This window comes from Nesterenkonia sp. DZ6, from assembly GCF_022565835.1.
GTDB lineage: Bacteria > Actinomycetota > Actinomycetes > Actinomycetales > Micrococcaceae > Nesterenkonia.
In genome coordinates this window covers 227227-284897 of the sequence record NZ_JAJOYW010000001.1, presented here as the reverse complement: position 1 = coordinate 284897, position 57671 = coordinate 227227, and the positions used below count along the sequence as shown (strand labels likewise).

General features: G+C 68.5%; 49 protein-coding genes (1 of these 49 running past the window's edge). 41 read left to right on the top strand and 8 right to left on the bottom strand.

Going from position 1 to position 57671, the window contains the following annotated elements:
• The 6 genes from ybeY to LTH93_RS01285 all read left to right on the top strand — a co-directional run.
• A protein-coding gene (gene ybeY, locus LTH93_RS01310) for an rRNA maturation RNase YbeY (protein WP_241469708.1) crosses the window boundary here: on the top strand, positions 1–444 show its 3' portion. It extends 48 nt beyond the left edge of the window; 444 of the gene's 492 nt are visible here — the last part of the coding sequence; the start codon falls outside the window, past its left edge; its stop codon occupies positions 442–444.
• A 3-nt stretch (positions 445–447) separates the two neighbouring features.
• Positions 448–1938: a hemolysin family protein gene (locus tag LTH93_RS01305; RefSeq protein ID WP_241469706.1), complete on the top strand. Its 1491-nt coding sequence runs from the start codon at positions 448–450 to the stop codon at positions 1936–1938.
• Positions 1935–2921, top strand: coding sequence for a GTPase Era (gene era, locus LTH93_RS01300; protein ID WP_370642616.1), 987 nt, complete (start codon positions 1935–1937; stop codon positions 2919–2921). The genes LTH93_RS01305 and era overlap by 4 nt, the downstream gene beginning before the upstream one ends.
• Positions 2922–3207: 286 nt before the next feature.
• Positions 3208–4968 (top strand): 2-isopropylmalate synthase, encoded by a 1761-nt coding sequence (gene leuA, locus LTH93_RS01295; protein WP_241469705.1) that lies wholly within the window; start codon positions 3208–3210, stop codon positions 4966–4968.
• Positions 4969–5023: 55 nt separating this feature from the next.
• A complete protein-coding gene (recO, locus tag LTH93_RS01290; RefSeq protein WP_241464546.1) occupies positions 5024–5770 on the top strand; it encodes a DNA repair protein RecO in 747 nt (248 codons plus the stop codon).
• 157 nt (positions 5771–5927) lie between these two features.
• Positions 5928–6734: an isoprenyl transferase gene (locus LTH93_RS01285; RefSeq protein WP_241464547.1), complete on the top strand. Its 807-nt coding sequence runs from the start codon at positions 5928–5930 to the stop codon at positions 6732–6734.
• Here LTH93_RS01285 and LTH93_RS01280 read toward each other — a convergent pair.
• Complete coding sequence (locus LTH93_RS01280; RefSeq protein WP_241469698.1) at positions 6680–7783, bottom strand: alpha/beta hydrolase; 1104 nt, start codon at positions 7781–7783, stop codon at positions 6680–6682. The genes LTH93_RS01285 and LTH93_RS01280 overlap by 55 nt on opposite strands.
• A 54-nt stretch (positions 7784–7837) precedes the next feature.
• Here LTH93_RS01280 and LTH93_RS01275 point away from each other — a divergent pair, with 54 nt between their 5' ends.
• Entirely contained in the window at positions 7838–8911 is a 1074-nt protein-coding gene (locus LTH93_RS01275) for a quinone-dependent dihydroorotate dehydrogenase (RefSeq protein ID WP_241469696.1), read from the top strand.
• 28 nt (positions 8912–8939) lie between these two features.
• Here the strand turns inward: LTH93_RS01275 and LTH93_RS01270 are convergent, their stop codons facing one another.
• Entirely contained in the window at positions 8940–9548 is a 609-nt protein-coding gene (locus LTH93_RS01270) for a DUF3043 domain-containing protein (RefSeq protein ID WP_241464550.1), read from the bottom strand.
• Between the two features lie 130 nt (positions 9549–9678).
• On the opposite strand from LTH93_RS01270, the gene LTH93_RS01265 reads away from it, so the two are divergent.
• From LTH93_RS01265 to def, 5 genes are all read left to right on the top strand, one after another.
• The gene (locus LTH93_RS01265) at positions 9679–10095 is read left to right on the top strand and encodes a HesB/IscA family protein (RefSeq protein WP_241464551.1); all 417 of its coding nucleotides are present in this window, start codon (positions 9679–9681) and stop codon (positions 10093–10095) included.
• Positions 10096–10468: 373 nt separating this feature from the next.
• Complete coding sequence (ctaC, locus tag LTH93_RS01260; protein ID WP_241464552.1) at positions 10469–11344, top strand: aa3-type cytochrome oxidase subunit II; 876 nt, start codon at positions 10469–10471, stop codon at positions 11342–11344.
• A 2-nt stretch (positions 11345–11346) separates the two neighbouring features.
• Positions 11347–13071, top strand: coding sequence for an aa3-type cytochrome oxidase subunit I (gene ctaD / locus LTH93_RS01255; protein WP_241464553.1), 1725 nt, complete (start codon positions 11347–11349; stop codon positions 13069–13071).
• Complete coding sequence (locus LTH93_RS01250) at positions 13071–13472, top strand: cytochrome c oxidase subunit 4 (protein ID WP_241464554.1); 402 nt, start codon at positions 13071–13073, stop codon at positions 13470–13472. Before ctaD ends, LTH93_RS01250 begins: the two co-directional genes overlap by 1 nt.
• 100 nt (positions 13473–13572) lie before the next feature.
• The gene (gene def, locus LTH93_RS01245) at positions 13573–14271 is read left to right on the top strand and encodes a peptide deformylase (protein WP_370642614.1); all 699 of its coding nucleotides are present in this window, start codon (positions 13573–13575) and stop codon (positions 14269–14271) included.
• Here def and trpD read toward each other — a convergent pair.
• The gene (gene trpD / locus LTH93_RS01240) at positions 14252–15334 is read right to left on the bottom strand and encodes an anthranilate phosphoribosyltransferase (protein ID WP_241469694.1); all 1083 of its coding nucleotides are present in this window, start codon (positions 15332–15334) and stop codon (positions 14252–14254) included. The two genes, def and trpD, sit on opposite strands and share 20 nt — an antisense overlap.
• A gap of 200 nt (positions 15335–15534) precedes the next feature.
• Here trpD and ctaE point away from each other — a divergent pair, with 200 nt between their 5' ends.
• The 4 genes from ctaE to qcrB all read left to right on the top strand — a co-directional run bounded on the left by ctaE (position 15535) and on the right by qcrB (position 19888).
• Positions 15535–16182 (top strand): aa3-type cytochrome oxidase subunit III, encoded by a 648-nt coding sequence (ctaE, locus tag LTH93_RS01235; protein ID WP_370642613.1) that lies wholly within the window; start codon positions 15535–15537, stop codon positions 16180–16182.
• A 60-nt stretch (positions 16183–16242) separates the two neighbouring features.
• A complete protein-coding gene (gene qcrC, locus LTH93_RS01230) occupies positions 16243–17040 on the top strand; it encodes a cytochrome bc1 complex diheme cytochrome c subunit (RefSeq protein WP_241464555.1) in 798 nt (265 codons plus the stop codon).
• Positions 17041–17102: 62 nt separating this feature from the next.
• On the top strand, positions 17103–18155 hold the full coding sequence (qcrA, locus tag LTH93_RS01225; protein WP_241464556.1) for a cytochrome bc1 complex Rieske iron-sulfur subunit: 1053 nt from the start codon (positions 17103–17105) through the stop codon (positions 18153–18155).
• Between the two features lie 5 nt (positions 18156–18160).
• Positions 18161–19888 carry a cytochrome bc1 complex cytochrome b subunit gene (gene qcrB / locus LTH93_RS01220; protein WP_241469692.1) on the top strand — a complete coding sequence of 576 codons (1728 nt, stop codon included), beginning with the start codon at positions 18161–18163 and terminating at the stop codon, positions 19886–19888.
• A gap of 145 nt (positions 19889–20033) precedes the next feature.
• Here qcrB and LTH93_RS01215 read toward each other — a convergent pair whose 3' ends face one another.
• From LTH93_RS01215 to hisS, 3 genes are all read right to left on the bottom strand, one after another.
• Positions 20034–21494 (bottom strand): replication-associated recombination protein A, encoded by a 1461-nt coding sequence (locus LTH93_RS01215; protein ID WP_241469690.1) that lies wholly within the window; start codon positions 21492–21494, stop codon positions 20034–20036.
• Positions 21495–21580: 86 nt separating this feature from the next.
• Positions 21581–23395 carry an aspartate--tRNA ligase gene (gene aspS / locus LTH93_RS01210; RefSeq protein WP_241469688.1) on the bottom strand — a complete coding sequence of 605 codons (1815 nt, stop codon included), beginning with the start codon at positions 23393–23395 and terminating at the stop codon, positions 21581–21583.
• A 50-nt stretch (positions 23396–23445) separates the two neighbouring features.
• Positions 23446–24786 (bottom strand): histidine--tRNA ligase, encoded by a 1341-nt coding sequence (gene hisS / locus LTH93_RS01205; protein WP_241469686.1) that lies wholly within the window; start codon positions 24784–24786, stop codon positions 23446–23448.
• 82 nt (positions 24787–24868) lie between these two features.
• Between hisS and LTH93_RS01200 the strand changes: the two genes are divergently transcribed.
• The 20 genes from LTH93_RS01200 (at position 24869) to metK (ending at position 46452) form a co-directional block, all read left to right on the top strand.
• On the top strand, positions 24869–26269 hold the full coding sequence (locus tag LTH93_RS01200) for a DUF349 domain-containing protein (protein WP_241469684.1): 1401 nt from the start codon (positions 24869–24871) through the stop codon (positions 26267–26269).
• Positions 26270–26363: 94 nt separating this feature from the next.
• Entirely contained in the window at positions 26364–28112 is a 1749-nt protein-coding gene (locus LTH93_RS13345) for an endolytic transglycosylase MltG (protein WP_241469682.1), read from the top strand.
• Positions 28109–29071, top strand: coding sequence for a shikimate dehydrogenase family protein (locus tag LTH93_RS01190; RefSeq protein ID WP_241469674.1), 963 nt, complete (start codon positions 28109–28111; stop codon positions 29069–29071). The genes LTH93_RS13345 and LTH93_RS01190 overlap by 4 nt, the downstream gene beginning before the upstream one ends.
• 8 nt (positions 29072–29079) lie before the next feature.
• Entirely contained in the window at positions 29080–30327 is a 1248-nt protein-coding gene (gene aroC, locus LTH93_RS01185; RefSeq protein WP_241469672.1) for a chorismate synthase, read from the top strand.
• Positions 30327–30887 carry a shikimate kinase gene (locus tag LTH93_RS01180; protein WP_241469669.1) on the top strand — a complete coding sequence of 187 codons (561 nt, stop codon included), beginning with the start codon at positions 30327–30329 and terminating at the stop codon, positions 30885–30887. The genes aroC and LTH93_RS01180 overlap by 1 nt, the downstream gene beginning before the upstream one ends.
• Complete coding sequence (aroB, locus tag LTH93_RS01175) at positions 30884–32041, top strand: 3-dehydroquinate synthase (protein WP_241464566.1); 1158 nt, start codon at positions 30884–30886, stop codon at positions 32039–32041. Before LTH93_RS01180 ends, aroB begins: the two co-directional genes overlap by 4 nt.
• A 110-nt stretch (positions 32042–32151) precedes the next feature.
• Positions 32152–32715, top strand: a complete 564-nt coding sequence (gene efp / locus LTH93_RS01170; RefSeq protein WP_207172284.1) for an elongation factor P — start codon at positions 32152–32154, stop codon at positions 32713–32715.
• An 8-nt stretch (positions 32716–32723) separates the two neighbouring features.
• Complete coding sequence (gene nusB, locus LTH93_RS01165) at positions 32724–33149, top strand: transcription antitermination factor NusB (protein ID WP_241464567.1); 426 nt, start codon at positions 32724–32726, stop codon at positions 33147–33149.
• A 129-nt stretch (positions 33150–33278) separates the two neighbouring features.
• Entirely contained in the window at positions 33279–33869 is a 591-nt protein-coding gene (gene pyrR, locus LTH93_RS01160) for a bifunctional pyr operon transcriptional regulator/uracil phosphoribosyltransferase PyrR (RefSeq protein WP_342357740.1), read from the top strand.
• Positions 33869–34864, top strand: a complete 996-nt coding sequence (locus tag LTH93_RS01155) for an aspartate carbamoyltransferase catalytic subunit (protein ID WP_241469667.1) — start codon at positions 33869–33871, stop codon at positions 34862–34864. Before pyrR ends, LTH93_RS01155 begins: the two co-directional genes overlap by 1 nt.
• The gene (locus LTH93_RS01150) at positions 34861–36231 is read left to right on the top strand and encodes a dihydroorotase (RefSeq protein WP_241469666.1); all 1371 of its coding nucleotides are present in this window, start codon (positions 34861–34863) and stop codon (positions 36229–36231) included. Before LTH93_RS01155 ends, LTH93_RS01150 begins: the two co-directional genes overlap by 4 nt.
• On the top strand, positions 36228–36809 hold the full coding sequence (locus tag LTH93_RS01145) for a PH-like domain-containing protein (protein ID WP_241469665.1): 582 nt from the start codon (positions 36228–36230) through the stop codon (positions 36807–36809). Before LTH93_RS01150 ends, LTH93_RS01145 begins: the two co-directional genes overlap by 4 nt.
• The gene (gene carA, locus LTH93_RS01140) at positions 36806–38134 is read left to right on the top strand and encodes a glutamine-hydrolyzing carbamoyl-phosphate synthase small subunit (protein ID WP_241464571.1); all 1329 of its coding nucleotides are present in this window, start codon (positions 36806–36808) and stop codon (positions 38132–38134) included. The genes LTH93_RS01145 and carA overlap by 4 nt, the downstream gene beginning before the upstream one ends.
• On the top strand, positions 38127–41513 hold the full coding sequence (carB, locus tag LTH93_RS01135; RefSeq protein WP_241469662.1) for a carbamoyl-phosphate synthase large subunit: 3387 nt from the start codon (positions 38127–38129) through the stop codon (positions 41511–41513). Before carA ends, carB begins: the two co-directional genes overlap by 8 nt.
• Positions 41510–42445, top strand: a complete 936-nt coding sequence (gene pyrF / locus LTH93_RS01130; RefSeq protein ID WP_241464573.1) for an orotidine-5'-phosphate decarboxylase — start codon at positions 41510–41512, stop codon at positions 42443–42445. The genes carB and pyrF overlap by 4 nt, the downstream gene beginning before the upstream one ends.
• A 125-nt stretch (positions 42446–42570) precedes the next feature.
• A complete protein-coding gene (gene mihF, locus LTH93_RS01125; RefSeq protein WP_241464574.1) occupies positions 42571–42891 on the top strand; it encodes an integration host factor, actinobacterial type in 321 nt (106 codons plus the stop codon).
• A gap of 26 nt (positions 42892–42917) precedes the next feature.
• Positions 42918–43523 (top strand): guanylate kinase, encoded by a 606-nt coding sequence (gmk, locus tag LTH93_RS01120; RefSeq protein WP_241464575.1) that lies wholly within the window; start codon positions 42918–42920, stop codon positions 43521–43523.
• Positions 43520–43783: a DNA-directed RNA polymerase subunit omega gene (rpoZ, locus tag LTH93_RS01115; RefSeq protein WP_036476028.1), complete on the top strand. Its 264-nt coding sequence runs from the start codon at positions 43520–43522 to the stop codon at positions 43781–43783. The genes gmk and rpoZ overlap by 4 nt, the downstream gene beginning before the upstream one ends.
• Positions 43784–43870: 87 nt before the next feature.
• Positions 43871–45190, top strand: a complete 1320-nt coding sequence (locus LTH93_RS01110) for a bifunctional phosphopantothenoylcysteine decarboxylase/phosphopantothenate synthase (protein WP_241469658.1) — start codon at positions 43871–43873, stop codon at positions 45188–45190.
• Positions 45191–45234: 44 nt separating this feature from the next.
• Positions 45235–46452: a methionine adenosyltransferase gene (gene metK, locus LTH93_RS01105; protein WP_241469656.1), complete on the top strand. Its 1218-nt coding sequence runs from the start codon at positions 45235–45237 to the stop codon at positions 46450–46452.
• A 60-nt stretch (positions 46453–46512) separates the two neighbouring features.
• Here metK and LTH93_RS01100 read toward each other — a convergent pair whose 3' ends face one another.
• Complete coding sequence (locus LTH93_RS01100; RefSeq protein ID WP_241464578.1) at positions 46513–47193, bottom strand: TVP38/TMEM64 family protein; 681 nt, start codon at positions 47191–47193, stop codon at positions 46513–46515.
• 85 nt (positions 47194–47278) lie between these two features.
• Between LTH93_RS01100 and LTH93_RS01095 the strand changes: the two genes are divergently transcribed.
• Positions 47279–49297, top strand: coding sequence for a primosomal protein N' (locus tag LTH93_RS01095; protein WP_241469654.1), 2019 nt, complete (start codon positions 47279–47281; stop codon positions 49295–49297).
• A 57-nt stretch (positions 49298–49354) separates the two neighbouring features.
• Here LTH93_RS01095 and LTH93_RS01090 read toward each other — a convergent pair whose 3' ends face one another.
• Positions 49355–50446 carry an alpha/beta fold hydrolase gene (locus LTH93_RS01090; protein ID WP_241469652.1) on the bottom strand — a complete coding sequence of 364 codons (1092 nt, stop codon included), beginning with the start codon at positions 50444–50446 and terminating at the stop codon, positions 49355–49357.
• 77 nt (positions 50447–50523) lie between these two features.
• Between LTH93_RS01090 and leuS the strand changes: the two genes are divergently transcribed.
• The 4 genes from leuS to LTH93_RS01070 all read left to right on the top strand — a co-directional run bounded on the left by leuS (position 50524) and on the right by LTH93_RS01070 (position 57552).
• Positions 50524–53079, top strand: coding sequence for a leucine--tRNA ligase (gene leuS / locus LTH93_RS01085; RefSeq protein WP_370642611.1), 2556 nt, complete (start codon positions 50524–50526; stop codon positions 53077–53079).
• A complete protein-coding gene (locus LTH93_RS01080; protein ID WP_241469650.1) occupies positions 53079–54080 on the top strand; it encodes a DegV family protein in 1002 nt (333 codons plus the stop codon). The genes leuS and LTH93_RS01080 overlap by 1 nt, the downstream gene beginning before the upstream one ends.
• Positions 54081–54208: 128 nt before the next feature.
• Positions 54209–55066: a helix-hairpin-helix domain-containing protein gene (locus LTH93_RS01075; protein ID WP_241469648.1), complete on the top strand. Its 858-nt coding sequence runs from the start codon at positions 54209–54211 to the stop codon at positions 55064–55066.
• Entirely contained in the window at positions 55063–57552 is a 2490-nt protein-coding gene (locus tag LTH93_RS01070) for a ComEC/Rec2 family competence protein (protein WP_241469646.1), read from the top strand. Before LTH93_RS01075 ends, LTH93_RS01070 begins: the two co-directional genes overlap by 4 nt.
• Positions 57553–57671 lie beyond the last annotated feature (119 nt).

The following is a 57671-nucleotide window of genomic DNA, read 5'->3' as shown; positions in this document are numbered from 1 at the left end:
ATCTCCGGAGCGCACCTTGCCGAGCTGCTGGACCTCACCGGATTCCTCTACGCCAAGCTCCACCTGGCACCTGCGGTGACGCTGTCGATCACGCTGGTGGACGAAGAGGCCATCGAGCAGCTTCACCTGGACTGGATGAACCTGCCCGGGGCCACCGATGTGATGAGCTTCCCGATGGACGAGCTCACCGCCGGCACCGCCGAGGACCCGGTCACCGAGGGCGTGCTCGGCGACATCGTGATCTGCCCCGGCGTCGCCGCCGCGCAGGCGAAGGCCAACGGGCACCCGCTCAGCGCGGAGCTCGCGCTGCTGGCCACCCACGGGGTGCTGCACCTGCTCGGACATGACCACGCCGAGGCGGCTGACCGTGAAGAGATGTTCACCCTGCAGCGAGTGCTCCTGGAGGAGTACCTCGGTCACGCTGCCCCGACGCCGACGGTCTGATCCATGGCCCTCGGCATCCTCATCATCCTTGCGCTGGTCTGCGCCGTGCTGGCCTTCGCGCTCTCCGCGGCCGACTCCGCGTTCCTGCGGCTGAGCCGCCGTGAGGCCGAGGAGATCGCCGAGCAGCGCGGCTCCACCGCCGTGGAGAAGATCCTCGCCCAGCCCGTGGCGCACACGCTCGCGCTGCAGACCTGGCGCTGGTTCTTCACCACCGCCGTCGTCGTGCTGGTCATCGTGGCCTCCGCACTGGCCCTCGACGGGCTTGCCGCCGGCGCCGTGGCAGGCTCCGCGGTCCTGCTCATCGGCGGAGTCATCGCCGCGGCGATCTCCCCGCGGCGGGTCGGCCGGGGCCACCACCTGCTGGTCGCGGCCTCCACAGCGCAGCTGGTGCGCACCCTGCGGGTCGTGCTCGGGCCCTTCCCCGAGGCGCTGAGCAGCATCGGCGCGCGCACCGTCCCGGGCACCGCACACACCGACCAGGGCTTCTTCGACGACGAAGAGTTCCGCGAATTCGTGGCCCGCGCCTCGGAGAAGGACATCATCGAGCACGCCGAGGCCGAGCTGATCCAGTCCGTCTTCGACCTCTCCGCCACCCGGGTCCGCGCCGTGATGGTCCCGCGCACCGACATGGTCACCGTGGAGTCCGGGACCAGCCTCGCCGAGGTCATGACGCTGTTCTTCCGCTCCGGATACTCGCGGATCCCGGTGGTGCGCGGCTCAGCCGATGACATCACCGGCATGATCTACCTCAAGGATGCCGCGTTCCTGCACCACCGGCTGCGCAGCGGGGAGCTGCTCAGCGCCTACACCGACCGCGACCCGGACTCGATCCTCATCGACGAGCTCCAGCGCGACGTCCGCTATGTGCCCGAGTCCAAACCGGTCTCCGAGTTCCTCTCCGAGCTGCAGCGCGAGTCCACCCACGTGGCCATCGTGGTCGACGAATACGGCGGCACCGCCGGGATGGTCACCCTGGAGGACCTGATCGAGGAGATCGTGGGGGAGATCGTGGACGAATACGACACCGAGTCCGCCGAGATCGAAGACCTCGACGACTCACGACGCCGGCTCTCGGCCCGCATGTCGGTCGACGACTTCGCCGAGCTCTACGAGCTCGACCTCGACGACGAGGAAGAGGTCGACACCGTCGGCGGTCTGCTCGCCAAGGCCCTGGGCCGGGTGGCGATCGCCGGATCCGAGGTCGAGATTCCGCGCCGCCACGGCCCCGGAGTGGTGCTGCGCGCCGACCGGCTCGAGGGGCGACGCAACCGGGTGAGCCACGTGCTCGCCTGGGAGGCCGAGGACCGGCGAGGCGCCAGAGCGGGGCTGGGCACCGACGCCGAGCCCGACGCTCTGCACCTCGACCCGACAGAGACGGCAGCACAGACAGCACCACAGACAGCGGCCCAGACCGCAGTCCAGACAGCAGCCCAGCAGGACGACCGGGCCGCAGCCGCGGCCTCGGCGCAGGAGAGGATCGGAACACCACGATGAGCCCAATACAGATGCCGCCGCAGCAGGAGGGCTTCGCCGCGTTCGACGAGAACTTCCGCGCCGGATTCGCCAGCCTGGTCGGGCGCCCCAACGCCGGGAAGTCCACGCTGACCAACGCGCTGGTCGGGGACAAGGTGGCGATCACCTCCTCGAAGCCGCAGACCACCCGGCACACCATCCGCGGGATCGTGCACCGCAGCGACTTCCAGCTGGTCCTGGTCGACACTCCGGGGCTGCACCGCCCGCGGACCCTGCTCGGCAAGCGGCTCAACGGCCTGGTCATCGACACCCTCTCCGAGGTCGACGTCGTCGGGTTCTGCATCCCGGCCGACGAGAAGGTCGGGCCCGGTGACCGCTTCATCGCCGCCCAGCTGACCAAGCTCCCGCACAAGCGGGTCATCGCACTGGTCACCAAGGTGGACAAGGTCTCCCGCGAGGACCTCGCCGAGCAGCTCATGGCTGTGGACCAGCTCGGCCGCGAACACCTCGCCCAGGAGGGCAACCAGGCCGGCGGCTTCGCCGAGATCATCCCGGTCTCCGCCCTCGAAGGCGACCAGACCGAGGTGGTGATCGAACAGCTCGCCGCGATGATGCCACAGTCTCCGCCGCTCTACCCCGAGGGGGAGCTCACCGACGAGCCCGAGGCCATCATGGTCGCCGAGCTGGTCCGTGAAGCGGCCCTCGAAGACGTCCGCGATGAGCTGCCGCACTCGATCGCCGTGGTCGTCGAGGAGATGGTGCCCCGCGAAGATCGGCCCGCCGACAAGCCGCTGCTCGACGTCCGGGTCTCGATCCACGTGGAGCGCGACTCGCAGAAGGCGATCATCATCGGCAAGCGGGGCGCCCGGCTCAAGGCCATCGGCACCGACGCGCGGGCCGGGATCGTCAAGCTGCTGGGCACCCCGGTCTACCTCGATCTCCACGTCAAGGTGACCAAGGAATGGCAGCGCGACCCGAAGAAGCTCGGCCGGCTCGGCTTCTAGCCCCGGACAGCGGGGGTCGTCCACATGATGAGAATCAGGGTGACCCACTGCACACGCCCGCGCTGCGTGCTAGTTTGAAAGATGTGCAGACGATACGCCAGCGCGTCCTACGACTAGAGCTTCTCCGCCGCAGCGGGGAAGAGCTCGCGCACGTCTGATCCCAGCTCACCTCACCGGTCCAGCTCGTAGATCCAGCACAGCGCAGCACTTCCAGGTCGAATCCCCGCTGCGGAGCTCCTCCGCCTCGACCGCTCGCCCTCAGCTCGTTCACAGCAAGGAAGCTCTCATGCGCAAACTTCAGAAGACCTCACCCATGCCGTTCCAGCGGTATGTGCCCTTCGAGGAGCAGATCACCGTCTCGCTGCCCGACCGCACCTGGCCGGACAAGACCATCCGCACTGCCCCGCGCTGGTGCGCGGTGGACCTGCGCGACGGCAATCAGGCGCTGATCGACCCGATGACCCCGGATCGCAAGCACCGGATGTTCGAGCTGCTGGTGAGCATGGGGTTCAAGGAGATCGAGGTCGGGTTCCCCTCGGCCTCGCAGACCGACTACGACTTCGTCCGCCAGCTCATCGAGCAGGACAAGATCCCCGACGACGTCTACATCCAGGTGCTCACCCAGGCGCGCGAAGCCCTGATCGAGCGCACCTTCGAGGCCATCGCCGGGGCGCCGCGCGCCATCGTGCACCTGTACAACTCCACCTCGGTGCTGCAGCGCGAGGTGGTCTTCAAGGCTGACCGCGACGGGATCGTCGACATCGCCACCCAGGGCGCCCGGCTGTGCAAGAAGTACGAGGAGGCGATGCACGCCGCGGCCTCCACGCCCACCGAGATCGTCTACCAGTACTCCCCGGAGTCCTTCACCGGCACCGAGCTCGACTTCGCCGCCCACATCTCCGATTCCGTGGTCGACGTCTTCGGCGCCACCCCGGAGAAGCCGGTCATCATCAACCTGCCGGCCACGGTGGAGATGGCCACCCCGAACGTCTACGCCGACTCCATCGAATGGATGCACCGGAACCTGCGCAACCGCGAGTCGATCGTGCTCTCGCTGCACCCGCACAACGACCGCGGCACCGGCGTCGCCGCCGCCGAGCTGGGCTACATGGCCGGCGCCGACCGGATCGAAGGCTGCCTCTTCGGCAACGGAGAGCGCACCGGCAACGTCGACCTGGTGACCTTAGGCATGAACCTGTTCAGCCAGGGCATCGACCCGGAGCTCGACTTCCGCGATATGAGCACCATCCGCAGCACCGTGGAGCACTGCAACCAGATGGGAGTCCCGGAGCGCTCACCCTACGGCGGCGACCTGGTCTTCACCGCCTTCTCCGGCTCGCACCAGGACGCGATCAAGAAGGGCTTCGAGCACATGGACGCCCGCGCCGATGCGGCCGGGGCCTCCCGCGACGAGATCACCTGGGCCGTGCCGTATCTGCCCATCGACCCCAAGGACATCGGCCGCAGCTACGAGGCGGTCATCCGGGTCAACTCGCAGTCCGGCAAGGGCGGGGTCTCCTACCTGCTCAAGGCCGAACGCGGGATCGATCTTCCGCGCCGCGCCCAGGTCGAGTTCTCCGGGGTCATCCAGCGTCGAGCCGACGACGGCGGCGGCGAGGTCTCCGGCGAGGAGATCTGGCAGATCTTCCAGGACGAGTACCTGCCGGTGGACACCGCGCACCACCAGTGGGGCCACTACCGGCTGGACGAGGTCAACACCTCCTCCAACGCCGAAGGAGTGTTCCACATGGAGGTGGAGCTGCAGGCCGGCGGTCACGCCACCTCGCAGTCCGCCCACGCCAACGGTCCGATCGCTGCGCTGCTGCAGATCCTCGCCGACGACGGGGTCGACGTGCGGCTGCTGGACTACACCGAGCACGCCATGAGCCAGGGCGGGGACGCCCAGGCGGCATCCTTCGTGGAGCTGGCGATCGGGGAGCGGGTGCTGTGGGGAGTGGGGCTGGATCACAACACCACCCTGGCCTCGCTGCAGGCAGTGATCTCGGCGGTGAACCGCGCGCTGCGCGACGCCGCCCCGGTCCGCTGACCGGCACCCCGGCAGCCCAGGGCCTGCGCCCATGCCGCTGTAGTACTCTGCCACCATGGCCGGCTCCACCTTCGCGTCCCGCTCCTACCGGGACGCCGCGATCATCCTGCGCACCCAGAACCTGGGTGAGGCGGACCGCATCATCACCGCGCTGACCTCAGCGAACGGGCTGGTGCGCGCGGTTGCGAAGGGGGTGCGCCGCACCTCCTCGAAGTTCGGCGCCACCGTGGAGCCGTTCATGGTGGCAGATGTGCAGTTCGTGCACGGGCGCTCCCTGGACATCGTCACCCAGGCCACGTCGAAGAACACCTACGGTCCGCCGATCGTCGCGGACTATGACAAGTACATGGCGGCGAGCACCATGGCCGAGACCGCCGAGCGGCTGATGGACGTCGAGTCGGATCCGGCCTTCGGCGGCGCCCAGTTCCGGCTGCTCCACGGCGGATACTCGGCTCTGGCCCGCGGAGTCCACCCGGCCGACGTCGTGCTGAACTCCTACCTGCTGCGCGCTTTGTCCTCCGCCGGCTGGGCGGTCACCTGGACCGCCTGCGTGTCCTGCGGCAAGCCCGGCGCCCACACCGGCTTCCACCCCGCCGCCAGCGGGCCGGTCTGCACCGACTGCCGGCCACCGGGCACCCGGACCCTGGATCCGGCCACGGTGGAGCTGCTGCACGCGCTGCAGCACGGCCACTGGGAACACACCCGATCCTTCCGCAGCGACATCCGGCATGAGGCCACGAACGTGGTGATCAGCTACGCCCAACACCACCTGGATCGCCGACTGAGCTCGCTGGGACTCTGAACCGAGCGGGCAGAGGCTGGAGCCGCCGCGGCCGCGCCGGTGAGAGCAGACCGGTGAGAGCTGATCCGGTGAGAGCTGATCCGGTGAGATCCGATCCGGGGAGTGTCGCACGGTCGGGGTGCCGGCTGCGCCGGCGCGACATGGAAGAATGGACGCCATGTCCCTGCCCATCCATCAGGATCCCGCCCCCCGCCCCGACCGCGTCTCGGCACCGCAGCTGCCCCCGGAACTGGTGCCGGCCCATGTCGGGATCGTGATGGACGGCAACGGGCGCTGGGCGAACCAGCGCGGACTCCCGCGCACCGAAGGGCACCGGGCCGGTGAGGCCGCGCTGATGGACGTCATCGCCGGCGCGATCGAGATCGGCGTAAAACACATCAGCGTCTACGCGTTCTCCACCGAGAACTGGAAACGCTCACCCGATGAGGTGCGCTTCCTGATGGGCTACTCGCGCGAAGTGCTGCGCCGGCAGCGCGACGTGCTGAACTCCTGGGGCGTGCGGATCCGCTGGAACGGGCAGCCCGGACGCCTGTGGCGCTCGGTGATCAAGGAGCTCGAGACCTCCGAGGAGCTGACCGCACAGAACACCCGCTTCACGCTGACCATGTGCGTGAACTACGGCGGCCGAGCCGAGATCACCGACGCGGTCAAGCTGATCGCCGCCGAGGTCGCCGCCGGTCGGATGGACCCGCGCAAGATCACCGAGAAGACCGTGGCCGCCCATCTGGACGAGCCCGACCTCCCCGACGTCGACCTCTTCCTGCGCAGCTCCGGGGAGCAGCGCATCTCGAACTTCCTGCTCTGGCAGTCCGCCTACGCCGAGCTGGTCTTCATGGACGTGCTCTGGCCCGACGTGGACCGCACCACTCTGTGGGAGGCCGTGGAGATCTACGCCCGTCGTGATCGCCGCTACGGCGCGGCGGTGGACAGGTTCTCCGCAGGACGCTCAGCCTCGGGCGCGTAGGCCCGCAGCCAGCGCTGCACCTCGTCCAGCGCCCGGGTGCGCACCGCATCTTCTGAGGCGAAGACGTCATGGATCGCCCCGTGCACCCGCACCACGGTGACCTGATCGCCGAGCTTGACCGCCCGGCGGGCCAGCAGCTCCACGTCGAGCACCGAGTCGGACTCCTGCAGCTCCTCGGTCCAGTGCCGCCGGTAGGCGGTCACACCCGAGAGCAGCACCAGGATCGGCAGCTGCAGCCCCAGCCCCTCGTAGACCTTGCGCTGACCGGTCAGCACTGCACGCATCCAGCCCACCCGGATCGGGAAGGACGTGCGCGGGCGCCACCGAGGATGCAGCGTCCATTCGCCCTGCGCCTGATCCGAGAGCGTCTGCCAGTAGTTGTCGACGGCCGGCAGCTTCAGCGCGCGCGTGGGGGAGAACTGCCCCAGCGGTGCCAGGAAGCCCTCGGTGGCGGTGCGCGCGGCGACGTCGCCGGAGAGCTCCAGCCATGGACTGTTCAGCACCAGCGCGCTGATCGCTCCAGGGTTGCGCTGCGCCCACAGCACGGCGATGAGACCACCGGTGGAGTGGGCTTCGATGATCGGGGCCGGAGCGTCGGGGTGCAGCGAGCGGATCTCGCTGAGCGCGGCCTCGATGTCGGCGTCGTAGGTGCTCAAGTCATCGACATAGCCCGGCGTCTGCCAGCTGCGCAGGCTCCGGCCGTATTTGCGCAGATCCAGCGCGTAGAAGGGACGCCCCCAGCTCTGCCAGCGACGAGCCATCGGAATGTTGTAGAAGTAGTCGGCCCAGCCGTGCAGGTGCAGCACCGGGGCCAGCTGCGCTGGGTGGTCCGGCTCGGCAGGGGTCTGCCCGGCCGCCGACTCGGTCCCACCCGCTGCCGGGCGCTCATCCTGGACCGCCTGCTGTTCTGGATCGGGGGAGTAGCTGACCAGAGTCGCGCTGACCGGCCCCTCCTCGTCCTCACCGAGGGGCAGCGTGAGCCGCTTGCAGCCCTGGAGATGATCAGGAGACCAGAGGCCCACAGGGGAGTCTTCGAGCAGTTGATCCATGCTCACCATCCTAGGAGGCAACACCGGGCCGACCGGCATCCTAGGATGGGAGCCATGTACCGCTTCGTATTCAAGACCGTCTTCACCCGGCTCGATCCCGAGAAGGCCCACCACCTGGTCGTCTCCGGGCTGCGGCTGAGCAGGCGACTCGGGGGCGGCAGAGTGCTGGAGCGGCTGTGCCGCCCGGATGAGTCGCTGCAGATCCGTGCGCTGGGCCTGGTCTGGCCCTCACCCTTCGGCCTCGCCGCCGGCTTCGACAAGGGCGCCACCTCGGTGCTGCCGCTGGCGCACCTGGGATTCGGACATATCGAGATCGGCACCGTGACCGCCGCCGCGCAGCCGGGAAACCCGACGCCGCGGCTCTTCCGACTCGTCGAGGACCGCGCGCTGATCAACCGCATGGGCTTCAACAACGACGGCGCGGAGGAGGTCCGTCCGCGTCTGGTTCAGATCCGCGAGCAGATCTCCCGGCTCAAGCGGGCAGGTCGGCACGCGCCGGTGATCGGCGTGAACATCGGCAAGACCAAGGTGACCCCGCTTGAACACGCCACCGAGGACTACCTCGTCTCCGCCCGGATGCTGGCTCCGGTGGCGGACTATCTGGTGGTCAACGTGTCCTCACCGAACACTCCGGGGCTGCGTCAGCTCCAGGACATCACCGCGCTGCGGCCGCTGCTCTCCGCGGTGGGTGCGGAGGCCGACGACGCCGCGCAGCGCCACGTGCCGCTGCTGGTGAAGATCGCGCCCGATCTGGCCGACTCCGACGTCGACGCCGTGGCCGAGCTGGTCAGCGACCTGGGGCTGGACGGGGTGATCGCCACGAACACGACGATCTCCCGCGAGGATCTGCACAGCGACCCGGAACAGGTGCAGGCCGCGGGGGCCGGCGGACTCAGCGGCCCGGTGCTCGCCGAACGCTCCAAGCAGGTGCTGACCCGGCTGCGCGCCGCGCTGCCGCGCACCACCGCGATCATCTCCGTCGGGGGAGTGACCTCAGGGGCCGACGTGGCCGAGCGGCTCGCGCTCGGCGCCGACCTGGTGCAGGGCTACACGGCCTTCGTCTATGAGGGTCCGTTCTGGGTGCGCCGGATCAACCGCGACCTGAGGTCGCTGCTGCGAAGCGGCTGAGGCCCCGCCGCTCGGGCGGGGCTCATGCTCAGGCGGGGAAGTGTCCTCGGGCCACCAGCGGCTTGGGAAGCCGCAGTCGGCGGATCTGCAGCGATCGCATCGCGGCGTAGAAGGGGAGTCCGCGTTCACGGTTCTCGATGCCGAACTTGGCATCGATCTTCTTGCGCACGGTGCGCCCGACCCACACGGCCTCGACGAGGACGGCGAGCACGAACAGCCAGAGGATCTGGCTGACGATGATGCGCATCCCCTCATTCATGACGAAGGATGCGAAGAGGAAGACCAGCACCAGGACCAGCATCCACTCACCGATGCCGAAGCGCGCGTCGACGTAGTCCCGGACGTAGCGTCGCTGGGGACCGCGATCGCGAGCAGGAAGATACTTCTCCTCGCCGGTCTCCATCGCCCGGCGCATCTTCACCCGCTGATCGGCCATCTGCTGGCGCTGGGCGGCGCGGGCGACCTTGCGATCGTTCTGCACCAGCGGGCGCTTTCGTGCCGCCTGCTGCTGGCTGCGCTTCGGTGTGGGCACGCCCTTCTTCTCAGGCTGACGCCTGGTGTTCTGGGCCTGCTCGCGAGCTTGCGCGGCTTCAGCCTCGGCGATCTGGTCGGCAGTGTTTTTCTTACGTCCTAGCACCCCGCCAGTGTAGCGGGAATAATGGACTCGATCCCTGCGCCGTGCTCGACCGGCGGGAATGAACCTCGTGGCCCTCGGCGTTGTTACCGTAGAGCACAGGCCTGCCGCTACAACCAGAGAGGTGTATGCCATGAGCACCACCACCCAGGACACCGCCGCCGGATCCGCCGCTGAGACCGAATCAGCCGAGATCACCGGATCCGCCGTCGATGGCTTCAAGACCCACCAGGTCGAACTCAGTGAGACCGCCGCCGAGAAGGTCTCCTCGCTGCTTCAGCAGGAGGGCCGCGAAGATCTGCGGCTGCGCGTGGCCGTGCAGCCCGGCGGCTGCTCCGGCCTGATCTACCAGCTCTACTTCGACGAGCGCGTCCTCGACGGGGATGCACTGCGCGACTTCAGCGGTGTCGAGGTCGTCGTGGACAAGATGAGCGTGCCCTACCTCGAGGGCGCGAAGATCGACTTCGAGGACTCCATCTCGAAGCAGGGGTTCACCATCGACAACCCCAATGCCGGCGGCTCCTGCGCCTGCGGCGACTCCTTCCACTGACCGAATCCACCAGGGCTCATCGGTCCGCTCCGTCGGGTTCCGACGCCGGGCCCTGAACCGGTCCGCTGAGTCACAGCGTCATAAAGCAGACACATCGGCAGCGGATTCAGCCGCTGCCCAGCACGAGCGAAACTCCGCTTCTCCCGTTTTCTACACGGGGTAGAAGCGGAGTTTTCTCGTATCCGGGGTTCGGAGGCAGGGTCGAAGGAGCAGATCAGATGCGTCGGGCGCGGGTGTCCGTCCTCCCGGTCCTCTACAGGACGTAGTAGTCTGGAGCGCGAAGCGTTCATGGTGGTTCGAACTCTGCGCACAGCGCGGTCAACGGGTCACGGAGAACGCACATTCGCACACCGAGATAGAGGAAGGGCCGTCTGTGAGTTCGCATAATCGAACCGGCAGCCGAGGCCGTGCATTGAAGTCAGTTGCACTGGCCAGCGCGGCGGCACTGGTGCTCAGCGCCTGCTCGGAAGAGCAGCCTGCACAACGAGGATGGCTTCCGGGCAGCCGGGACACCACCAGCAACACTGCGGAGTTGACCGACCTGTGGGTCAACTCCTGGATCGCCGCGCTGATCGTGGGCCTCATCACCTGGGCACTGATGCTCTGGTGCATGGTCGCCTACCGTCGCCGCAAGGGGGAGACCGGCTACCCGCGCCAGATCGCGTACAACGTGCCGCTGGAGATCATGTACACCATCGTCCCGCTGGTCATGGTGGGCGTGCTGTTCTTCTACACCAACCAGGTGCAGCGCTCAGTCGATGAGCCCTACACCGACCCTGATCTGGTCGTCGACGTCCGAGGCAAGCAGTGGGCCTGGGACTTCAACTACAACTACGACGGCGACGAGCGCTACTTCGCCGGTGTCCAGGCCGAGCTCACCGGTGAAGAGGGCGTGCGCGAGACGCTGCCCACCCTCTACCTGCCGGTGGATCAGCCCGTCACCTTCGAGCTCAACGCCCGCGACGTCATCCACTCCTTCTGGATCCCCGCCTTCCTGCAGAAGCGCGACATGATCCCGGGTCGCACCAACGAGATCCACCTGACCCCGCAGGAGCTTGGCAGCTTCGACGGCAAGTGTGCAGAACTCTGCGGCGAGTACCACTCGGAGATGCTCTTCAATGTGGAGGTCGTCACCGAGGACGAGTTCCGTGACTACCTCGAGACCCTGCCCGAGGGTCAGCTCGGCGACGAGTATGACCGCAATCCAAACCTCCACGAAAACGTGGCCGGAACTGAAGGGGACGACTGACTGTGGCGACCCTCGAATACACCGCCGACGAAGCGCGTGAGGTCTCGCGCGTCGTCCCCCGCTCCAAGGGGAAGATCGTCGTCAACTGGCTGACGACCACCGATCACAAGGTGATCGGCTACATGTACCTGATCACCTCCTTCTTGTTCTTCTGCGTCGGCGGCGTCATGGCGCTGCTGATCCGTGCGGAGCTCTTCGAGCCCGGCATGCAGCTGCTGCAGACCAAGGAGCAGTACAACCAGCTCTTCACCATGCACGGCACGGTGATGCTGCTGATGTTCGCGACCCCGCTGTTCGCCGGCTTCGCCAATGTCATCATGCCGCTGCAGATCGGCGCCCCGGACGTGGCCTTCCCCCGCCTGAACGCGCTGGCGTTCTGGTTCTTCCTCTTCGGCGCCCTGGTCGCCATGGCAGGCTTCCTCACCCCCCAGGGTGCGGCCTCCTTCGGCTGGTTCGCCTACGCTCCGCTGTCTGACACCACGTATTCACCGGGAGTCGGTGGTGACCTATGGGTGTTCGGCCTGGCCTTGACCGGCTTCGGCACGATCATGGGCGGGGTCAACTTCATCACCACGATCCTGTGCATGCGCGCTCCAGGCATGACCATGTGGCGGATGCCGATCTTCGTGTGGAACACGCTGATCACCTCGATCCTGGTCCTGATGGCCTTCCCGCCGCTCGCGGCCGCGCTGTTCGGACTCGGTCTCGACCGGAGGTTCGGCGGGCACATCTTCGATCCGGAGGCAGGCGGTGCGGTCCTCTGGCAGCACCTGTTCTGGTTCTTCGGACACCCGGAGGTCTACATCATCGCGCTGCCGTTCTTCGGCATCATCTCGGAGATCCTGCCGGTCTTCAGCCGCAAACCGATCTTCGGCTATAAGGGCCTGGTCTACGCGACCATCGCGATCGCCGCGCTGTCGGTGACCGTGTGGGCCCACCACATGTATGTCACCGGAGCCGTGCTGCTGCCGTTCTTCGCGCTGATGACCATGCTGATCGCGGTGCCCACAGGGGTGAAGTTCTTCAACTGGATAGGCACGATGTGGCGAGGGTCGCTGACCTTCGAGACGCCGATGCTCTGGAGCCTCGGCTTCCTGGTGACGTTCCTCTTCGGCGGACTCACCGGCGTCATCCTGGCCGCGCCGCCACTGAACTTCCACCTCTCGGACACCTATTTCGTGGTCGCTCACTTCCACTACGTGGTCTTCGGCACCGTGGTCTTCGCGATGTTCGCCGGATTCTACTTCTGGTGGCCGAAGTGGACCGGCAAGATGCTCAACGAGCGTCTGGGCAAGATCAACTTCTGGATGCTCTTCGTCGGCTTCCACGGCACCTTCATGATCCAGCACTGGCTCGGCGTCATGGGCATGCCGCGTCGTTACGCGGACTACATGGTCGAGGACGGGTTCACCACCATGAACCAGTTCTCCACGGTGTTCTCGATGCTGCTGGGCGCCTCGCTGATCCCGTTCTTCTGGAACGTCTGGATCACCGCTCGCAAGGGCAAGAAGGTGCTGGTGGATGACCCGTGGGGCTTCGGCGGCTCGCTGGAATGGGCGACCTCCTGCCCACCGCCGCGGCACAACTTCTACTCGCTGCCGCGCATCCGCTCTGAGCGTCCCGCGCTGGATCTGCACCACCCTGAGCTCGCTGACCGGCACACCCTGCAGACACCTGCGGGCAAGATCTTCGGTCCAGCAGATCAGCAGGACAAGGAAGGCGTCTGATGAAGGCAAATATCGGGTTGTTCCTAGGCCTGGGCGTATTCGTCCTCATCGTGGCCTTCATCTACGGCTTCTGGAGTGGATGGTCAGACATGGCCGGGTTCCCGCTGCTCCTGCTCACCGCAGGCATGGCGTTCATGCTCTGGTTCTACCTGCGGATGGTCGCGAAGAACCACGACGTGCTCGACGGGGACAACCCGGCGGGCGAGATCGAGCACATGGCCGGCAACTACGGCGAGTTCGCTCCCTGGAGCTGGTGGCCGCTGGGCCTCGGCTTCTCCGCAGCGTTCGCGTTCTTCGGCCTGGCCATCGACTGGTGGGTGTTCTTCATCGCGCTGATCCCCGGTCTGTTCTTCATCACCGGCTGGGTGCTGGAGTTCAACCGCAAGCGCTACGCGCACTGATCAGCCCAGACGCACCGCTGGAGAAGGCCCGCCGTGAGCATCGACTCACGGCGGGCCTTCTCGTCCCCGGACGCCCCGCGCGGTGCGTAGAATCCTTGCTATGACGATCCGCCCCATCACGATCCACGGTGAACCGGTGCTGCACCGACGCGCACAGGAGGTCGAGACCATCGACGACTCCATCCGCGAGCTGGTGGCCGACATGTTCGCGACCCAGGACGCCGCCCACGGGGTGGGACTGGCGGCCCCGCAGATCGGCGTCGGGCTGCGCATCTTCACCTACAGCTTCGCCGATTCAGGCGATCAGCCCTCCCGTGGAGTGATCATCAACCCGCGGCTCCGCCTGATCGGCAAGGTCTCCAAGGAGTCCGCCGACCCCGAGGAGGAATCCGAGGGCTGCCTGTCCGCGCCGGGGTACAACTACCCGCTCAAGCGCAGCGAGCACGTGGAGATCACCGGGCTCGACGTCGCGGGGGAGCCGCTGCAGTTCGAGGCCACCGGATGGTTCGCCCGAATACTGCAGCACGAGTACGACCACCTTGACGGCTACCTCTATGTCAATCGGCTGGACCCCAGATGGGCGCGGCGCTGGAAGAAGGTCGTGAAGAAGGAGGGCTGGAACCAGCCCGGCCTCACCTGGCTCCCCGGAGTCGACCCTGATCCATTCGGCCACGACGAGCCCGAAGACCCGGCTGGTGCCGAAGACCCAGCGTCAAGGGACGCCGGTCACTCCGACGACGCCGGTCACTCCGACGACGCCGGTCAGGCCGAGCGGGGCGTCAGCTCACACTCTGGCTGAACGCCACCCAGCGGCGCAGCACATCAGCCGCGGCGCCAGAGTCGATGGACTCTTCGGCCCGGCGCATGTTGGCCGTCAGCCGGTCCACCAGCGGCCCCTGGGCCAGTTCATCGAGGCTGGTCAGTCCGGCCGCGGCATTGAGCACGACGGCGTCTCGCACGGGCCCAGGCTCCCCGGAGAGCATCTGCCGCACGATCTGTGCGTTCTCGGTGCCGGAACCACCGCGCAGGTCCTCCACGGACACGCGGGGGAGTCCGACATCCTCAGGCTCCAGGGCGGTGTGTGAGACCTCGCCGGAGCGGATCTCCCAGATGTCGGTGGCGGCGGAGGTGGTGATCTTGTCCCGCCCGTCCCTCCCGCGGAACACCAGGCCGCGGGTGCCGCGCATGGCGAGCACCTCAGCCATCTTCGGTGCCAGCGTGGGGCTGGCGCAGCCCAGCGCCTGGGCGGTCACACGTGCCGGGTTCGACAGGGGCCCCAGGAAGTTGAAGACCGTGCGGATGCCGAGCTGACGCCGCACCGGCCCGACGTGGCGCATCGAGGGATGGAAGCTCTGCGCGAAGAGGAAGGTGATCCCGACCTCCTCCGCGGCGCGGGCCACCTGCTCGGCGCCCATGCTGAGGTCCACTCCCAGTGCCTCGATGACATCGGCCGCGCCGGCAGTGGTGGAGGCGCCGCGGTTGCCGTGCTTGACCACGCGTGCCCCGGCCCCCACGGCGGTCAGTGAGGCCATCGTGGAGATGTTCACGGTGCCCAGCATGTCTCCACCGGTGCCCACGATGTCCAGGGTGGGTCCGGGGATGCTCAGCGGGACGGCCTTGTCCATCATCGTGGCGCTGAGCCCGACGAGCTCCTCGGCGACCTCGCCCTTGGCGCGCAGCGCGACCAGGAAGGCGGCGATCTGCCCGTCACCGAGGGCCCCGCTCATGAGCCTCTCCATCGCCCAGGCTGAGGTGGCTGCGCTGAGGTGCTCTCCGGCCAGGAGCGTCTCCAGCAGCTCGGACCAGCTCGCGGGCACCGGGGTCGCGCGGAGCAGCGGATCGGGTGAGTGTGGAAGTTTCACAGCCCCAGACTATCGGCCGATCACGGTCCGGCTCCGACCAATTTCGACACGCTGTAGAAATATTGTCGACTTTTTTGACCGGCTCCACCTTGGCGGATCCTGGGAATGGCGCGGAATCCGCCCCCTGACAAGGATCTGGAACCACGCCATAGTGACCGTCGGTGTCGCAAACTGCTGGGCTTTCAGGACATAATGAATGCGTGACGACTGCAACCCAAGCCCCAATCGCTCCGGCGCGAACACTGCCGAACCGCCCGAACATGGTGTCCGTGGGCACCATGGTCTGGCTCACCAGTGAGCTCATGTTCTTCGCCGGCCTGTTCGCCATGTTCTTCACACTGCGTTCCACGCAGTCTGAGATGTTCGCCGAGGGTGCCAGTGAACTGGACATCCCGTTGGCCACCACGATCACAGTGATCCTGGTTGCAAGCTCGGTGACGGCTCAGTTCGGTGTCTTCGCTGCTGAGCGGCACCAGCCGCGCCGCACCGGCGGCACATTCCAGATCAAGCACTGGGGCATGGTCGAGTGGTACATCCTCTCGTTCATCATGGGCGCCATCTTCATCGGCGGTCAGACCTACGAGTTCGCGGTGATGGTCTCCCATGGGATCACCGTCTCATCGAACGCGTTCGGCTCCGCCTTCTACATCACCACCGGCTTCCACGGGCTGCACGTCATCGGTGGTCTCGTGGCCTTCCTCTATGTGATTGCGCGGGCGTACTTCAGTGTGAAGTTCACCCACAAGGAGGCTCACGCCGCCGTCGTCGTGTCGTATTACTGGCACTTCGTCGACGTCGTGTGGATCGCACTGTTCGGCATCGTCTACCTGCTGCCGCTGTTCGCCTGATCAACGGGCCCAGCCGAAGCACCCCAGCTTGTATCGCATCGAAAAGTTAGGAACCGGCACGTGAAGGCACTCTCACAGAAGCGTCGCCACCCGCTCGCGGCAGTGGCGCTGCTCCTCCTGGGCCTCTTGCTCACCGGAGGGCTCTACGCCGCGGCGACCTCCATCAACGAGGCTCAGGCATCGAACGCCGCTGACGTCTACTCCGCCTCCGACGTGGAGGAGGGCGAGCGGCTCTTCGTGGCCAACTGCGCCACCTGCCACGGCATCAACGCAGAAGGCTCCGACGCCGGTCCCTCGCTGATCGGCTCCGGCGCCGCCGCGGTCGACTTCCAGGTCGGCACCGGACGCATGCCGATGCAGATGTCAGGTCCGCAGGCGCAGAAGAAGCCGGCTCAGTTCAACGATGAACAGACCATGCAGCTCTCGGCCTACGTCGCCTCGCTGGGCTCCGGCCCCGCGGTGCCCGCGGCCGAGTACCTCGATGTCGAAGAGGGCAACATCGCCCGCGGCGGCGAGCTCTTCCGGATCAACTGCGCCATGTGCCACAACGCCGCCGCCGCCGGCGGCGCGCTGACCGAAGGCAAGTACGCCCCCGGGCTGGACGGCGTGGAGTCAGTGCACATCTACGAGGCCATGGTCACCGGCCCGCAGAACATGCCGGAGTTCACCGACGCCAACATCCCTCCCGAGGACAAGCGCGACATCATCGCCTTCCTGAAGAACAACGAATCTCAAAGCGCTCCGGGCGGCTTCGCCCTGGGCTCGCTGGGACCGGTCTCGGAAGGTCTGCTGATCTGGACCCTCGGACTGGCCCTGCTGATCGGCTCGATGGTCTGGCTGACCTCACGGTCCTCCTGAGCATCCGCCGCAGCACCTAAGCACCCGCACACGTAAACACTGAAGCAAAGGACGAGAACCATATGGGCGAGCACGGTAACGGTGATCCGAGCACGGGCGCCGTCATCAAAGCAGGTGAGGGAAGGTCGAGCGGCTATGCCATCGACAACCCGGGCCTGCCCCCGCACCGCCCGCGGTTGGCAGACGCGGACGAGAAGGCCGCCAAGCGCGCCGAGCGGCAGGTCTCTGCGCTCTTCCTGATCTCGATCATCGGTACCGTGATGTTCTTCGTCGGCTACTTCGCCGTCGGCGTCACCGCCGGGGATCTGAACATGCTCCGGCTGCAGAACACGCTGCTCGGAGTCGGCGTGGCCTTTGCCATGCTGGGCATCGGACTCGGAGTCGTCCAGTGGGCCCGCGCACTGATGCCGGACCACGAGGTCGTCGAAGACCGCAAGCCGCTGCGCAAGGAAGAGGACCGCGCCGAGGCTGCCCAGACGGTCGACGAGATCCTCGACGAGACCCAGATCAAGCGGCGTCCGCTGCTGCGCAACACGCTCATCGGCGCCGCCCTGCTGGCCCCGCTGCCCGCCGTCGTCGTCTTCCGCGATCTTGATCGCTCCGAGGACTTCGGGCCCGAGCGGATGCGGCACACGCTGTGGACCGAGGGGGTGCGCCTGGTGCGCGACCCCACCGGCACCCCGATCCGCGCCTCCGACCTCACGGTCGGCTCGGCGGTGCACGCCATCCCGGAGACCCTCCGCGAGGTCTCCGGGCACGGCGATCGCCTGGCCGAGAAGGCCAAAGCCGTCGTCCTGCTGATCCGGATGAATCCCGATGACTTCGAGGCCGTGACCCCAGGTCGCGAGGACTGGAAGCACGAGGGAATCATCGCCTGTTCCAAGGTCTGCACGCATGTGGGCTGCCCGGTGGCGCTCTACGAGCGTCACACGCACCACCTGCTGTGCCCCTGTCACCAGTCGACCTTTGACGCCGCTGCGGAGTTCAAGGTCACCTTCGGTCCGGCAGGCCGGCCGCTGCCCCAGCTGCCCATCACCGTCGACGATGAGGGCTTCCTTATCGCTCGCAGCGACTTCACCGAACCCGTCGGCCCCACCTACTGGGAGCGTGGCTAAAACTCATGAGCAGTCAGTCTCTAGAATCCAAGTACACCGAGGAGCAGTACTCCGAGGTGGACCAGTACCAGCCGGCGACCCGCACCGGCAAGATCGCGAACTACGTCGATCAGCGCGTGGGCGGTACCGGCATGGTCCGCGAGTTCGGCCGCAAGGTCTTCCCGGACCACTGGACCTTCATGTTCGGCGAGGTCGCGCTCTACAGCTTCGTCATCACCGTGATCTCAGGTGCGTTCCTGACCTTCTGGTTCGATCCCTCCATGGCCAGCACGCGCTACGACGGGGCCTACGTCCCGCTGCAGGGCGTGGAGATGTCCACCGCCTACGCCACTTCGCTGGAGCTCTCCTTCGATGTGCGCGGCGGCCTCTTCATGCGCCAGCTCCACCATTGGGCCGCCTTGATGTTCATCATGGCGATGGCGATCCACATGCTGCGCGTCTTCTTCACCGGCGCGTTCCGCAAGCCGCGCGAGCTGAACTGGGTCGTCGGCTGCACCCTGCTGCTGGCAGGCCTGGGCGCCGGCTTCACCGGCTACTCGCTGCCCGATGAGGTGCTCTCCGGCAACGGTCTGCGCATCATCGACGGCATGCTCAAGGCGATTCCCGTGGTCGGCACCTACATCTCCTTCTTCCTCTTCGGCGGGGAGTTCCCCGGCGACGAGGTCATCCCGCGGCTCTACTCGCTGCACATCTTCATCATCCCTGCGGTGATCCTGATCCTTATCGCGGTCCACCTGTTCATGGTGGTCACCCACAAGCACACCCAGTACCCCGGCCCAGGCCGCACCGAGCGCAACGTGGTCGGCTACCCGATCGGACCCGTCTACGCGGCCAAGGCCGGCGGCTTCTTCTTCGTGGTCTTCGGTGTCCTGGCCCTGCTGGCAGGCACCTTCCAGATCAACGCACTGTGGAACTACGGGCCCTATGACCCGTCTCCGGTGCAGGCAGGCACCCAGCCTGACTGGTACATCGGCTGGTTCGACGGCTTGCTGCGCCTGATGCCGGGCTACATCGGCGACATACCGCTGGAGTTCGTGCTGCCGACGCCTTGGGGCGGCAACAGCGTGGCCACGCCTGTGCTGGTCACGTTCATCCCGATCACCGCTCTGCTGCTCGGTCTGTTCGTCTGGCCCTGGATCGAGGCCTGGATCACCGGTGACAAGAGGGAACACCACATCCTGGACCGCCCGCGAAACGTCCCCGGACGCACCGCCTTCGGCATGGCCATGATGATCTGGTACTTCGTGATGTGGGCTGCCGCGTCCTCGGACCTGATCGCGACCCACTTCTCGCTCTCGTTCAACGACGTGCTCATCTGGCTCCGGGTGCTGTTCTTCGCCGGACCGATCCTCACGTTCATCATCACCAAGCGGATCTGTCTGGCCCTGCAGCGCAAGGATCGCGAGATCGTGCTGCACGGCAACGAGGCGGGCGTCATCGAGATGCTTCCGCACGGTGAGTTCCGTGAGAAGCACACCCGGGTCAGCGACTACGAGCTCTACACGCTGGTCTCCTACGAGTCTCCCGAGGTCACCGCGGCCCGCCCCAACTCCCGGGGCAAGGTCGGACTGCTCGAGAAGTCACGGGTGACGCTCAACCGGACCTTCTTCGAGGACCGGGTCGCACCGGTCAGCCGCGAGGAGTACATCGAGGCGCTCTCCCACGATGACCACGGGACTGCCGCCGAGCTGCCCGCCGGTTCGGTAGGAGCCATCGAGTCCAAGAAGAACTGAGCATCGTGAGGCGCTGATCATCCGGCGCTGGACGCAGAGAAGCGGCCGTCTCCCTCTCGGGAGGCGGCCGCTTCGTCGTCTGCGGCGTCAGCGGGTTCTGTCGGTGCCGCGGGCGAGCTGTCGCTTGCCCGTCATCTCGTGCCCGTCACCTGTTGTCCGTGCCCCGGATGATCGAGCGCAGCTTCTCCAGCCGCTCCGAGACGGCGCGTTCGGCGCCGTTGCCGGTGGGCTTGTAGTAGTCCACCCCGATCAGCTCATCGGGCACGTACTGCTGGGTCGCGACGTGATGCGGCTGGTCATGGGCGTAGATGTAGCCCTTGCCATGGCCCATCCGGTGTGCCCCGGAGTAGTGTGCGTCACGCAGATGCGGCGGGACCGCGCCGGACTTCCCGGCGCGCACGTCGGCTATGGCGGCGTCGAGGGCCTTATAGGAGGCGTTGGACTTCGGCGCGGTGGCGATGTGCACCGTGGCCTGGGCGAGCAGGATCCGTCCCTCCGGCATGCCGATGAGCTGCACGGCATCTGCCGCCGCCATGGCGGTCTGCAGCGCCGTGGGGTCGGCCATGCCGACTTCTTCTCCGGCGGCGATGACCAGCCGGCGGGCGATGAAGCGCGGGTCCTCTCCGGCGACCACCATCCGCGCCAGGTAGTGCAGCGCGGCGTCGGGGTCCGAGCCGCGCAGCGACTTGATGAAGGCGGAGACGATGTCGTAGTGCTGGTCCCCGTCTCGGTCGTACCGCTGCACGGCGAAGTCCATCGCCTGTTCGGCGTCCCGGGCGGTGATCAGCACCGGGGCGTCCGACGCCGGCTCATCGGCCGAGGCTCCTTCAGACACATCCGAAGCGTCCTCGGGGGAGCGGCCCATGGCGACGGCGGCGGCGGCCTCCAGGGTGGTCAGCACCCGGCGCGCATCACCTCCGGCCATGCGCAGAATATGATCCCTGGCCGTGTCTTCGAGCTCAAAGGCCGAGTCGAGGCCGCGGGTGTCCTGCAGCGCCCGGGTGATCAGTCCGGAGAGGTCATCCTGGGTCAGTGAGCGCAGGGTGAGCATCAGTGACCGGGAGAGCAGCGGGGCGATGATCGAGAAGGACGGGTTCTCCGTGGTCGCGGCGACCAGGATGACCCAGCCGTTCTCCACTCCCGGCAGCAGGGCATCCTGCTGGGCCTTGTTGAACCGATGGATCTCATCGAGGAACAGCACGGTGGTCTGCCCGCGGAGATCTCGATCCTCCAGCGCACGGTCCATGACCTGTCGAACGTCCTTCACACCGGCCCGGATGGCGGAGAGCTCCACGAACTTCCGCGAGGCGCCACGGGCGAGCACATGGGCCAGCGTGGTCTTGCCGGTGCCGGGAGGGCCGTAGAGGATCACCGAGGAGGCGCCGGCGGGTCCGCGGGACCCTTCAGCCAGGACGCGCAGCGGGGACCCCTGCTCGAGCAGATGCTGCTGGCCGAGCACCTCCGCGAGGGTGCGCGGTCGCATCCGCACCGCCAGCGGAGTATGCCGACGACGCGCGCCCGCCTCCGCCGTGGAGGCCGGGGCGGGCGCGTCGTCGTCGCCGAAGTCATCGGAGGCGAAGAGGTCCCCCGTGATGGGATCGGCCACTGCGCCTCCTAGAGCTGGGTTCGTAGATAGATTCGATAAGAATCCGTTCCAGGCTACCCGGTGCGGCTCAGGCCTGGGACTCAGGCTCAGCCCTTGGTGCCGGTCCTGCCCTCTGCCTTGGCCTTGGTGCCGGCCTCAGCCTTAGGCTCGGGCTTGGCGTCGACGCCGGCCTCCTTGCGCTGCTGCGCGGTGATCGGGGCGGGCGCCGCGGTGAGCGGGTCGTAGCCGCCGCCGGACTTGGGGAAGGCGATGACCTCGCGGATGGAGTCCTCACCGGCGAGCAGCGAGACCACGCGGTCCCAGCCGAAGGCGATGCCGCCGTGCGGGGGAGCGCCGAACTTGAAGGCGTCGAGCAGGAACCCGAACTTCTCCTGCGCCTCGTCCTCGGGAATGCCCATGACCTTGAAGATCCGCTCCTGGACGTCGCGGCGGTACACGCGCAGCGAGCCGCCGGCGATCTCGTTGCCGTTGCAGACCAGGTCGTAGGCGTTGGCCAGCGCCGAGGCCGGATCGGTGTCGAAGCTCTCGGCGAACTCCGGCTTGGGGGCGGTGAACGCGTGGTGCACGGCGGTCCAGGCACCGGATCCCACGGCCACATCGCCGGCGGCCTGGGCCAGGGCTGCGGGCTCGAACATCGGGGCGTCGACCACCCAGACGAAGGACCACGCGTCCTGATCGATGAGTCCCACACGCGCGGCGATCTCGTTGCGCGCGGCGCCGAGGAGTCCGCGGGAGGGCGAGACCTCACCGGCGGCGAAGAAGACGCAGTCCCCGGGGGAGGCCCCGGTGGCGGCTGCCAGTCCGGCCTTCTCCGGCTCGGAGAGGTTCTTGGCCACGGGGCCGCCGAGCTCGCCGTCCTCACCGATGAGCACATACGCCAGGCCCTTGGCGCCGCGCTGTTTGGCCCATTCCTGCCAGGCGTCGAGGGTGCGGCGGGGCTGCGAGGCGCCGCCGGGCATCACCACGGCACCGACATAGGGAGCCTTGAAGACCCTGAAGGGTGTGTCCTTGAAGTAGTCGGTGAGCTCGGTGAGCTCCAGCTCGAAGCGCAGATCAGGCTTGTCCGAGCCGTAGCGGGCCATCGCCTCGTGGTAGGTGATGTGCGGGATCTCGGCGGGCAGGTCCACGTCGATGAGCTTCCAGAGCCTGCGCACGAGCTCCTCGCCGAGGGAGAGGATGTCCTCCTGCTCCACGAAGCTGGCTTCGATGTCGAGCTGGGTGAACTCGGGCTGGCGGTCTGCGCGGAAGTCCTCGTCGCGGTAGCAGCGGGCGAGCTGGTAGTACTTCTCAAAGCCACCGACCTGGAGCAGCTGCTTGAACAGCTGGGGGGACTGCGGCAGCGCGTACCAGGCGCCCGGTGCCAGGCGCGCCGGGACCAGGAAGTCGCGGGCACCCTCGGGGGTGGAGCGGGTCAGCGTCGGCGTCTCGATCTCGGTGAAGGACTCGTGGTGCAGCAGGTCGCGGGCGACCCGGTTGGCCTCGGAGCGCAGCCGCAGCGCGCGCTGGGGCCCTTCCCGGCGCATGTCGAGGTAGCGGTGGCGCAGCCGCGCCTCCTCGCCGACCTCGACGTGCTCATCGATCTGGAAGGGCAGCGGTGCCGCGGTGTTGAGCACCGTGACGGTCTCGGCCAGCACCTCGACCTCGCCCGAGGGCAGGTTGGGGTTCTCGTTGCCCGCGGGACGGCGCTCCACCGAACCGGTCACCTGCAGCACGAACTCGTTGCGCAGCGGATCGAAGTCGGCCTCCTCGCGCACCACGACCTGGGCCACGCCCGAGGAGTCACGCAGATCGAGGAAGGCCACTCCGCCGTGATCTCGGCGCCGCGCCACCCATCCGGTGAGGGTGACGGTCTGGCCTATGTTCTCGGCGGTGAGTGAGCCGGAGGTGTGTGTGCGGAGCACGGTGTCCTTCCTGAGGGATCAGTTGCTGGTGCGGGCCTGCGGCCCGGGAGTCAGTCGGTGGCCGATTCTACTATCCGCGGGAGCGCGTCCTCGGCCGGGGGCGTCCAGCTGGCCGGATCCGCGTGGCTCTGGGCACCGGTGCGGATGTCCTTGACCTCATGGGCGCCGTCGTCGTCGGTGAACCAGACATAAGGGATGCCGCGGCGGTCAGCGTGGCGGATCTGCTTGCCGAACTTCTCAGCCTTCAGCGCGACCTCCACATTGATCCCCCGGAGGCGCAGCGCGTCGGCCACGTCCTGGGCGGCCCCCCAGTCCTCGTCGGAGCGCAGCGCCACGAAGACTGCGGTGGGGACCTTCCGGCTGGCGGAGAGCCCGCCCTCGGCCAGGATCCGGGAGATCAGCCGGGTGACCCCGATGGAGAGCCCGACGCCGGGGAAGCTGCGCCTGCCCTTGGAGGCCAGAGATTCATAGCGGCCGCCGGAGCAGACCGAGCCCAGCGATTCGTGACCGATCAGCACGGTCTCGTAGACGGTGCCGGTGTAGTAGTCGAGGCCGCGGGCGATGGAGAGATCAGCGGTGACCCGACCGGGGACCCGCTTGTTCAGCTCCGCGACGACCTCTTCAAGCTCGGCCAGCCCGGCGTCGAGCAGCTCATCGGCCTCCACGGTGCCCAGCAGGGCACGCACCGCGGTGACGAAGGAGGTGTCGGTGGCGCGGATCTGGGCGAGCTCGAGCGCCTGCTGCGCCTGCTGCGGGGTGGCGGCACCTGTGGAGACCAGCTCCTCGCTGACCTTCTCGGCGCCGATCTTCTCCAGCTTGTCGATCGCGCGCAGCACCGCGGTGGTGTCGCTGAGACCGATGGAGCGGTAGAACCCCTCGGAGAGCTTGCGGTTGTTGACCCGGAGCATGAAGTCGCCGATCGGCAGCGCCTCGAGCGCCTTGGCCATGACCACGCCGATCTCCACGTCGCTGCGGAAGGGGAGCGCGCCGTCGCCCACCAGGTCGATGTCGGCCTGGGTGAACTCGCGGTAGCGCCCGTCCTGGGGGCGTTCACCGCGCCAGACCTTCTGGATCTGGTACCGCCGGAAAGGGAAATCCAGGTGCCCGGCGTTCTCCACCACGTAGCGGGCGAAGGGCACGGTGAGGTCGAAGTGCAGGGCCAGTCGGGCCTCGCGGCCCTCTTCCTCCTGCAGCCGGGAGACGGCGTAGATCTCCTTGTCGATCTCGCCCTTCTGCAGCAGCGTGTCGATGGTCTCCACCGCCCGGGACTCGATGGAGGCGAAGCCGTGGCGTTCGAACACCTCGCGAAGCGTGTCCAGCACGTGCAGCTCCACCAGACGCTCCTCGGGGAGCCATTCGATGAAGCCGGAGAGAGAGGTGGTTCGTGCCATGAGTGTGCGCGCAGTCCTTGGGTCGTCGGGGGAGCCTGGAATCGGGCCCGTTCAGCATAACGGCTCCGGTACGCTGGTGGGCATGAGTCCTGCAGTCAAGCCCGACCACCATGAGACCTCCCTCGCCGACGCCCACCGATTCGCCCGGGTGGATGAGGAAGGCCATGTCTATGCACTGGCCTCCGCTCCCGCGCAGACCGAGACAGCCGACGGCGCCGCTCCGGAGGCCGTCCATGTCACAGCGCCGGAGGCCGACGGCGTCGCGGCGGCGCACCCTGAGACCCCCGAGACCGCCGAGACCCCCGGGCCGAAGGCCGCCGAGAGCTATGTGGGGCAGTTCTCCGGAGCCAGCGCCGATGAGGCCCTGCACTACTTCACCCGGAAGTTCGATGAGCTCTACAACCGTGCGCTGCTGCTTAGGGCTCGCGCCGCGGCCGGCGCCGACTCCGCCAAGGCGCTGCACGAGTCTTTGAGACACATTCGCCAGGAGCTCACCGACGGCACCTGGGTCGGCGACGTCGCGGCCCTGAGCTCGCTGCTTGGGGAGATCTCCACGGAGATCGATCAGCGCGCAGCGGTCGAGGCGCAGGAGGCTGAAGCGGTGCTCGCCGAGCACCTGGCGGTCCGTGAGCAGATCGTGGCCGAGGTGGAGCTGCTGGCCGAGGCCGATCCGACCACACAGCACTGGAAGAGCGCCCAGGCGCGGATGAACGAGCTCTTCGAGGCCTGGAAGGCCGAGCAGAAGAAGCCGCCGCGGCTGACCAAGTCCCAGGAAGACCCCTATTGGAAGCGTTTCCGCGCCGCGCGGAATCTCTTCGAGAAGAACCGGCGCGCGTTCTTCGCCTCCCGGGACAAGGAGCACGGTGATATCAAGGCCGCGAAGGAGGCGCTGATCGTCGAGGCGGAGCAGCTCAAGGACTCCGACGACTATGGCGCGACCACCAAGGCCTATCACCGGCTGATGGATGACTGGAAGGCCCTGGGCCGCGGCGCCCGCAAGACCGACGACGCGCAGTGGGCCCGCTTCCGCGCCGCCCAGGACGTGTTCTTCGGCGCCCGGGACAAGATCAACGCAGAGACCGACGCGGAGTACGCCGAGAACCTCACGGTGAAGCTGGCGCTCCTCGAGGACTTCGAGGCCCTGATGCCGATCGAGAACCCCGAGGCGGTCCGGGAGCAGTACCAGGCGCTGCTGAACCGCTGGGACGCCGCCGGTCGGGTGCCTCGTGGGGACATGAAGTCCATCGAGAGTCGGCTCAAGCGCGTCCAGGATGCGTTCCACGACGCCGAGAAGTCGCATTGGCGAAAGACCGACCCCGAGACGATCGCGCGACAGAATTCGATGCTCACCCAGCTCGACGACGCCATCGCGGAACTTGAAGCGGCACTCGAGGCCGCCCAGGTCAGCGGAGACACCCAGGCGATTGCAGAAGCTAAAGAGGCATTGGACGCGCGAAGAAGCTGGCGGGATATGTTGAAGTAACGAATACATTACACTCGTCAAAGATCTGGTGACCCATTTGCTATTCCCTGTGGGTCACTGGACTTGTGCCGTCGACATCCAGTGAGGACCCCGCGTGAGCGATCAACAGCCGCATGAGTCGGGCTCCCAGCGCAGCCGCCGCGAGATTCGCGAGGCTCGGGAGCTCGAACTTGCTGAGCAGCGTGCTCTGGAGGAGACGCTGCGCACTCCGCGCGCCCGCTCGGCGGCCTCGGCGGGGCCCGCGGTAGAGCGCGATGAGCCCACCGCGGCGGATCCCGGCGCGGCACCGTCCCCGGCGTCCCTGCCCACCATTGCGCCGGTGCAGGGCTCGGTGATCTTCAACCAGGAATACGTCAGCGAAGGCAAGCTGGAGCGCGAAGACACCCAGCACGCCGACCCGCACCACCCTGACCTGCACCCCGTCGTCCCCGCCACGGGTGACGACCCTGACTCTGAGCCCACTGCTCCCTCCGCCGTGACCCCCTTCGACCAGGTCCTCTCCCCGGACGAGGCTGACTATGACGTCGACTACGAGTCCGACGTCGACTACGACGCGGATTACGAGTACGCGCTGGCGGAGGAGTCGGACGTCCCCCTCGAGGACGACCTCGAGGACGACTACTACGAAGGTACCCGCATCGCTCACGACGACGACGGCACTCCGCTGCTGATCTCATCCTCAAGCCACGGCCGCAGCTACCAGACGGTCTCCGGCGTCGAGGGGGGCGCGACCCAGGCGGTGTTGGAGAAGCGGCGCACCCGACGGCGGCGCCGCAACCTCACCCTGAGCGTGGCCTTCGGACTGTTCGCGGCGCTGCTCGTGGGATTCGTGGTCGTGCTGCAGTCGTTGTTCGGCGGCGGCGGCCCGGAAGACTTCGAGACCCAGGCAGGGGAGGTCGTGGAGTTCACCGTCGAAGAGGGAGACGGGCCCGCGCTGGTGCGCAACCGCCTCCTGGAAGCCGGGATCATCGCCAGCGACGACGCGTTCGACGACGCCTTCGCGGCGCTCGACGGAGCACCTGAGCTGCAGCCGGGGGAGTTCCAGCTGCGCGAACAGATGCCGGCCGCGGATGCGCTGGCGGTGATCTTCGAGGAGGGCGAGGCGCTGCACTACATCTCGCTCCAGGACAACACCCGCATCGACGCGGCGCTGAGCTCCATCGCGGCGCAGACCGGGATCCCCGAGAGCGACATCGGCCGAGCGGCGGCTGACCCCGGCGCCTATGGACTGCCCGACGAGGCCGAGACGCTCGAAGGCTATCTCGCCGCCGGGGAGTACCAGCCGAGCCTGGAGGCGACCCCCGAGGAGATCCTCCAGCAGATGGTGGACACCACCTTCGAACGGCTCGAGGAGCTCGGCATCACCGAGGAGGATGAGCAGTGGCGCACGGTGATCGTCGCCTCCCTGCTCACCGCGGAGGGCCTGCCCGGCGACTACGAAGAGATCGCCGGGATCATCGAGAACCGGCTGGCCCCGAACAACTCCGAGACCGACGGGCTGCTGCAGATCGATGCCACCGTGATCTACGGACTCGGGACGCAGAGCGTGCACTTCACCGAGGAGGAGCGAGCCGACGCCTCCAACGAGTACAACACCTACCAGAACCCGGGCCTGCCCCCCGGACCTGTCGCCGCACCCAACATGGCGACCCTCGAGGCCGCCGCGAACCCGGAGGAGAACGACTACTTCTACTGGGTCACCGTGGACCTCGAGACCGGTGAGACGAAGTTCGCCGAAGACTATGAGGAGCACCTCGGCTACGTGGAGGAGTTCAACGCGTACTGCGAGGACAACGCCGAGATCTGCGACGGAGAACCGACCCAGGAGAACGCCGGACCGTGACTCGTCAGGCCGCTGTGCTGGGCCACCCGATCGCCCACTCGCTCTCCCCGCTGCTGCACGCCGCGGCCTATGAGCATCTGGGGCTCGACGCCGACTACCGGCGGATCGACGTCGAAGAATCTTCGCTGCAGGAGTTCCTGCGCGGAGAGGGCGCGGCGCCGGGCTGGCTGGGCTGGTCGGTCACGATGCCGCTGAAGGCCGCCATGGTGAGCGCCGTGGACCACCCGTCGGCGCGGGTCACCGCGCTGGGCGTGCTCAACACCGTCGTCCACGGTCCCGCCGGCACACCGGAGGGCGCGCGCATGCTCTCCGGTGAGAACACCGACGTGGACGGCATCGTCGCGGCCCTGGGCGAGGCCGGGCTGCACCAGGCGTCGTCGTCGAGCCGGGGCAGCTTCGGCATCATCGGTGCCGGCGCCACCGCCACCGCCGCGCTGGCCGCCGCCTCCGAGCTCGGCTACACCCAGGTGCGCAGCTACGCCCGCTCCGTCCAGCGCGGGCTGGAGCTGGAACCGGTGGCCGCCGCGCTGGGTCTTCGGCTCAGCGTGGCCCAGCTGTCCGCGCTGCCGCATGACCTCGCTGGCACGGACGAGCTTCCGGCAACCCACGACCTCTCGGCAATCCACGACCTGGACACGGGCCGGGGGAACTCCGTGCAGCTCGACGCCGTGGTGTCGACCCTTCCACCGCGCGCCGCCGATGAGATCGCCGCCACACTGCCCAGACTGGACCGCCCGATTCCGCTGCTCGACGTCGCCTACGACCCCTGGCCCTCGCTCCTAGCCAGCTCCTGGGAGGCGGGCGGCGGCCGGGTGGTCAGCGGTCTGGTGATGCTGCTGCACCAGGCGGTGAAACAGGTGGAGCTGTTCAGCGCGGCCACCTCGACCCCGGCCGGTGAGCTCTCCGCGGAGTCCCACGCCCAGATGGTGGCCAAGATGAGGCGCGCGATCGGTTTATGATGGACCCCATGTTGCGCTGGCTCACTTCCGGAGAATCACACGGCAAATCCCTCGTCGGAATCCTGGAAGGGCTTCCCGCCGGCGTCACGCTGAGCACCGACGCGGTGCAGGAGAAGCTCGCCCGCCGCCGTCTCGGCTACGGCCGCGGAGCCCGGATGAAGTTCGAACAGGACCAGGTCGCGCTGCTGGCCGGCGTGCGCCACGGCGTCACCATCGGCGGACCGCTGACCATCGAGGTCGGCAACACCGAGTGGCCCAAGTGGGAGAAGGTCATGTCAGCCGACCCGGTGGACCCCGACGAGCTGGAGCACCTCGCCCGCAACGCCCCGCTGACCCGCCCCCGCCCAGGTCACGCCGACTACACCGGCATGCAGAAGTACGGCTTCAGCGAGGCCCGCCCGGTCCTGGAACGCGCCTCGGCGCGGGAGACCGCCACCCGCGTCGCCCTCGGTGCGGCCGCCCAGTCCTTCCTGAGCGAGCTCGGGATCACCACGGTCTCGCACACCACCGCCATCGGCCCGGTGCAGATCCCCGCCGACGCCCCGCTGCCCCGCGCCGCCGATGCACAAGCCCTGGACGCCGACCCGCTGCGCTGCTTCGACGCGGAGACCTCCGAACGGATGGTCGCCGAGGTCGACGACGCCCACCGCGCGGGGGAGACCCTCGGCGGCGTCGTCGAAGTGGTCGTGGAGGGACTTCCCCCGGGCCTGGGCAGCTATGTGCACTGGGACCGACGACTGGATTCACGCCTGGCCGGAGCGCTCATGGGCATCCAGGCCATCAAGGGCGTGGAGGTCGGCGACGGCTTCGAGACCACCCGACGCCGCGGCTCGGCCGCCCACGACGAGATCACCCTGGACGAGCACGGGCAGATCGCGCGCACCTCCAACCGCGCCGGCGGCATCGAAGGCGGCATGAGCATCGGCGGCCCGCTGCGGGTCCGCGCCGGGATGAAACCCATCGCCACCGTGCCGCGCGCGCTGCGCACCGTGGACACCGCCACCGGCGAGCAGACCACCGCCCACCACCAGCGCTCCGATGTCTGCGCCGTCCCGGCGGCCGGCGTCGTGGCGGAGGCCATGGTGGCCCTGGTCATCGCCGAAGCCGTGCTGGAGAAGTTCGGCGGGGACTCGGTGAGCGAGGTGCAGCGCAACCTGCGCAGCTATCTCGACCACCTCCCCGAGCTCGGCGGCGACCCCTCGGGCGCCGGTGCGGACGGAGACCCGCTGCAGGCCCCCGCCGCGATGCAAGACTGATGCGCCAACCCGCAGCCGCCGAGCAGCGAGGCGACGGCCGCAACATCGTGCTGATCGGACCGATGGGCTCCGGGAAGTCCACCGTCGGTGCCGCCCTGGCCCGCCGGCTGCACCGGCCGCACGTGGACAGCGACCACTTCTTCGTCGCCCGCCACGGATCCATCCCGGAGTACTTCTCGCTGCACGGGGAGGACGCCTTTCGGGCCGAGGAGCGCAGCATCGTGGCCGAGCTGCTCGACTCCCCACGCCCCTCGGTGATCAGCCTCGGCGGGGGAGCGGTGCTCAGCGCCGACACCCGCGGACTCCTCCGCGACCAGCTGGTGATCATGCTGGATCTCACCGAGGACCAGGCCGCGCTGCGCCTGGGGGACGGCTCCAGCCGGCCGATCCTCGGCGCGCACCCGGTGCAGGCCTGGAAGCGCATCTATGCCGAACGCGAGCAGATCTACCGAGACTGCGCTGATATCGTCATGAGCCCGGACGATGCGCACATCGACGTGCGAGTCGACCACATCGTGCGAGCCCTCAACACCACCTCCAGGAGAGATCCAAGCGTATGAGCCACCAGGCCGAGACCGAGGCTTCCGCCCCTGAACCCACCATCATCACCGTCGGGGAGGGCGCGGGCACCGGCGGTCAAGAGCTGGGCTACGACGTCATCATCGGCAACGGGCTGCTCTCCCGGCTGCCCGGGCTCGTCGGCCCACAGGCCGAACGGGTGCTGGTGATCCACCCCCGGGCGCTGCGCGCCACCGGCGACGTGGTCCGCGAGGACCTCGAGAAGGCCGGGTATCAGGCGCTGGTCGCCGAGATCCCGGACGCCGAGGAGGGCAAGCACATCCAGGTCGCCGCGTTCTGCTGGCAGGTCCTGGGGCAGAACGACTTCACCCGCTCCGACGCGATCGTCGCCGTCGGCGGGGGTGCGGTGACCGATGCCGCCGGCTTCGTGGCCGCGACCTGGCTGCGCGGCATCCGCGTGGTCCACATGCCCACCACGCTGCTGGGCATGGTCGACGCCGCTGTGGGCGGGAAGACCGGGATCAACACCTCCGAGGGCAAGAACCTGGTCGGCTCCTTCCACCAGCCCGCCGGAGTGCTCGCCGATCTGGACACGCTGCTCACCCTGCCCCGCAACGAGCTGGTCGCCGGACTCGCCGAGGTCGTGAAATGTGGATTCATCGCCGACGAGCGGATCCTCGACATCATCGAAGCCAGCCCGGAACAGGCGCAGAACCCACACTCCTGGCAGATCCGCGAGCTCATCGAGCGCGCCGTAGCGGTCAAGGCCAAGGTGGTGGGTGCGGACATGCTCGAATCCGGCGTCCGCGAGTCGCTGAACTATGGCCACACCCTGGGCCACGCCATCGAACTCGCCGAGCGCTACCAGTGGCGCCACGGCGCGGCCATCTCGGTGGGCATGATCTTCGCCGCCGAGCTCGGGCGCAGCCTGGGCCGACTCGATGACGCCACTGCGGACCGTCACCACGCCGTGCTGAACCTGCTCGGGCTGCCCACCACCTACCGCGATGACCGCTGGAGCCAGCTGCTCGAAGGCATCCGCCGGGACAAGAAGAACCGCGGCGATCAGCTGCGGTTCGTGCTGCTCAATGGTCAGGGACAGCCGGTCACCGTGGAGATCCCGGACGCCTCGATCCTCTTCGCCACCTACCAGGAGATCGCCCAGCCGGAGACGGGCAGCATGATCTCGCTCTGAAGCCAGCGCTCGAGCCTGTAGAATCGTTTGGCGCCGCGTGGAGCGACCATGGCGTCCAGCATTCGCTGTGCACAACACTCCATGCCCCCACGACCCAGGAAAGGCAGATTGTGGCCAGCTCGAACGACATCAAGAACGGCTCCGTCCTCAAGATGGAGGGACAGCTGTGGAACACGCTCGAGTTCCAGCACGTCAAGCCGGGCAAGGGCGGTGCGTTCGTGCGCACCAAGCTGAAGAACATCCGCACCGGCAAGGCCGTGGACAAGACGTTCAACGCCGGCGCCAAGGTGGAGTTCGCCACAGTCGACCGCTCCAACTACCAGTACCTCTACCAGGACGGTGAGGACTTCGTCTTCATGGACCTGCGCGACTACGACCAGATCACCGTGCCCGCCACGGTGGTCGGCGACGCCGCGAACTTTCTGCTGGAGTCCCACGAGGTGACCATCGCCCTGCATGACGGCACCCCGCTCTACCTCGACCTGCCCCCCTCGGTCGTCCTGGAGATCACCTACACCGAGCCGGGCCTGCAGGGTGACCGCTCCAACGCCGGCACCAAGTCCGCCACGCTGGAGACCGGACACGAGATCCAGGTCCCGCTGTTCGTGGACCAGGGCACCCGCGTGAAGGTCGACACCCGCACCTCCGCATACCTCGGCCGAGTCACGGACTGATCCCTCCAGTGGCAAAGCGAAGCAAAGCCCGCCGCCGGGCCCTTGAGATCCTCTTCGAGGCCGAACAGCGAGACATGGACCCCTTCGAGGTCCTGCGGGTCCGCCGCGAGCGCGCGGACCTGATCGTCAACGAATACGTCCTCGAGCTCATCGACGGTGTGAAGTCCGAACAGGAGCACATCGACGAGATCCTGGCCACCTACGCGCGCGGCTGGACGCTTGAACGGATGCCGCGGGTGGACCTGATGGCGCTGCGCATCGGCGCCTGGGAGCTTCTGTGCAACAACGAGATCCCCGACAACGTGGCGGTCTCCGAGGCCGTGACGCTGGTCAAGGAGCTCTCCACCGATGATTCGCCCAGCTTCGTCAACGGACTGCTCGGCAGGATCCAGGTGCTCAAGCCCACGCTGGTCGAGGTCGATGACGTAGAGTGAACGCGGCGCTTCAGCTCAGCGCCGCAGCACGGCTCGAGCAGCTGCACCGCGGTGCGGCGGCGCAGGCCACAACTGAAGATTCAGACTTCCTTTAAACATCGTCCAGTGAGGCGAGGAAGGAGTCATACGGTGACACGCTCACCCGAGACCTCTCACGTGATGTCCGCCTCCGACATGGACCGGGCGCTCACGCGCATAGCCCACGAGATCGTCGAATCCCACCGCGGAGTCGAAGGTCTCCTGCTGCTCGGCATCCCACGCCGCGGAACCATCCTGGCCCGCCGCCTGGGTGAACGGCTGGCCCGGATCGATCCCGCCTTCGATCCCGAACAGGCCATCGGCTCCCTGGACATCACGCTCTACCGCGATGACCTGCGCGCCCACGGGGCCCGCACCCCCGAACCCACCAAGATCCCCGGCGCCGGGATCGACGGCGCCACAGTGGTCCTGGTCGATGACGTGCTCTACTCCGGACGGACCGTGCGCGCCGCCCTGGACGCCCTGCAGGCGCTTGGCCGCCCCGCCGTCGTCCGGCTCGCCGTGCTGGTGGACCGCGGCCACCGCGAACTGCCGATCCGCTCGGACCATGTCGGCAAGAACCTCCCGACCTCCCGCGACGAACGCGTCTCGGTGCTCCTCGACGAGGTCGATCGTGTGCCCCGCAGCGAGGAGGCCGTGGTCATCCAGCGCGGCCGCGCGTCCCAGGCGGGTGAGCGCTGATGCGACATCTGCTCTCCACCGCCGATCTCAGCCACGCGCAGGCGCTGAGCATCCTCGACACCGCCGAGGAGATGGCCACCGTCTCCACCCGCGAGGTCAAGAAGCTGCCCACCCTGCGCGGTCGCACCGTGGTGAACCTCTTCTTCGAGGACTCCACCCGCACCCGGATCTCCTTCGAGGCCGCCGCCAAACGGCTCTCCGCAGACGTCATGAACTTCTCCGCCAAGGGCTCCTCGGTCTCGAAGGGGGAGTCGCTGAAGGACACCGTGCAGACCCTGGAGGCCATCGGCGCAGACGCGATCGTGATGCGGCACTGGGCCTCCGGCGCTGCCGCGCAGCTCGCCGCCTCGGACTGGACCGACTGCGCGGTCATCAACGCCGGCGACGGCACCCACGAACACCCCACCCAGGCGCTGCTCGACGCGCTGACCCTGCGCCGCGGCTGGTCCGCCGCCCAGGGCCAGGACCCGCGCGGCACCGACCTGACCGGGATGCGGGTATTGATCGTCGGAGACATCCTGCACTCCCGGGTGGCCCGCTCCAACATCTGGCTGCTGCGCACCTTGGGCGCCGACGTCGGCCTGGTCGCCCCGGCCACGCTGCTGCCGGTGGGCGTGGAGAAATGGCCGGTGAACGTGTACTACAGCCTCGACGAGGCGCTGGGCTCCGGCCCGGAGGCCGGCCCCGACGCGATCATGATGCTGCGGGTCCAGGCCGAGCGGATGGGCGGCGCCTACTTCCCGACCGCCGCCGAGTACACCCGCCGCTGGGGCCTCACCGATGAGCGGCTGGCCCGGCTCGAAGCCCACCGCGGAGCCGCCGGGCAGCGACCTATGATCCTGCACCCGGGACCGATGAACCGCGGAGTCGAGATCTCCGCCGCCGCCGCCGACTCCCCGATGAACCAGGTCCTGGACCAGGTCTCCCACGGAGTCTCCGTCCGCATGGCCGTGCTGCACCTGCTGCTGAGCAGCTCAGAGAGGAACACCGCATGAGAAGCACCCCCACCGCCGCCACCCTGATCCTGGGGGCCCTGCCCTACGGCGAGGCGCCCGAGGACGTGCTCATCGCGGATGGCCGGATCGCCGCCGTCGGACCCGACGCCCGGATTCAGGCCGAGCAGCTGCAGGAGGTCACCACCATCGAGGCGGCGGGACTGATCATGCTTCCGGGCATGGTGGACCTGCACACCCATCTGCGCGAGCCCGGCCGGGAGGACGCCGAGACCGTGGAGACCGGCAGCCGCGCCGCCGCCAAGGGCGGCTTCACCGCGGTCCACGCGATGGCGAACTCCTCCCCGGTGGCGGACTCCGCCGGCGTCGTCGAGCAGGTGCACCGGCTCGGCCGAGCCTCCGGCTGGACCGAGGTCTACCCGGTCGGCGCCGTCACGGTCGGACTCGCCGGCGAACGACTCGCCGAGCTCGGCGCCATGGCGGAGTCCTCCGCGCAGGTGAGGATGTTCTCCGACGACGGGATGTGCGTGCACAACCCGGTGCTGATGCGCCGGGCGCTGGAGTACGTGAAGACCGTGGACGGGTTCATCGCCCAGCACGCCCAGGAGCCGCTGCTCACCGAGGGCGCACAGATGAACGAGGGCGACGTCTCCGCGGTCCTGGGACTGCCCGGCTGGCCCGCCGTGGCCGAGGAGTCCATCATCGCCCGCGACGTGCTGCTGGCCCAGCATGTGGGCTCGAGGCTGCACATCTGCCACGTCTCCACCGCCGGCTCGGTGGAGATCATCCGCTGGGCCAAGGAGCGCGGCATCGACGTCACCGCGGAGGTCACCCCGCACCACCTGCTGCTCACCGACGAGCTGGTCCGCGGCTATGACCCGGTGTACAAGGTCAACCCGCCGCTGCGCACCGGCGCCGACGTCGAGGCGCTGCGCGCGGGCCTCGCCGACGGCACCATCGACATCATCGGCACCGACCACGCCCCGCATCCCACCCAGGCCAAGGAATGTGAATGGTCCGCCGCGGCCATGGGCATGACCGGGCTGGAGACCGCGCTGCCGGTGGTCATCAAGACGATGATCTCCACCGGGCTCATGGGCTGGCGACGCTTCGCCGAGGTCACCTCGATCAAGCCGGCGCAGATCTACCGCCACGCCCACCAGGGGCGACCGCTGAAGCCCGGCGAGCCCGCCAACCTGATCCTGGTGGACGCGGGCGCGACCCAGACCGTGGACCCCGCCGGCCACGCCAGCAAGGGTCGGAACTCGCCCTTCCGCGGGATGGAGCTGCCCGGCGCGGTGCGCGCGACCTTCCTGCAGGGGCACCCGGTGGTGCTCGACGGCGAGCTCAACAGCCCGCTGAGCGAGGCCGCGGCGCGCGCGGCGGAAGAGTCGCAGGTGCAGTCATGACGGTGCAGCTGCCCATGATCCCGCCCACGACCCTCGCCACGACCGCCGCGGACATGACCGGCACCTATCTGTCCTATCTGTGGATCGCGCTGGGCATCATCGGGGTGCTGCTCGGGCTGCTCTGGCTCGGCTGGCGCGGACGCAAACGCCGCCAGCGAGGGCTCCCGGTGCCGGACCAGGTCCCCGCCGAGCTGTTAGAGGCCCAGCCGCACGCCGCCGCGGAGGGCATGGTCATCGGCACCGTGAAGGCCGGTGACTACCTCGACCGGGTCGCCGTCCACGGACTCGGCGTGCGCACCAACGGACGCGTCGAGGTCCACGAGCAGGGCATCGCCGTCTTCCGCTCCGGGGCGCCGAACTTTCTGATCTCCGCCCCGGCGCTGGACCACGTGCGCACCGACCGGGGAGTGGTGGGCAAGTTCGTCGAACGCGACGGCGCCATCATCATCGGCTGGCGGCTCGGCGAGGAGCCCGTGGAGACCGCCTTCAGAGCCCGGCACGCAGAAGCCCACCAGGAGCTCCTCGACGAGCTCACATCCGTCATCCGTCCCTCCGACGAGGAGTCAACACCTTCATGACACACCACAACTCCGCCGCACAGGCCCCGACCCGGGCGCCGGCGTCCACACCGACACAGTCACCGGCCTCGACGTCGACCTCGGCGCCCGCGCTGCTGGTCCTCGAGGACGGCACCGTGCACCACGGCTCCGCCTACGGCGCCCAGGGCGCACGCCTGGGTGAGGCGGTCTTCGCCACCGGGATGACCGGCTACCAGGAGACGCTCACCGACCCCTCCTACGCCCGCCAGATCGTGGTGCAGACCGCCCCGCACATCGGCAACACCGGGATCAACGACGAGGACGCCGAGTCCCGCAAGATCTGGGTCGCCGGCTATGTGGTGCGCGACGCCGCCCGCCGCCCCTCGAACTGGCGCTCCCGGCGCACCCTGGACGAGGAGCTCAGCTCCCAGGAGATCATCGGGATCAAGGACGTCGACACCCGGGCGATCACCCGGCACCTGCGCAGCGCAGGATCGATGAAGGCCGGGATCTTCTCCGGCGACCAGGCCGCCCGGCCGGTCGCCGAGCTGGTCGCCGAGGTGAAGTCCCAGCCCTCGATGGCCGGCGCACGCCTGGCCGAAGAGGTCTCCACCGACACGGCCTATGTGATCGAGCCCCGCGACCACGGCTGGACCCAGGACATCGTCGCCACCGTGGCCGCCATCGACCTCGGCATCAAGACCATGACCCCGGTGCGGATGGCCGAACGCGGACTGCGGGTGCATGTGCTCCCCGCCGCCAGCAGCTTCGCCGAGATCGAGGCGCTGGACCCCGACGGGGTCTTCCTCTCCAACGGGCCCGGAGATCCCGCCACCGCGGCGAACCAGATCGGGCTGCTGCGCGAGGTGCTCGACGCCAGGACCCCGTTCTTCGGGATCTGCTTCGGCAACCAGATCCTGGGCCGGGCGCTGGGCTTCGGCACGTACAAGCTGCCCTTCGGCCACCGCGGGATCAACCAGCCGGTGATGGACCACGCCACCGGCAAGGTGGAGATCACCTCGCAGAACCACGGCTTCGCCGTGGACGCGCCCGTGGGCGAGGTGGTCACCGCCCCGCAGGACCGCTTCGGCCGGGTCGAGGTGAGCCACTCCAGCCTCAACGACGGTGTCGTGGAGGGCCTGCGCTGCCTCGACATCCCAGCCTTCAGCGTCCAGTACCATCCCGAGGCCGCCGCCGGCCCGCATGACTCGGCCTACCTCTTCGACCGCTTCGTCGAGCTGATGACCGACGCGCGCACCAAGACCGGTGCCGACACCGTCACTGCCGCCGACACTGAGACCACCACCCACACCGTGACCACCACCGACACTGAGACCCGTGGAGGGAACCCACTCAATGCCTAAGCGTCAAGACCTCAAGTCCGTCATGGTCATCGGCTCCGGCCCGATCGTGATCGGCCAGGCCGCCGAGTTCGACTACTCCGGCACCCAGGCCCTGCGAGTGCTCAAGGAGGAGGGCCTGCGGGTCATCCTGGTCAACTCCAACCCGGCCACCATCATGACCGACCCGGAGTTCGCCGACGCCACCTACGTGGAGCCGATCAGCCCCGAGGTGGTCGCGAAGATCATCGAGAAGGAGCGCCCCGACGCGCTGCTGCCCACCCTCGGCGGGCAGACCGCGCTGAACACCGCGATCGCGCTGGACAAGGACGGTGTGCTGGAGAAGTTCGGCGTCGAGCTGATCGGGGCGAACATCGCCGCCATCGAGCTCGGCGAGGACCGGCAGAAGTTCAAGGGCGTGGTGGAGCGCTCCGGCGCCGAGTCCGCCAAGTCGCTGATCGTGCACTCCATGACGGAGGCGCTGGCCGCCGCCGAGGAGCTGGGCTACCCGATGGTGGTGCGACCCTCCTTCACCATGGGCGGTCTGGGCTCCGGGATGGCGTACAACGAGACGGACCTGCACCGGATCGCCGGCGCCGGGCTGCAGTACTCACCGACCACCGAGGTGCTCCTGGAGGAGTCCATCCTGGGCTGGAAGGAGTACGAGCTGGAGATGATGCGCGACTCCAAGGACAACGTGGTCGTGGTCTGCTCCATCGAGAACTTCGACCCGGTGGGGGTCCACACCGGTGACTCCATCACGGTGGCTCCGGCCATGACGCTGACCGACCGCGAATACCAGCGGCTGCGCGACATCTCCATCAACGTGATCCGCGAGGTCGGGGTGGCCACCGGTGGCTGCAACATCCAGTTCGCCATCGAGCCCGGGACCGGCCGCGTCGTCGTCATCGAGATGAATCCGCGGGTCTCGCGCTCTTCGGCGCTGGCCTCGAAGGCCACCGGCTTCGCGATCGCCAAGATCGCCACCAAGCTGGCCCTGGGCTACACCTTGGACGAGATCCCCAATGACATCACCAAGAAGACCCCGGCCAGCTTCGAGCCGGTGCTGGACTATGTCGTGGTGAAGGTCCCGCGCTTCGCCTTCGAGAAGTTCCCTGCGGCGGACCCCACGCTGACCACCACGATGAAGTCTGTGGGCGAGGCGATGGCCTTCGGGCGCAACTTCACCGAGGCCATGCAGAAGGCGCTGCGCTCCCTGGAACAGCGCGGCAGCGAGTTCGACTTCACCGTCGCCGACCCGGAAGAGCTCGAAGAGCTGCTCGAGAAGATGGCCACGGCGACCACCGAGCGGCTCCACCAGGTCCAGCGGGCGCTGCTCTCCGGGGCTTCGATCGAGGCGGTCCATGAGATCACCTGGATCGACCCCTGGTACCTGGATCAGCTCCAGCTGATCAACGAGACAGCGATGGCGGTGGCAGCTGCGCCTGAGCTCGACGTCGCCGCGCTGCGCCTGGCCAAGCGGCACGGCTTCTCCGACGAACAGATCGGCGCGCTGCGGCACATGGACGCCGCGGTGGTCCGCGGAGTCCGTCACGCGCTGGGGATCCGCCCCGTCTACAAGACCGTGGACACCTGCGCCGCCGAGTTCGAAGCCTTCACCCCGTACCACTACTCCTCCTATGACCTCGAGGACGAGATCGTGCACCACGATCAGCCCTCGGTGATCATCCTGGGCTCCGGGCCCAACCGGATCGGACAGGGCATCGAGTTCGACTACTCCTGCGTGCACGCCACCATGGCGCTGCGCGAGGCCGGCTATGAGACCGTGATGGTCAACTGCAATCCCGAGACCGTCTCCACCGACTACGACGTCTCCACCCGGCTCTACTTCGAGCCGCTCACGCTGGAAGACGTGCTCGAGGTCATCGCGGCCGAGGAGCGCAGCGGGGGAGTGGCCGGGGTCTTCGTCCAGCTCGGCGGGCAGACCCCGCTGAAGCTCGCCCAGCAGCTCGCCGACTCCGGGGTGACCATCCTGGGCACCTCCCCGGAGGCGATCGACCTCGCCGAGGACCGTGGAGAGTTCGACCAGGTGCTCCAGCGCGGCGGGCTGATCGCGCCGAAGAACGGCACCGCAGTGAGCTTCGAGGACGCCAAGAAGGTCGCCGACAGCATCGGCTACCCGGTGCTGGTCCGGCCCAGCTACGTGCTCGGCGGACGCGGCATGGAGATCGTCTACGACGAGCCCGGCCTGGAGCGCTACATCGCCAACGCCACCGAGGTCACCCCGGAGCACCCGGTGCTGGTGGACCGGTTCCTCGAGGACGCGATCGAGGTCGACGTGGACGCCCTCTACGACGGGGAACAGCTCTACGTGGGCGGGATCATGGAACACATCGAGGAGGCAGGGATCCACTCCGGCGACTCCGCCTGCGTGCTGCCCCCGATCACCCTGGGCCCTGACGTGCTCGAACGCGTCCGGGTCGCCACCCGGGTCATCGCCGAGGGGGTGGGGGTGAAGGGGCTGATCAACATCCAGTTCGCCCTGGCCTCCGACATCCTCTACGTGATCGAGGCCAACCCGCGCGCCTCCCGCACCGTGCCGTTCGTCTCCAAGGCCACCGGGGTGCAGATGGCCAAGGCCGCGGCGCACATCGGCACCGGTGTGGCCATCGCGCAGCTGCGCGCAGGCTCGGGCCACAGGCTCTCCGGCCTGCTGCCGGCCACCGGGGACGGCTCCGAGCTGCCCCCGGGCGCGCCGGTCTCGGTGAAGGAGGCGGTGCTGCCCTTCGCCCGCTTCCGCACCCCCGAGGGACGCGTGGTCGATTCCCTGCTCGGCCCGGAGATGCGCTCCACCGGCGAGGTGATGGGCATCGACAAGCATTTCGACACCGCCTTCGCCAAGGCCCAGCAGGCGGCGAACAACCCGCTGCCCACCTCCGGCAACGTCTTCGTCTCGGTGGCCAATCGGGACAAGCGAGCGATCATCATGCCGGTCAAGCGCCTGGCCGACCTGGGCTTCTCCATCGTCTCCACAGGAGGCACCGCCGATGTGCTGCGCCGCAACGGGGTCGAGACCACCACGGTGGCGAAGATCGCCGACGCCGAGACGCAGGGCGGCACCATCCTGGAACGGGTGGAGAGCGGGGAGATCGCGCTGATCATCAACACCCCCTCCGGCGGGAACGCCCGCAGCGACGGTTACGAGATCCGCGCCGCCGCCACCTCGGTGGGCACCCCGGTCATCACCACCGTGGCCGAGTTCGGCGCGGCCGTGCAGGCCATCGAGGCGCTGGGCCAGTTCAGCTGGTCGGTGGCCTCGCTGCAGGAGCACGCCGAGCGACTGAAGCAGGCCGAGCGGCTGAACCAGGCCGAACTGGCCAGACAGGCCGACCAGCGCAAGCAGGATGTCCAGCGCAAGCCGGCGAGGCAGGCCGGGGCATGACCTCCAGCCTCGCGGGCCAGTCCGCCGGGATGCCCTTCGGCGGACGGCTCGCGGCGGCGATGAGCGCCCACGGCAGGCTCTGCGTGGGTCTGGACCCGCATCCGCAGCTCCTCACCGACTGGGGGCTCACCCAGGACGCCGCCGGGCTGCGCGAGTTCAGCGCCCGGGTGCTCGAAGCCTGTGCCGGTCGGGTCGGCGTGCTCAAGCCCCAGGTGGCGTTCTTCGAACGCTTCGGGGTCTCCGGCATGCAGGTGCTCAGCGAGGTCCAGCACCAGGCCCGCGCCGCGGGGCTGCTGGTGATCGCCGACGCCAAGCGCGGAGACATCGGCTCCACCATGGCCGGCTACGCCGAGGCCTGGCTGGACCCGGATGCGGACTTCGGGGCCGATGCGCTCACCGTGAGCCCCTACCTGGGCTTCGGCTCGCTGCAGCCAGCGATCGACGCCGCCGCCCGGCACCGGGCCGGACTCTTCGTGCTGGCGCTGACCTCGAACCCGGAGGGCCAGCAGGTTCAGCTCGCGCGCGACGCCCGGGGCGTCACCGTGGCCGGGCAGATCGCCGCCGAGGCGGCGGCCGCCTCCTCGGCGCTGGCCCAGACCGCACCCGCAGCCGGAGCAGCCGGAGAGACCCGCTCCGGGGTGGGCGCTGAGGTCGGCGCAGCCGTTGGGCTGGGCAGCATCGGGCTCGTCGTCGGAGCGACGACGGCGGGGCTCGCCGTCGAACACGGGATCGACCTCGGGGCTGGCCGGATGCCGCTGCTGGCACCGGGCTACGGGGCGCAGGGCGCCGACGCCGAGGCGCTGCGCGCAGGCTTCGGTGAGCGCTACGCCGAACAGGTCCTGGTGAACTCCTCCCGCGGGATCCTGGGTCAGGGGCCGGACCCGGATTCTCTGACCAGGGCCATTGAACTGGCGAAGGCGGATCTGGGCTGAGAACTCGCCAGGCCGTTCTCTATTGATGTTCGACCGCCCAGCCACTAGATTCTGCTCAATATCACCTGGTGCTGTCGGCTGACAACCGTCCCGAGCGACTGCACCACGGACGTTGGGGGAGAATCGTGGCACTGCGAGAACTGACCAAGGAAGAGCGGGACACCGCCCGTCGCAAGGCACTGGCCGCCCGCGTCGAACGGGCCCAGCTCAAGAAGGAGTTCGGCAACGGGGGCATCGGCTTCGATGAGGTCCTCGAACGCGCTTCCAGCTCCGAGGCGGTGGCTCGGCTGAAGACGCTCGAGCTGCTGGAGTCCCTCCCCGGGGTCGGTCGCGTCACCGCCACCAAGGCGCTGGAGGACCTGGGGATCTCGGTGAACCGCCGACTCGGCGGACTCGGGGTCAAGCAGCGACGAGCCTTGAAGGAGTATCTGGCAGAATTGGGCTGACCATCCCAGCCCAAGGAGCCAGTGCATTGTCAGCAGTCCCCGGCAGTCCCGCCGTCACCGTGCTCGCCGGACCGACCTCCGTCGGCAAGTCGACGCTGAGCCGATTCATCCGCACCCACTATCCCGAGGTGCACTTCTCGGTCTCCGCGACCACCCGCGAGCCGCGCCCGAGCGAGGTGGACGGTGTCGACTATCACTTCATCGACCCCGAACGCTTCGACGAGCTCATCGAGCACGGCGAGTTCCTGGAATGGGCCACCGTGCACGGGAAGCACCGCTACGGCACCCTGCGCTCCACCGTGGACGCCGCACTGACGGACGGGAGGCTGGTCCTGCTTGAGATCGATCTGCAGGGAGCCCGCCAGGTCAGGGCCACGATGCCCGAGGCGCAGTTCGTGTTCCTGGCACCCCCCTCGTGGGAGGACCTGGTCTCCCGGCTGGTCGGACGCGGCACCGAATCCGAGGAGGAACAGCGGCGCAGGCTGGAAACGGCTAAGATAGAGCTTGCCGCAGAGCAGGAATTCGATGTTTCGATCATCAATGACGAGCTCGACCGTGCCGCAGCCGAACTTGTAGCCCGCATGGGCTTCACCCATGCATCACCCCAATCTGAAGGACATCTCCCCAAGTGACTGAGCAGACCGAAGGCATCATCTACCCGTCGATCGACTCCCTCCTGGAGAAGAGCGCCTCGAAGTACTCGCTGGTCCTCTTCGCCTCGAAGCGGGCCCGCCAGATCAACGCGTACTACGCCCAGCTGCACGAGGGCCTCTTCGAGTACGTGGGACCGCTGGTGGACACCAAGCTCAACGAGAAGTCGATGTCCATCGCCCTGCGCGAGATCAACGAAGACCTGCTGGTCAACCACCCCGCGGTCAACCCCGCCTCCTGATCAGGATCTGCTGCGCAGCGGCACTGCCGGCTCAGCGGCCCGACCCCGCAGTCACCCTCGACAGGGCCTGCGGGGTAATCTGGGCGGATGCGCATCGTTCTTGGAGTCAGTGCCGGCATCGCCGCCTATAAGGCGGTCCACCTCCTGCGACTCATGCGAGAAGCCGGCCACCAGGTCGACGTGATCCCCACCCCCGCGTCGGAGAAGTTCGTCGGGCGCGCCACCTGGGAGGCGATCAGCGGCCGTCCGGTGACCACCTCCGTGTTCTCCGGAGTCGACGAGGTCCGCCACGTCAGGCTCGGCCAGGAGGCCGACCTGGTCGTCGTCGCCCCGGCCACCGCTGACCTCCTGGCCCGGGCCCGCGCCGGAATGGCCGATGACCTGCTCACCACCACGCTGCTGGCCTCCGAGGCCCCCACGCTGCTGGTCCCCGCGATGCACACCGAGATGTGGAACAGCGCGGCCACCACCGAGAACGTCGAGGTGCTGCGGACCCGCGGCATCGAGGTCATGGAACCCGCCGTCGGCCGGCTCACCGGCAAGGACACCGGGCCCGGACGGCTCCCCGAACCCGAGGAGATCTACGCCCGGGTCACCGAACTTCTCCACGAGATCGACGGTGCGGCCGGACATGGCACGCCGGAAGCCTCGGCCTCAGCTCCGGACCAGGCTCTGGACCAGGCGTCAGCCGCAGCTCCGACCCCAGGGCGCCTGCGGGGCCGGACCGTCGTCATCACCGCCGGCGGCACCCGCGAACCCCTCGACCCGGTGCGCTACCTGGGGAACCGCTCCTCGGGCAAACAGGGCATGGCCCTGGCCGAGACCGCCGCGGCCGCAGGCGCGAAGGTGCACCTGATCGCCGGGACCATGGACGTCCGGCCCCCCGCACAGCTTCCCGACATCACCGTGGAGCACATCGAGACCGCCGCTCAGCTGCAGGCGGCGGTGCAGCGCGCCGCACCGGCTGCCGACATGCTGATCATGGCCGCCGCCGTCGCCGACTTCCGCCCGGCCGCCTACGCCGCGCAGAAGATCAAGAAGACCGAGGACGGCGAGAACCCGGTCATCACGTTGGAGCGGACCCCCGACATCCTCGCCGAGACGGTCCAGCACCGCCGGTCCGCAGGAACCGGGCCGGCCGTCATCGTCGGCTTCGCGGCGGAGACCGGCAGTGCAGAGGCTGACCCGCTGGAACTGGCCCGGGCGAAGCTGCTGCGCAAGGGCTGTGACCTGCTGGTGCTCAACCAGGTGGGGGAGACGCTGGTCTTCGGACGCGACGAGACCGAGATCCACATCCTCACCCCACCGAGGCTCACCGTCGAAGGCTCCGCGGTGGTGACCCTGCGCGGGACCAAGCATGAGGCCGCCGAGGCGATCATCGCCGCGGCCGCGGCTTACGTCGTGTGAAGCACGCAGATCAGCCGCGGATCGGCCTGCCGTAGGATTACCGAGTGACGAATTCCAACACCCCCGCGGCTGCGTCCTCGCTGCGCCTCTTCAGCTCCGAATCCGTGACCATCGGTCACCCGGACAAGATCTGTGACCAGATCTCCGACGCGATCCTCGACGCGCTGCTCGCCGTGGACAAGAACTCCCGCGTGGCGGTGGAGACGCTGACCACCACCGGTCTGGTGCATGTCGCCGGCGAGGTGACCACTTCGGGCTACGTGGAGATCCCGCAGATCGTGCGCAACACGCTGCTCGACATCGGCTATGACTCCTCCGCCAACGGGTTCGACGGTGCCCGCTGCGGCGTCTCGATCTCCATCGGCCAGCAGTCCCCGGAGATCTTCGCCGGGGTCTTCAACTCGATGGAGGCCCGTGGCGGTGCCGAGGACCGCCGGGACGCCCAGGGCGCGGGTGACCAGGGCATCATGTTCGGCTACGCCACCAACGAGACCCCGTCCTACATGCCCAGCGCCATCTCGCTGGCCCACCAGCTCTCCGCGCAGCTGACCAAGGTCCGCCAGGACGGCCAGCTGGCCTACCTGCGTCCCGACGGCAAGACCCAGGTCACCATCGGCTATGACGGCGACCGCCCGGTCAGCCTCGACACCGTGGTGGTCTCCACCCAGCACACCGCTGAGATCTCCCAGGAGCAGCTCCAGGGCGACATCAGCGCCCAGGTGATCGCCCCGGTGCTGGAGCACACCGGGCTGGACCTCGGCACGCTCTCCGAGATCATCAACCCGTCGGGACCCTTCGTGGTCGGCGGACCCGTCGGCGACGCCGGGCTGACCGGACGCAAGATCATCGTCGACACCTACGGCGGGTTCTCGCGCCACGGCGGCGGCGCCTTCTCCGGCAAGGACCCTTCAAAGGTGGACCGCTCCGCCGCCTACGCGATGCGCTGGGTGGCCAAGAACGTGGTGGCCGCCGGACTCGCCGACCGCGCCGAGATCCAGATCGCCTACGCGATCGGTCGCGCCCACCCGGTGGGCATCTACGTGGAGACCTTCGGCACCGAGAAGGTGGATCCGATGCAGATCTCGGCCGCGATCGACGCGATCTTCGACCTGCGTCCGCTGGGCATCATCGAGGATCTGGACCTGCTGCGTCCGATCTACCGCGAGACCTCCAAGAACGGGCACTTCGGCCGGGAGGGGGAGAACTTCCCCTGGGAGCGCCTGGACCGGGTCGAGCAGCTGAAGTCCTTCTTCAACGCCTGACCCACGAGCAGGAGCAGTCGCAGGCCGGTCGCGGCTTCCGGCTCTCCTGCGGCTGCTGGCTCAGGCGCCGGGGAGGCGGTGGCTCGAGGTTCCGCGCCAGCTGCGGTAGGCCCAGATCGTCAGCGCCACCACGATGGCCCAGGACACGCCGATCACCACGCCGTTGACGATGGTGCGATCGGCGATGAACGCCCCCAGCGCCACCAGCGAGACCTGTCCGGGCACGGTGGAGATCGCGCTGGCCACCACGAAGTCGCGCTGCGAGACACCGAACGCACCACTGCCGTAGTTCACCGGCCAATAGGGAACCCCAGGCATGAGCCGCAGGGCGAAGACGGCCTCGAAGCCGGCACCCCGCAAGTGCGCCTCGACCTTCTCTGCGTAGGATCCCAGCAGCTTCCGCACGGCCTGGGTGCCCAGGAAGCGGGCCAGATGGTAGGCGGCGAAACAGCCGATCAGCACACCGACCACCGAGAGCAGGCTGCCCAGCAGGGTGCCGAAGATCAGTCCGCCGCTGACGGCCATGATGGTGACCGGGATCGGGGTCATGGCCACCGCCGCGTAGAGCAGGATGAACACGAACCATGCGGCCCAGCCGAAGTCCTCGATGCGCTGCTGCAGCTCATCCAAGGGGGGAAGCCGCAGATTGAAGGCGGCGTAGATCATGCCCAGGAGCACGGCCACGAGCAGTGCGTTGCGGATGAAGGAGCCCCAGGCGGGACCGAGGGCTTTTTCGCTCATTGGGTCAACTCTACGCATCGGTCTGTGTCCATGGTGAGAGATACGATCGCAGGGCAGCGGAAATCTCGGTAGGGGGTGAACCAGCATGGCGGAAGAGCCGGCATCACAGGTGCAGCAGCAGTCGAACCAGCCTGCCCTGCTGGACTCGCTGGCGCCGCAGCCCGCCCCGCAGCTGCCCGCCGGGGCCACCGATGACCTCCCCGTGGCGGAGGTGCTGCTGGAATCAGCCGTGCCGCATCTGGATCGCCCCTTCGACTATGTGGTGCCCATCGATCTGGCCGAGAAGATCGTCCCGGGGTGCCGGGTGAAGCTGCGCTTCTCGGGACGGGAGATGACCGGCTACGTTCTGCGTCGCAAGCAGGAGCCCTCCACCGCCTCTCGGCTCTCCCTGATCACCAAGCTCGTCACCGCCCTGCCGGTGCTCGGTGAAGACATCCTGCACCTCTCCCAGCAGGTCGCCGAACGCGGCGCGGGGGTCACCGCCGACGTGCTGCGCGCCGCCATCCCCCCGCGCGCTGCCCGGGTGGAGAAGGACTACGCCGGTCTGCGCGTTCCGGCCACAGTGCTTGACCCAGAGAATCCCCGACCGCGCAGCGCCGCGCTGGCACTGAAGTCCTATGGCGAGCAGTCCTGGACGCGGCAGGTGCTGCACCGGGTGCAGGAGTGTCTGGCAGGGGAGGGTGACGCCGTCGTCGTGGTCCCGGACCAGCGCGACGTCGAGGCACTGATGGAGGTGCTCACCGGCACGCTGGGCAGTGGGGTGGCGGTCCAGCTCACCGCGGAGATGGGCCCCTCCGCGAGGTACCGATCGTTTCTGCAGCTGCGCTACGGGCAGGCCCGGGTGGCGGTCGGCACCCGGTCGGCGGTCTTCGCCCCGGTGCCCCGACTGCGGCTGCTGATGGTCTTCGAAGACGGCGAGCAGACCCACGCCGCGCCTCGGGCTCCGTATCACCACGTGCGCGAGGTGGCGCTGCTGCGCACGGTGCAGACCGGAGCTGAGCTGGTGATGCTCTCCACCTCACGCAGCCTCGAGGTCCAGCGGCTCATCGAGCGCGGCTGGCTCACCGAGGCCGCCCCTGAGCGGGAAGAGCGCCGCGCCGCCGCGCCCCGGATGATCGCCACCGCGGACTCCTACGAGCAGGAGCGCGAACCGGCGTTCCGGCAGGCCCGGCTGCCCGCAGCCGCGTACAAGGCGGCCCGGGACGGGCTGCAGGAAGGACCGGTGCTGATCCAGGTCGCGCGCAGCGGGTTCATCCCGGCGGTCCTCTGTGAACGCTGCCGCAGCCGCCAGCAGTGCCCGCAGTGCCACGGACCGTTGAGCCTGCCCGCCCACCACGGGCAGTCGCGGACGCTGAAGTGCCGCTGGTGCGGGCTGCACCACCGCAACCACCGCTGCACCGAGTGCGGTTCCACCACCTTCCGGGCCGGCACCCGCGGAGCCGATCGCACCGCCCAGGAGCTCGGCCGCGCCTTCCCCAACACCCCGGTCATCTCCTCCACCGCGGATCACCCGATCGCCGAGGTGGGCCAGGAGCCCGCCCTGGTGGTCAGCACCCCCGGGGTGGAGCCGGTGGCGGAAGCCGGGTACGCGACCGCGCTGCTGCTCGACGGGGACACCCAGCTCAGCCGCGAGGGCCTGGACGTGCCGCGCCAGGTGCTCTCACGCTGGTTCCGTGCGGCCTCCCTGGTCCGCCCGCACAAGACCCACGGCGGCACCGTGGTCATCACCGCCGACGCCGAGGAGCTCACCGCCGCCCTGGTGCGCTGGGACCCGGTGACGTATGCCCGTCGGGAGCTCTACAACCGGCTGGAACTGGGGCTGCCGCCGGCGCAGCGGATGCTCAGCCTCACCGGTGACCCGGCCGAGGCGGAGGCCTTCCTCGGCCAGGTGCAGCTGCCCGCGGGCCGAAGCTGGATCGGGCCGGCCCCGCTGGAGGACGGGCGGCACCGCTATCTGCTGTTCTTCGGCTACGCGGAGGCCGCCGCGGTGGTCACCGAGATCCGCCGGATCCGCCGCACCCACAGCGCGGCGCCTCCGGGAGCCGCACGCGGCGGCCGTGGCCTGCGGATCGCGATGGACGACATCGCCAGCCTGCAGTTCTGAGCCTGTGGCTCTTCGCCTGCAGATCTGAGCTCAGGGTTCCGACTCGATCGGCGGCGCTCAGTCCAAGGTGGCGATGAAGCGGCGCAGCGCACGGGCCGCCTGGGCGGGCTTCTCATAGTGCAGCAGGTGTCCGGTGCCGCACAGCACCTCCGAGTGAGCCTGCGGGATCATCCGGCGCAGCGCCCGCTGTCCGGCGGGGGTGCTCAACTGGTCCTGCGCCCCCGGGACCAGGAGCACCGGCAGGTCGAGCAGCTCTGCGAATTCGGTGACGGTGTGCCGGCTGGAGGCCCAATAGGCCTGCAGCAGCGAGTGCGGATCTGCGAAGCCGCTGAAGTGCCGGCGGTGCTGATCCCGGATATACGCCACCTGCTCCGGCACCCTGGTGACGATCATAGAGACGTTCGTGACCGCCTGCGCCAGCGGCGACCGCAGCAGTGCCTGCGCCCATCGTTCGGGCAGCCACTGGCTGGACCGGTAGTAGAGGTCGACGGCGGCGGCGCCGGGCAGCAGGCTGCCGGTGAAGATGTCATTGCTGATCGGGGCGAACAGCGCGAGCCCTGCCCAGCGCCGCGGCTTGGTCGAGTGGGCGGCTGGTCTGCTCTGCGCGGCGTGGACCGCTGGGTTTCTCTGCGCGGCGTGGGCCGCTGGGTTTCTCTGCGCGGCGTGGGCCGCGACCACGATCGAGCCGAAGGAGTGGCCCACCAGCACATCGTCGGGCCCCAGCTGAAGTGTCTCGGCCAAGGCCTCCACGCAGGCCGCATAGGTCGCCAGGCTGTGTTCAGCGGGACCGTCGGGCCCGCGCTGCAGCGGCGGTGTGGCGCCGAAACCGGGGAGATCCGGGACGAAGACCTCGAACTCCGGCAGTGCGTCCACGATCAGCGCCATCCCGTGATGGTCCCCGCGGAAGCCGTGGATCAGCAGCAGCCGGCGCACATGACCCGGCGAAGCCGCCGGGACGGCGGTCGCGGCGGGCGAGGGCACCTGGGCGGGGTAGTGCCAGACCGCCGCAGAGGTGCTCAGCCGCTCCGCGCCGTCGTCGGTCTTGTCGCTTATCCCGGTGTCCATCTCGGCCTTGGGGGAGGCGAAGTCCAGCGAGACGTCTCGTCTGATTCCTGTCCGGGCTGGGTGCTCGGTCCACGTGCGGCTCACTGGCCCAGCCTACCGGTGAACTCAATTAGACTGGCGGGGTCCAAGATACGACCCGACGACGACGAGGTGCCCCCCAGGTGAGCCACGCGAGCGAAACCGCTGCAGCCGATACCACTGCGACTCAGCCCAGCAGCCCTTCGACTGACTCCCAGGGCGGCGAGAAGAAGCAGTACTCCTTCCAGGAGATGGAGGCCCGCTGGCTGCCCCTCTGGGAGGAACAGGGCACCTTCGTGGTGGATCCGGCCGACACTCGGGAGAAGAAGTACGTGCTGGACATGTTCCCGTACCCCTCCGGCGATCTGCACATGGGTCACGCCGAGGCCTTCGCCATCGGTGACATCCCCGCCCGGTACGCCCGGCTGCGCGGCTACAACGTGCTGCACCCGATCGGCTGGGACTCCTTCGGCCTGCCCGCCGAGAACGCCGCGATCAAGAACGACGCCCACCCCGCGGACTGGACCTACGCCAACATCGAGACCCAGGCGGCCTCCTTCAAGCGCTACGGGATCAGCACCGACTGGACCCGCCGGCTGCACACCTCGGATGAGTCCTACTACCGCTGGACCCAGTGGCTGTTCCTGCAGTTCTACAACAAGGGCCTGGCGTACAAGAAGGACTCCCCGGTCAACTGGTGCCCGAAGGACCAGACCGTGCTGGCCAACGAGCAGGTCGTCGACGGCGCCTGCGAACGCTGCGGCACCGCGGTCATCAAGAAGTCGCTGAACCAGTGGTACTTCAAGATCACCGACTACGCCGACCGGCTCCTCGAAGACATGGACGAGCTCAAGGGCCACTGGCCTGACCGGGTGCTCTCCATGCAGCGCAACTGGATCGGCCGCTCCACCGGCGCCTCGGTGCGCTTCGACATCACCTCCGCTCAGGGCGCCGCCGAGCACCCGCCGGTGGAGGTCTTCACCACCCGCCCCGACACCCTCTACGGGGTCACCTTCATGGTGGTCGCCGCCGATGCCGACCTGGCCATGGAGCTGGTCACCGAGGAGAAGCGGGCAGAGCTGGAGGCCTACCGGCAGGCGCTGGGCAGCGTCTCCGACATCGAGCGCCAGTCCGCCGAGCGGGAACGCACCGGCGTCTTCCTGGGCCGCCACGCGATCCACCCGGTCACCGGTGAAGAGCTGCCGCTGTGGGCCTCTGACTACGTGCTCGCCGACTACGGCACCGGCGCCGTGATGGGCGTGCCCGCCCACGACCAGCGCGACCTGGAGTTCGCCCGCACCATGGGGCTCAAGGTCCGCGTGGTGGTCGACACCGGCGCGGAGGACCCGGCCGAGACCGGGGTCGCCACCGCCGGTGAGGGCACCGCGATCAACTCCCCGGCATGGGAGGGCCTGAACAAGGACGCCGCGATCGCCCGTGCCATCGAGGTGCTCGCGGAGAAGTCCGTGGGCGAGGCCAAGGTCAACTACCGACTGCGCGACTGGCTGCTCTCGCGGCAGCGCTTCTGGGGCGCCCCGATCCCGATCATCCACTGCGCCGGCTGCGGCGAGGTCCCGGTCCCGGAGGACCAGCTGCCGGTGAAGCTGCCGACCGGCATGCGCGGCGAGCAGCTGGCGCCCAAGGGCAAGTCCCCGCTGGCCGGTGCCACCGACTGGGTCAACGTGGACTGCCCGTCCTGCGGCGGCGCCGCCACCCGGGACACCGACACCATGGACACCTTCGTGGACTCCTCCTGGTACTACCTGCGCTATATCGACCCGAACAACGACGCCGAGATCTTCCCCAGCGAAGAGATCAACAAGTGGCTGCCGGTCGATCAGTATGTGGGCGGCGTCGAACACGCCATCCTGCACCTGCTCTACTCCCGGTTCTTCACCAAGGTGCTCTTCGACCTGAACCTGGTGAACTTCACGGAGCCGTTCAAGGCGCTGCTGAACCAGGGCCAGGTGCTCAACGGGGGCAGGGCCATGTCGAAGTCCCTGGGCAACGGGGTGAACCTCGGCGAGCAGCTCGACATCTACGGGGTCGACGCCATTCGGCTGACCATGGTCTTCGCCTCCCCGCCGGAGGACGACGTGGACTGGGCCGACGTGTCACCCTTCGGCTCGGCGAAGTTCCTGGCCCGCGCCTGGCGGCTCGCCCAGGACGTCAGCTCCGACGCCGGGTCTGACCCTGCGAGCGGGACCAAGGCGCTGCGTACGGTCACCCACCGGACCATCCAGGACGCCGCGCAGCTGATCGAGGACAAGAAGTTCAACGTGGTGATCGCCCGGACCATGGAGCTGGTCAACGCCGCCCGCAAGGAGATCGACGCGGGCGCCGGCGCGGCTGATCCTGCCGTGCGCGAGGCCGCAGAGGTCACCGCGCAGATCCTCTCCCTGGTCGCGCCCTACACCGCCGAGGACATGTGGGCGATGCTCGGCCACGCCCCCTCGGTGGCGAACTCCGCCTGGCCCGCCGTGGATGAATCGCTGCTGGTCCAGGACACCGTCACCGCGGTGGTCCAGGTCAAGGGCAAGCTGCGCGACAAGCTGGAGGTCGCCGCAGACATCACCGAGTCGGATCTCGAGGCGCAGGCGCTCGCGCTGCCCCGGATCCAGAAGTACATCGCCGACGGCGGCGGGGTGCGCAAGGTGATCGTGCGCGCACCGAAGCTGGTCAACGTCGTGACCGGCTGATGACCGACCGGCCCGCGGAACGCTGCCAGCAGAGTCTGGCCCGATGGCGCAGCGCCATCGAGGCCGACCTGCTCGCGCGGCGCGCCGCGGTGCCGGGGCGCAAGCCGAATCTGCGCCGCAAGAAGGGGCGCATCGCGGTGGTCACCGACTCCTCCTGTTCGCTTCCGGTGGACCGCCGGACCCAGGAGGTGCTGCTGGGCCAGATCGGGGCGAACATCATCTCGGTGCCGATCCCGGTGATGATCGGTGAGCAGATCTACCCGGAGACCAGCGAGGAGCTGGACCGGGACCTCCCGCTTGCCCTGGCTCAGGGGACCACGGTGCGGACCTCACGGCCCTCGCCGGGACGACTGCTGGAGTCCTATCAGTCGCTGCAGGACCAGGGCTACGCCGGGGTGGTGTCCATCCACCTCTCCGCGAAGCTCTCCGGCACCGTGGAGGCCGCCCGGCTGGCCGCCGGTCAGTTGGACTTCCCGGTCACGGTCGTCGATTCCCGCCAGGCCGGGCTGGGCCTCGGGCACAGCGTGATCGACGCGGCGATGACCGCGCAGCTCGGCGGCTCGCTGGCGAGGGTGGCCGCAGCCGCGACGACCAGCGCCGAGCGGGCAGAATCGTTGTTCGTGCTGCCCAACCTGGACCAGCTGCGCCGCGGCGGCCGGATCAACGCGATGTCCACGCTGATCGGGGGACTGCTCTGGGTGAAACCGCTGCTGCAGCTCATCGAGGGCGAGATCCAGCCGGTGGAGCGCCCACGCACCATGCCGCGCGCCCTGGAGCGACTCCATGCCCGGGTCGCGCAGCACGCCCACGGCATGGACGCCCCGCGGCTGGGGGTCCACGGATTCGGCAATCCAGCACAGGCCCTGGAGCTCGCCGAAGCTCTGGCCCCGCTCTCGGCGGCCCCGGTGCCGGTGGTGGATCTTCCTCCCGCCCTGGGCGCCCACCTCGGGCTCGGAGCGCTTGCGGTGTCGTTGAATCCCGCCCTGCCCGCCGGCTCCTGACGCTGCGGAGGGGACCGTTCCGCAGAACGGTTTTCCCCAACTCCTGCCTGACGACGACGCCGCGGCCCGCTGCGCACAGCAGGTTCTCCACCGCGCAGCAGAGCTGAGAACGGCTCTAGCGTGGCCTCATGGAGGTCTGGGCCGAGGATCAGCTGACACGGCGCGAGCGGCTGCGCGCGGAGCGCGAACTTGAGCACGCCGCCCCGGCACGGATCCGGCTGAAGCTCGCCGGAGTGCTGGTGATCGTCATCGCGCTGCTGACCTGGCTGGCCGTGTCCTGGCTCAGCAGCACCAGCCCGGCGGGGGCGCCCGTGCCGGAACCTCCACCGCTGCAGGGGGTGGCGCAGACCGGAGGCGGCCCCACGGAGATGTCAGGGCAGGCCGAGGGGCCAGCGCCCCCGAACCCCTCCGGTGCCCCCGCCGACCCAGGGTCGGCAGATACGCAGCAGGGTGCCGCGGAATCGATTCCAGTCGTGGTCCATGTGGGCGGAGCGGTCGCGTCCCCGGGCGTGGTGGAGCTCCCCTCCGGTGCGCGCGTGCATGAGGCGATCGAGGCCGCAGGTGGGATGACCTCGAAGGCGGATCCGGGTGGTCTGAATCTGGCCGCTCCGGTCCAGGACGGCACGGTGATCTGGGTGCCGACGCCGGAGGAGCTCGAGGCCGGGACGGGTCCACCGACCGCCGGGCAGGACCCCGCCGGCCCGCCAGGGACGGCACCCGGCGCCGAAGCGGGCACAGGAGCGGGCGCGGCACCTGGATCGGCGGCCGGAGCAGCGCCTGGGTCGGGCACCGGAGACCTGATCAACCTCAACACCGCCGATTCCACGGCTCTCCAGGAGCTGCCCGGAATCGGTCCGGCGCTCTCGGAGCGGATCATCAGCCACCGCGAGACCAACGGCCCCTTCGGCTCGTTGGAGGAGCTCGCCGGAGTCAGCGGCATCGGGCCGGTGATTCTGGCGGATGTAGAAGGTCTGGTGACCTGGTGACCACCGCGAGACCGCTGGATCTGCGGCTGCTTCCCGCCGCGCTGACGGCCTGGGCCGCAGCCCTGCTGGCGGTGCATCTTCCCTGGCAACCAACGTTGCAGCTGGGATGGTGCTTGCTCGGCGCAGGAGTGCTGCTGACCATGATCGCCTCGCTGCTGAATCGACTCGTGACCGCTCCAGTAGCGCTGCATGTGCTGCTCTGCTGCGTCCTGGCGGGAGTCGTCGTTCTCCAGGCCGGGACAGATGCCCGAGCGCACCAGATGAGCGGATGGGCGCAGGCGGTGGCGGGTGACACACCGGTGATGGTGACGCTGCGGATCTCTGGGCAGCCCGAGATCCTGGCCACCCCGGGGTTCGACGGTGCCGACCGGGTCATGGCCCACGCGATGGTGGAGGCGGCGACCATGCCGGGGGAGCAGCGCCCGGTCCCCGTGGACGCCCCGGTGGTGATCATCCAGGACGCCGCAGCGCAGTCGGATCCTGAGACCGGAGAAGAAGCTGCGGGGGAGTCCGGTGAACGCCCTGCCCGGGGGTCCGGCGCGAGGTCCGCAGCGGAGGTGCTGCCCCTGATCACGGGTCAGCGCTACCAGGGACTGGTGAAGCTCAACCCGACCGACCCAGGTCAGCGCGAGACCGCAGTGGCCTTCCCCTTCGGTGGGGCCCTGGAGCGGCTTCGCGCAGATGGTCGCGCCGAGTTCACACAGATCTTCAACGGGCTGCGCTCTGCCACGGCGGACGCATCGTCACACGCCGTCGGCGACGCCCCCGGGCTGCTGCCGGGGCTGATCCTCGGTGACCGGACACACCAAGAAGAGGAGCTCAGCGAGGCGATGCGCGCCGCCGGACTGAGCCACCTGACCGCGGTGAGCGGCGCCAACTGCGCTTTGGTCATGGGTGCGCTGATGGGGCTCGTGCGTCTGGTGCGGGCTCCGCGATGGACGACTGTTCCGGTCGCGGTCATCGGACTGGTGCTCTTCGTGCTGCTGGTGCACCCCGAACCCAGTGTGATCCGTGCCGGGGTGATGGGCAGCATCGCGGCGGTGTCGCTCTTCGCCGGGCGCGGACGGGCGGCGTTTTCGCTGCTCTGCCTCTGCGTGCTCGGCCTGCTGGTCTTTGATCCGTTCTACGCGACAGAGCCGGCGTTCCAGCTTTCCGCGGCCGCCACGGCGGGGATCGTGGTGATCGGGACCCGGATCCGGGAGCGGCTGGAAACGTTCCTGCCGGCGATTCTCGCGGCACCGCTGGCCCTGGCGTTCTCCGCGCAGCTCTTCGTCACCCCCGTGCTGCTGCCGCTCTCGGCCGCAGTCAACACCTACGCGGTGCCCGCCAATGTGCTGGCCGCCCCGTTCGTGCCGTTCATCACCGTGCCGGGTACCTTAGCTGCGGTGATCTCCACGACCCTGCCCTGGGTCGCGGTGCCGATCCTGTGGTGCTGCGGGTTGGCGGCGGCCTGTCTCGGGATGATCGGCAGGGTCGCGGCGGGGCTTCCGCAGGCCGCTGCTCCGTGGCCGGAGGGTTGGGTGGGCTGGGGTCTGGTGGTGCTCTATATCTTCGCCGCACTTGTGCTGGCCTGGGGGCTGGTGGATCGGTTCCGCCGTTGGCATGTGGTCCTCTTGGCGGTAGCTGCGGCGGCGATGCTGGCCCTGGTGCTGCCGGTGACGGCGCTGGTGCCTTCACGTGGGGTTGATCAGTGGCGGGTGGCGTTGTGTGATGTGGGGCAGGGCGACATGCTGGTGGTCCGCACCCAAGAGTCCGCCGGCGTGGTGGTGGATACGGGGGAGGACCCGCTGCTGGCAGATGAGTGCCTCAGGAAGCTGGGGGTGGAGACGGTCGAGGCGCTGCTGCTCACTCATGAACACCGCGACCATTACGGCGGGACCCCAGGGGTCATTGAGGACCGTGCGCCGGGGCTGATCCTGCATGCCGGCAGCACCGGCTGGGACGTGGAAGCCGAAGTGGAATCGGTCGGGGAGCTGCCCCCGAGCATCCCGGTGCATCGGCCCCAGGTCGGGGAGAGCTTCGAGTTCACCCGGGGGCTCAGTGTGCGGCTGACCATATGGGCCGCCGAGGCGCATCACGCCGAGGCCAATGACAACTCGCTCGTGGCGCTCATCGAAACCGTGGACCCTGATCTGCCGGAAGGGACGGTCGGGTCCGTCGATGAGCCGCTGCGGGTGTTGACACTGGGGGATCTCGAGGAGGAGGTGGCTGCCTCGTGGCTGCGCCGGACGGGAGCCCCTGAAGGTGTTCATCTGCTCAAGGTCGCTCATCATGGGGCGGCCAACGGCGGCACCGAGGTGCTGGAGGCGACCCGGCCGGCGCTGGCGCTGATCGGGGTGGGGGAAGAGAACACCTATGGACACCCCTCCGCTGAGATCATCGCCAAGTTGGAGGCACTTGGCGCCGCGGTCTACCGCACTGATCTGCACGGGACGGTGGTGTTCACCTTGGATGCTGGTGGCTTGGACGCGACTGCTGTTCCTTGATTCGAGCCGAGATCGGATGGGCTTGGGAAGGATTCTGATCTTCCCCTTCTTTTCACCCTATGATCCTGTGGTCCGCGCATTCTGAACGAGTAATCTTCAGTTGTGAGCGCTACCGCTGA

Excerpts from the sequence above, each read along its gene's own strand:
- LTH93_RS01305 (WP_241469706.1), top strand. The coding sequence starts at position 448 with ATGGCCCTCGGCATCCTCATCATCCTTGCGCTGGTCTGCGCCGTGCTG.
- era (WP_370642616.1), top strand. The coding sequence starts at position 1,935 with ATGAGCCCAATACAGATGCCGCCGCAGCAGGAGGGCTTCGCCGCGTTC.
- leuA (WP_241469705.1), top strand. The coding sequence starts at position 3,208 with ATGCGCAAACTTCAGAAGACCTCACCCATGCCGTTCCAGCGGTATGTG.
- recO (WP_241464546.1), top strand. The coding sequence starts at position 5,024 with ATGGCCGGCTCCACCTTCGCGTCCCGCTCCTACCGGGACGCCGCGATC.
- LTH93_RS01285 (WP_241464547.1), top strand. The coding sequence starts at position 5,928 with ATGTCCCTGCCCATCCATCAGGATCCCGCCCCCCGCCCCGACCGCGTC.
- LTH93_RS01280 (WP_241469698.1), bottom strand. The coding sequence starts at position 7,783 with ATGGATCAACTGCTCGAAGACTCCCCTGTGGGCCTCTGGTCTCCTGAT.
- LTH93_RS01275 (WP_241469696.1), top strand. The coding sequence starts at position 7,838 with ATGTACCGCTTCGTATTCAAGACCGTCTTCACCCGGCTCGATCCCGAG.
- LTH93_RS01265 (WP_241464551.1), top strand. The coding sequence starts at position 9,679 with ATGAGCACCACCACCCAGGACACCGCCGCCGGATCCGCCGCTGAGACC.
- LTH93_RS01250 (WP_241464554.1), top strand. The coding sequence starts at position 13,071 with ATGAAGGCAAATATCGGGTTGTTCCTAGGCCTGGGCGTATTCGTCCTC.
- def (WP_370642614.1), top strand. The coding sequence starts at position 13,573 with ATGACGATCCGCCCCATCACGATCCACGGTGAACCGGTGCTGCACCGA.
- qcrA (WP_241464556.1), top strand. The coding sequence starts at position 17,103 with ATGGGCGAGCACGGTAACGGTGATCCGAGCACGGGCGCCGTCATCAAA.
- qcrB (WP_241469692.1), top strand. The coding sequence starts at position 18,161 with ATGAGCAGTCAGTCTCTAGAATCCAAGTACACCGAGGAGCAGTACTCC.
- hisS (WP_241469686.1), bottom strand. The coding sequence starts at position 24,786 with ATGGCACGAACCACCTCTCTCTCCGGCTTCATCGAATGGCTCCCCGAG.
- LTH93_RS01200 (WP_241469684.1), top strand. The coding sequence starts at position 24,869 with ATGAGTCCTGCAGTCAAGCCCGACCACCATGAGACCTCCCTCGCCGAC.
- aroC (WP_241469672.1), top strand. The coding sequence starts at position 29,080 with ATGTTGCGCTGGCTCACTTCCGGAGAATCACACGGCAAATCCCTCGTC.
- LTH93_RS01180 (WP_241469669.1), top strand. The coding sequence starts at position 30,327 with ATGCGCCAACCCGCAGCCGCCGAGCAGCGAGGCGACGGCCGCAACATC.
- aroB (WP_241464566.1), top strand. The coding sequence starts at position 30,884 with ATGAGCCACCAGGCCGAGACCGAGGCTTCCGCCCCTGAACCCACCATC.
- LTH93_RS01155 (WP_241469667.1), top strand. The coding sequence starts at position 33,869 with ATGCGACATCTGCTCTCCACCGCCGATCTCAGCCACGCGCAGGCGCTG.
- LTH93_RS01150 (WP_241469666.1), top strand. The coding sequence starts at position 34,861 with ATGAGAAGCACCCCCACCGCCGCCACCCTGATCCTGGGGGCCCTGCCC.
- LTH93_RS01145 (WP_241469665.1), top strand. The coding sequence starts at position 36,228 with ATGACGGTGCAGCTGCCCATGATCCCGCCCACGACCCTCGCCACGACC.
- carA (WP_241464571.1), top strand. The coding sequence starts at position 36,806 with ATGACACACCACAACTCCGCCGCACAGGCCCCGACCCGGGCGCCGGCG.
- carB (WP_241469662.1), top strand. The coding sequence starts at position 38,127 with ATGCCTAAGCGTCAAGACCTCAAGTCCGTCATGGTCATCGGCTCCGGC.
- pyrF (WP_241464573.1), top strand. The coding sequence starts at position 41,510 with ATGACCTCCAGCCTCGCGGGCCAGTCCGCCGGGATGCCCTTCGGCGGA.
- LTH93_RS01110 (WP_241469658.1), top strand. The coding sequence starts at position 43,871 with ATGCGCATCGTTCTTGGAGTCAGTGCCGGCATCGCCGCCTATAAGGCG.
- LTH93_RS01100 (WP_241464578.1), bottom strand. The coding sequence starts at position 47,193 with ATGAGCGAAAAAGCCCTCGGTCCCGCCTGGGGCTCCTTCATCCGCAAC.
- LTH93_RS01095 (WP_241469654.1), top strand. The coding sequence starts at position 47,279 with ATGGCGGAAGAGCCGGCATCACAGGTGCAGCAGCAGTCGAACCAGCCT.
- LTH93_RS01080 (WP_241469650.1), top strand. The coding sequence starts at position 53,079 with ATGACCGACCGGCCCGCGGAACGCTGCCAGCAGAGTCTGGCCCGATGG.
- LTH93_RS01075 (WP_241469648.1), top strand. The coding sequence starts at position 54,209 with ATGGAGGTCTGGGCCGAGGATCAGCTGACACGGCGCGAGCGGCTGCGC.